Annotated in this window: 50 protein-coding genes and 2 pseudogenes; 25 read left to right on the top strand and 27 right to left on the bottom strand. The window is 64.0% G+C overall.

The genetic code is table 11. The features are described from left to right. Positions 1-19 precede the first annotated feature (19 nt). Genes OKW35_RS42285 through OKW35_RS42295 form a run of 3 tightly spaced genes read left to right on the top strand, consistent with a single transcriptional unit; the run spans position 20 to position 2,158 of the window. Positions 20-661, top strand: a complete 642-nt coding sequence (locus tag OKW35_RS42285) for a hypothetical protein (protein ID WP_429555191.1) — start codon at positions 20-22, stop codon at positions 659-661. Positions 662-704: 43 nt separating this feature from the next. Next, positions 705-1,355, top strand: coding sequence for a cytochrome b/b6 domain-containing protein (locus tag OKW35_RS42290; RefSeq protein WP_429555192.1), 651 nt, complete (start codon positions 705-707; stop codon positions 1,353-1,355). Next, positions 1,352-2,158 (top strand): molybdopterin-dependent oxidoreductase, encoded by an 807-nt coding sequence (locus OKW35_RS42295; protein ID WP_429555193.1) that lies wholly within the window; start codon positions 1,352-1,354, stop codon positions 2,156-2,158. The genes OKW35_RS42290 and OKW35_RS42295 overlap by 4 nt, the downstream gene beginning before the upstream one ends. Here OKW35_RS42295 and OKW35_RS42300 read toward each other — a convergent pair. Then, positions 2,155-3,123 (bottom strand): AraC family transcriptional regulator, encoded by a 969-nt coding sequence (locus OKW35_RS42300; protein WP_026225869.1) that lies wholly within the window; start codon positions 3,121-3,123, stop codon positions 2,155-2,157. The genes OKW35_RS42295 and OKW35_RS42300 overlap by 4 nt on opposite strands. Positions 3,124-3,460: 337 nt before the next feature. Here OKW35_RS42300 and OKW35_RS42305 point away from each other — a divergent pair, with 337 nt between their 5' ends. Continuing rightward, positions 3,461-4,513: an NAD(P)-dependent alcohol dehydrogenase gene (locus tag OKW35_RS42305; RefSeq protein WP_429555194.1), complete on the top strand. Its 1,053-nt coding sequence runs from the start codon at positions 3,461-3,463 to the stop codon at positions 4,511-4,513. 740 nt (positions 4,514-5,253) lie between these two features. Further along, on the top strand, positions 5,254-6,210 hold the full coding sequence (locus OKW35_RS42310) for a LysR family transcriptional regulator (RefSeq protein WP_429555195.1): 957 nt from the start codon (positions 5,254-5,256) through the stop codon (positions 6,208-6,210). A 45-nt stretch (positions 6,211-6,255) separates the two neighbouring features. Here the strand turns inward: OKW35_RS42310 and OKW35_RS42315 are convergent, their stop codons facing one another. From OKW35_RS42315 to OKW35_RS42335, 5 genes are all read right to left on the bottom strand, one after another. Further along, positions 6,256-7,401 (bottom strand): nucleoside hydrolase, encoded by a 1,146-nt coding sequence (locus OKW35_RS42315; protein WP_429555196.1) that lies wholly within the window; start codon positions 7,399-7,401, stop codon positions 6,256-6,258. 170 nt (positions 7,402-7,571) lie between these two features. Beyond that, positions 7,572-9,053, bottom strand: a complete 1,482-nt coding sequence (gene zwf / locus OKW35_RS42320; protein ID WP_429403226.1) for a glucose-6-phosphate dehydrogenase — start codon at positions 9,051-9,053, stop codon at positions 7,572-7,574. 236 nt (positions 9,054-9,289) lie between these two features. Continuing rightward, positions 9,290-10,222, bottom strand: coding sequence for a bifunctional Delta(1)-pyrroline-2-carboxylate/Delta(1)-piperideine-2-carboxylate reductase (gene lhpI / locus OKW35_RS42325; protein ID WP_429403227.1), 933 nt, complete (start codon positions 10,220-10,222; stop codon positions 9,290-9,292). Positions 10,223-10,352: 130 nt separating this feature from the next. Continuing rightward, positions 10,353-10,985, bottom strand: coding sequence for a C39 family peptidase (locus tag OKW35_RS42330; protein ID WP_429403228.1), 633 nt, complete (start codon positions 10,983-10,985; stop codon positions 10,353-10,355). A 47-nt stretch (positions 10,986-11,032) separates the two neighbouring features. Beyond that, positions 11,033-12,373, bottom strand: coding sequence for an NAD(P)/FAD-dependent oxidoreductase (locus OKW35_RS42335; RefSeq protein WP_429555197.1), 1,341 nt, complete (start codon positions 12,371-12,373; stop codon positions 11,033-11,035). A 231-nt stretch (positions 12,374-12,604) separates the two neighbouring features. Between OKW35_RS42335 and OKW35_RS42340 the strand changes: the two genes are divergently transcribed. The 3 genes from OKW35_RS42340 (at position 12,605) to OKW35_RS42350 (ending at position 15,463) form a co-directional block, all read left to right on the top strand. Next, positions 12,605-12,859: a helix-turn-helix domain-containing protein gene (locus OKW35_RS42340; protein WP_184067129.1), complete on the top strand. Its 255-nt coding sequence runs from the start codon at positions 12,605-12,607 to the stop codon at positions 12,857-12,859. Between the two features lies 1 nt (position 12,860). After that, the gene (locus OKW35_RS42345; RefSeq protein WP_429555198.1) at positions 12,861-14,201 is read left to right on the top strand and encodes a type II toxin-antitoxin system HipA family toxin; all 1,341 of its coding nucleotides are present in this window, start codon (positions 12,861-12,863) and stop codon (positions 14,199-14,201) included. Between the two features lie 407 nt (positions 14,202-14,608). Further along, positions 14,609-15,463 carry a helix-turn-helix domain-containing protein gene (locus tag OKW35_RS42350; RefSeq protein WP_184067124.1) on the top strand — a complete coding sequence of 285 codons (855 nt, stop codon included), beginning with the start codon at positions 14,609-14,611 and terminating at the stop codon, positions 15,461-15,463. A gap of 51 nt (positions 15,464-15,514) precedes the next feature. On the opposite strand, the gene OKW35_RS42355 is transcribed toward OKW35_RS42350, so the two are convergent. Both OKW35_RS42355 and OKW35_RS42360 read right to left on the bottom strand, forming a co-directional pair. Continuing rightward, positions 15,515-17,362: an ATP-binding response regulator gene (locus OKW35_RS42355; RefSeq protein ID WP_429555199.1), complete on the bottom strand. Its 1,848-nt coding sequence runs from the start codon at positions 17,360-17,362 to the stop codon at positions 15,515-15,517. After that, positions 17,332-17,901 (bottom strand): molybdopterin-dependent oxidoreductase, encoded by a 570-nt coding sequence (locus OKW35_RS42360; protein ID WP_429555200.1) that lies wholly within the window; start codon positions 17,899-17,901, stop codon positions 17,332-17,334. Before OKW35_RS42360 ends, OKW35_RS42355 begins: the two co-directional genes overlap by 31 nt. Before the next feature lie 270 nt (positions 17,902-18,171). On the opposite strand from OKW35_RS42360, the gene OKW35_RS42365 reads away from it, so the two are divergent. Next, positions 18,172-19,119 carry a phosphoribosyltransferase gene (locus OKW35_RS42365; protein WP_429555201.1) on the top strand — a complete coding sequence of 316 codons (948 nt, stop codon included), beginning with the start codon at positions 18,172-18,174 and terminating at the stop codon, positions 19,117-19,119. 40 nt (positions 19,120-19,159) lie between these two features. Here the strand turns inward: OKW35_RS42365 and OKW35_RS42370 are convergent, their stop codons facing one another. After that, a complete protein-coding gene (locus OKW35_RS42370) occupies positions 19,160-20,827 on the bottom strand; it encodes an ATP-binding domain-containing protein (RefSeq protein ID WP_429555202.1) in 1,668 nt (555 codons plus the stop codon). 182 nt (positions 20,828-21,009) lie between these two features. On the opposite strand from OKW35_RS42370, the gene OKW35_RS42375 reads away from it, so the two are divergent. Continuing rightward, on the top strand, positions 21,010-21,636 hold the full coding sequence (locus OKW35_RS42375) for a glutathione S-transferase family protein (RefSeq protein ID WP_187629783.1): 627 nt from the start codon (positions 21,010-21,012) through the stop codon (positions 21,634-21,636). A 26-nt stretch (positions 21,637-21,662) separates the two neighbouring features. Here the strand turns inward: OKW35_RS42375 and OKW35_RS42380 are convergent, their stop codons facing one another. Together OKW35_RS42380 and OKW35_RS42385 are read right to left on the bottom strand one after the other, a co-directional pair. Then, positions 21,663-22,358, bottom strand: a complete 696-nt coding sequence (locus OKW35_RS42380; protein ID WP_429555203.1) for a potassium channel family protein — start codon at positions 22,356-22,358, stop codon at positions 21,663-21,665. Further along, positions 22,348-23,589, bottom strand: coding sequence for a TrkH family potassium uptake protein (locus OKW35_RS42385; RefSeq protein WP_429555204.1), 1,242 nt, complete (start codon positions 23,587-23,589; stop codon positions 22,348-22,350). Before OKW35_RS42385 ends, OKW35_RS42380 begins: the two co-directional genes overlap by 11 nt. 260 nt (positions 23,590-23,849) lie before the next feature. Between OKW35_RS42385 and OKW35_RS42390 the strand changes: the two genes are divergently transcribed. Further along, the gene (locus tag OKW35_RS42390; RefSeq protein WP_429555205.1) at positions 23,850-24,449 is read left to right on the top strand and encodes a Fur family transcriptional regulator; all 600 of its coding nucleotides are present in this window, start codon (positions 23,850-23,852) and stop codon (positions 24,447-24,449) included. Between the two features lie 148 nt (positions 24,450-24,597). On the opposite strand, the gene OKW35_RS42395 is transcribed toward OKW35_RS42390, so the two are convergent. After that, the gene (locus tag OKW35_RS42395; RefSeq protein ID WP_184067100.1) at positions 24,598-25,122 is read right to left on the bottom strand and encodes a response regulator; all 525 of its coding nucleotides are present in this window, start codon (positions 25,120-25,122) and stop codon (positions 24,598-24,600) included. A 515-nt stretch (positions 25,123-25,637) separates the two neighbouring features. Between OKW35_RS42395 and OKW35_RS42400 the strand changes: the two genes are divergently transcribed. Beyond that, positions 25,638-26,369, top strand: coding sequence for a ribonuclease activity regulator RraA (locus OKW35_RS42400; RefSeq protein ID WP_184067097.1), 732 nt, complete (start codon positions 25,638-25,640; stop codon positions 26,367-26,369). A gap of 47 nt (positions 26,370-26,416) precedes the next feature. Here the strand turns inward: OKW35_RS42400 and OKW35_RS42405 are convergent, their stop codons facing one another. Continuing rightward, positions 26,417-27,229 (bottom strand): TetR/AcrR family transcriptional regulator, encoded by an 813-nt coding sequence (locus tag OKW35_RS42405; RefSeq protein ID WP_429555206.1) that lies wholly within the window; start codon positions 27,227-27,229, stop codon positions 26,417-26,419. A gap of 75 nt (positions 27,230-27,304) precedes the next feature. Between OKW35_RS42405 and OKW35_RS42410 the strand changes: the two genes are divergently transcribed. The 3 genes from OKW35_RS42410 (at position 27,305) to OKW35_RS42420 (ending at position 31,768) form a co-directional block, all read left to right on the top strand. Then, positions 27,305-28,816: an MDR family MFS transporter gene (locus tag OKW35_RS42410; RefSeq protein ID WP_429555207.1), complete on the top strand. Its 1,512-nt coding sequence runs from the start codon at positions 27,305-27,307 to the stop codon at positions 28,814-28,816. Positions 28,817-29,247: 431 nt separating this feature from the next. Further along, positions 29,248-30,438, top strand: a complete 1,191-nt coding sequence (locus OKW35_RS42415) for a hypothetical protein (RefSeq protein WP_429555208.1) — start codon at positions 29,248-29,250, stop codon at positions 30,436-30,438. A gap of 256 nt (positions 30,439-30,694) precedes the next feature. Then, complete coding sequence (locus tag OKW35_RS42420) at positions 30,695-31,768, top strand: TAXI family TRAP transporter solute-binding subunit (protein ID WP_184067085.1); 1,074 nt, start codon at positions 30,695-30,697, stop codon at positions 31,766-31,768. Positions 31,769-31,813: 45 nt separating this feature from the next. On the opposite strand, the gene OKW35_RS42425 is transcribed toward OKW35_RS42420, so the two are convergent. Then, positions 31,814-33,253, bottom strand: a complete 1,440-nt coding sequence (locus OKW35_RS42425; protein ID WP_090806069.1) for a PLP-dependent aminotransferase family protein — start codon at positions 33,251-33,253, stop codon at positions 31,814-31,816. A 111-nt stretch (positions 33,254-33,364) separates the two neighbouring features. On the opposite strand from OKW35_RS42425, the gene OKW35_RS42430 reads away from it, so the two are divergent. The 3 genes and pseudogenes from OKW35_RS42430 (at position 33,365) to OKW35_RS42440 (ending at position 35,441) form a co-directional block, all read left to right on the top strand. Then, positions 33,365-34,252, top strand: a complete 888-nt coding sequence (locus OKW35_RS42430) for a DMT family transporter (protein WP_184008450.1) — start codon at positions 33,365-33,367, stop codon at positions 34,250-34,252. Positions 34,253-34,408: 156 nt separating this feature from the next. After that, positions 34,409-34,777: pseudogene (locus OKW35_RS42435) on the top strand (hypothetical protein); the annotation flags it as partial. Positions 34,778-34,853: 76 nt separating this feature from the next. Further along, positions 34,854-35,441, top strand: a complete 588-nt coding sequence (locus OKW35_RS42440; protein WP_429493779.1) for an N-acetyltransferase family protein — start codon at positions 34,854-34,856, stop codon at positions 35,439-35,441. Here OKW35_RS42440 and OKW35_RS42445 read toward each other — a convergent pair. The 9 genes from OKW35_RS42445 to garD all read right to left on the bottom strand — a co-directional run bounded on the left by OKW35_RS42445 (position 35,438) and on the right by garD (position 44,671). Next, entirely contained in the window at positions 35,438-35,992 is a 555-nt protein-coding gene (locus OKW35_RS42445; protein WP_026225863.1) for a putative glycolipid-binding domain-containing protein, read from the bottom strand. The genes OKW35_RS42440 and OKW35_RS42445 overlap by 4 nt on opposite strands. 249 nt (positions 35,993-36,241) lie before the next feature. Then, a complete protein-coding gene (locus OKW35_RS42450; protein WP_184067077.1) occupies positions 36,242-37,453 on the bottom strand; it encodes a porin in 1,212 nt (403 codons plus the stop codon). 77 nt (positions 37,454-37,530) lie between these two features. After that, on the bottom strand, positions 37,531-38,883 hold the full coding sequence (locus tag OKW35_RS42455; protein ID WP_429353877.1) for a TRAP transporter large permease: 1,353 nt from the start codon (positions 38,881-38,883) through the stop codon (positions 37,531-37,533). 13 nt (positions 38,884-38,896) lie between these two features. Continuing rightward, entirely contained in the window at positions 38,897-39,406 is a 510-nt protein-coding gene (locus OKW35_RS42460) for a TRAP transporter small permease (RefSeq protein WP_035470962.1), read from the bottom strand. 177 nt (positions 39,407-39,583) lie between these two features. Next, positions 39,584-40,576: a TRAP transporter substrate-binding protein gene (locus tag OKW35_RS42465; RefSeq protein ID WP_429555209.1), complete on the bottom strand. Its 993-nt coding sequence runs from the start codon at positions 40,574-40,576 to the stop codon at positions 39,584-39,586. 318 nt (positions 40,577-40,894) lie between these two features. Beyond that, positions 40,895-41,161: a hypothetical protein gene (locus tag OKW35_RS42470; RefSeq protein WP_429555210.1), complete on the bottom strand. Its 267-nt coding sequence runs from the start codon at positions 41,159-41,161 to the stop codon at positions 40,895-40,897. A gap of 27 nt (positions 41,162-41,188) precedes the next feature. Beyond that, a complete protein-coding gene (locus OKW35_RS42475) occupies positions 41,189-42,118 on the bottom strand; it encodes an SMP-30/gluconolactonase/LRE family protein (protein ID WP_429555211.1) in 930 nt (309 codons plus the stop codon). Beyond that, the gene (locus tag OKW35_RS42480) at positions 42,115-42,981 is read right to left on the bottom strand and encodes an NAD-dependent epimerase/dehydratase family protein (RefSeq protein ID WP_429555212.1); all 867 of its coding nucleotides are present in this window, start codon (positions 42,979-42,981) and stop codon (positions 42,115-42,117) included. Before OKW35_RS42480 ends, OKW35_RS42475 begins: the two co-directional genes overlap by 4 nt. 100 nt (positions 42,982-43,081) lie before the next feature. Beyond that, positions 43,082-44,671 (bottom strand): galactarate dehydratase, encoded by a 1,590-nt coding sequence (gene garD / locus OKW35_RS42485; RefSeq protein WP_184067062.1) that lies wholly within the window; start codon positions 44,669-44,671, stop codon positions 43,082-43,084. 255 nt (positions 44,672-44,926) lie between these two features. On the opposite strand from garD, the gene kdgD reads away from it, so the two are divergent. The 3 genes from kdgD (at position 44,927) to OKW35_RS42500 (ending at position 48,357) form a co-directional block, all read left to right on the top strand. After that, complete coding sequence (gene kdgD, locus OKW35_RS42490; RefSeq protein ID WP_090806087.1) at positions 44,927-45,844, top strand: 5-dehydro-4-deoxyglucarate dehydratase; 918 nt, start codon at positions 44,927-44,929, stop codon at positions 45,842-45,844. 189 nt (positions 45,845-46,033) lie between these two features. Further along, on the top strand, positions 46,034-47,392 hold the full coding sequence (locus tag OKW35_RS42495; RefSeq protein WP_090806089.1) for an MFS transporter: 1,359 nt from the start codon (positions 46,034-46,036) through the stop codon (positions 47,390-47,392). Between the two features lie 221 nt (positions 47,393-47,613). Next, a complete protein-coding gene (locus tag OKW35_RS42500) occupies positions 47,614-48,357 on the top strand; it encodes a FadR/GntR family transcriptional regulator (RefSeq protein WP_184049998.1) in 744 nt (247 codons plus the stop codon). A gap of 142 nt (positions 48,358-48,499) precedes the next feature. Here OKW35_RS42500 and OKW35_RS42505 read toward each other — a convergent pair. Beyond that, a pseudogene (locus OKW35_RS42505) lies at positions 48,500-50,084 on the bottom strand (aldehyde dehydrogenase (NADP(+))). A 232-nt stretch (positions 50,085-50,316) separates the two neighbouring features. Between OKW35_RS42505 and garL the strand changes: the two are divergent. From garL to OKW35_RS42525, 4 genes are all read left to right on the top strand, one after another. Then, positions 50,317-51,117, top strand: a complete 801-nt coding sequence (gene garL / locus OKW35_RS42510; RefSeq protein ID WP_429555213.1) for a 2-dehydro-3-deoxyglucarate aldolase — start codon at positions 50,317-50,319, stop codon at positions 51,115-51,117. Then, positions 51,114-52,043: a 2-hydroxy-3-oxopropionate reductase gene (locus OKW35_RS42515; RefSeq protein WP_260321425.1), complete on the top strand. Its 930-nt coding sequence runs from the start codon at positions 51,114-51,116 to the stop codon at positions 52,041-52,043. Before garL ends, OKW35_RS42515 begins: the two co-directional genes overlap by 4 nt. A 257-nt stretch (positions 52,044-52,300) precedes the next feature. Beyond that, positions 52,301-53,155: a hypothetical protein gene (locus OKW35_RS42520; RefSeq protein ID WP_429555214.1), complete on the top strand. Its 855-nt coding sequence runs from the start codon at positions 52,301-52,303 to the stop codon at positions 53,153-53,155. A 61-nt stretch (positions 53,156-53,216) separates the two neighbouring features. Further along, positions 53,217-53,603: a DUF7079 family protein gene (locus OKW35_RS42525; RefSeq protein ID WP_090806099.1), complete on the top strand. Its 387-nt coding sequence runs from the start codon at positions 53,217-53,219 to the stop codon at positions 53,601-53,603. Between the two features lie 315 nt (positions 53,604-53,918). Here the strand turns inward: OKW35_RS42525 and OKW35_RS42530 are convergent, their stop codons facing one another. The 3 genes from OKW35_RS42530 to OKW35_RS42540 all read right to left on the bottom strand — a co-directional run bounded on the left by OKW35_RS42530 (position 53,919) and on the right by OKW35_RS42540 (position 57,238). Then, positions 53,919-55,217 carry an MFS transporter gene (locus OKW35_RS42530; protein WP_429493775.1) on the bottom strand — a complete coding sequence of 433 codons (1,299 nt, stop codon included), beginning with the start codon at positions 55,215-55,217 and terminating at the stop codon, positions 53,919-53,921. A 45-nt stretch (positions 55,218-55,262) separates the two neighbouring features. Continuing rightward, a complete protein-coding gene (locus OKW35_RS42535; RefSeq protein WP_184067005.1) occupies positions 55,263-56,057 on the bottom strand; it encodes an NAD-dependent epimerase/dehydratase family protein in 795 nt (264 codons plus the stop codon). A 359-nt stretch (positions 56,058-56,416) separates the two neighbouring features. Next, complete coding sequence (locus OKW35_RS42540) at positions 56,417-57,238, bottom strand: alpha/beta fold hydrolase (protein ID WP_429555215.1); 822 nt, start codon at positions 57,236-57,238, stop codon at positions 56,417-56,419. Between the last annotated feature and the right edge of the window lie 243 nt (positions 57,239-57,481).

Consider the following 57,481-nt stretch of genomic DNA (forward strand, 5'->3'; position numbering starts at 1 on the left):
CCCTTCCTGGAGTTGCCTCATGAAGACCCGCATGAAGATCGCCCGCGCACGAACGCTGCGCGCCCTCGCCGTCCCCGCACTCGCCGCCGTGTTGCTCGCGACGACGTTCGCGGCTTCGGCCCAGACCGCCGCGCCGACCGGCGTGCGCGGCACGGTGACGTCGCTGTCGGGCGATCTGCTCAAAGTCCACACGCGCGATGGTCAGGACGTCGACGTGAAGCTCGCCGCCGACACGCCGATTCGCGGCGTCACGCTCGCCAACGTCAGCGACATCAAGCCGGACAGCTACGTCGGCACCGCCGCGATTCCGCAGCCCGACGGCACGTTGAAGGCGCTCGAAGTGCATGTATTCCCGCCGAGCATGCGCGGTTCGGGCGAAGGTCATCGGCCGTGGGATCTCGGCGCGAACAGCACGATGACGAACGGCACGGTCGGCTCGCTCTTGGTCAGCAACGGCCGCACGATTACCGTCAAGTACAAGGATGGCGAAAAGAAGATCGTGATTCCGCAGGACGTACCCATCGTCAGTCTGGAGCCGGGCAGCCGCGCGTTGCTCACGCCCGGCACGAAGGTCGTGCTGTTCGCGCACAAGGAGGCGGACGGCGCGATGGCGGCGAATTTCATTTCGGCCGGCGAGCATGGCGTGACGCCGCCGATGTAAAGCGGCCCGTCGTTCGTCTTCATCCCTCTCGTCTTTGAAGCCAATGCCCGACTCGCAAGCATTTCTTGTCGTTCATCCCCTCGTCGTTCGCGTGACGCACTGGATCAATGCGTTCGCGATGGCCTGCATGGTGATGAGCGGCTGGGCGATCTATAACGCGTCGCCGATCTTTCCGTTCCGGTTCCCCGTGTGGGCGACGGTCGGCGGATGGCTCGGCGGCTCGATCGCATGGCACTTCGCGGCGATGTGGCTGCTGTGCGCGAACGGCCTGCTGTATCTCGCGCATGGCGTCGCGAGCGGCCATTTGCGTCGCAAGCTGCTGCCGGTGCGTGCCCGCGAGCTGGCGCGCGACGCGGCGCTGGCGTTGCACCTAAGACTGCCGCACGAAACCGGCAAGTACAACGCCGTGCAGCGCGCGTTGTATCTGCTGGTACTGCTGCTCGGCTTGCTGCTGGTCGCATCGGGACTGTCGATCTGGAAGCCGGTGCAATTGTCGTGGCTAACCGCGCTGTTCGGCGGCTTCGATTTTGCGCGCCGCGTGCATTTCGTCGCGATGGCCGGCGTGGTCGGCTTTGTCGTCGTGCATCTGCTGCTGGTGCTGCTGGTGCCGCGCACGTTGCCGCCGATGTTCACCGGACGCGCCCGGCGCAGCGCGCAGCGCATCGATCAAGCCTCCCAGAGGACTCGCGCATGAGCGCCCCGCAACGAACCGACACGGCGAACGATACCCACGCCCAAACAGAAGACGCGCGCCGCTCACGCATCGTGCTTGCCGAGCACCGGCCGCGGATCGAGCAGTTGCAACGCCGCTTGTTTCTGCGCTCCTCGCTATCGATCGGCGCGCTCGCGATGCTGTCCGGCTGCAACCTGCAGGACAACGATTCCGTCGACAAGGTGCTATGGGCGATGTCGCGCTGGAACGACCGCGTGCAGGCGTGGCTGTTCAATCGCAACAAACTCGCGCCGACCTATTCGGCGCGCGATATCACCGATCCGTTTCCGTTCAACGCGTTCTATCCCGAGTTCGACGCGCCCGATATCGACGGCTCGACCTATCGGCTCGAAGTATCGGGGCTCGTCGCGGATAAACGCGGCTGGAGTCTCGAGCAGCTGCGCAGGTTGCCGCAGGTCTCGCAGATCACGCGTCACGTGTGCATCGAAGGATGGAGCGCGATCGGACAATGGAGCGGCGTGCCGTTTCGCACGTTTCTCGAACTGATTGGTGCCGATCTGAGCGCGCGCTACGTCGGTTTCAAATGCGCGGACCGCTATTACTCGAGCCTCGACATGGCGAGCGCGCTGCATCCGCAAACGCAATTGACGCTCGATTTCCGCAACGCGCCGCTGCCGGCCAGATACGGCTATCCGCTGAAGCTGCGCGTGCCGACCAAGCTCGGCTTCAAGAACCCGAAGCACATCGTCGCGATGTTCGTGACCAACACGAACCCGGGCGGCTACTGGGAAGATCAGGGCTACAACTGGTTCAGCGGACTTTAGACCGCGGTCACATAACGCGGCACCGGCTTGTGCGCGCGCGGCGGCGGCGCATCGTGAGCGACGCGCATGCGCTTGACCTCGTCGACGGGACTCAGGCCGAACAGCCGCTTGAACTCGCGGCTGAACTGCGACGCGCTTTCGTAACCGACCCGCACGGCGGCCGCGCCCGCATTCAAGCCATCCTGCACCATCAACAGACGCGCGTGATGCAGACGCGTGGTCTTCACGTACTGCATCGGCGAGGTCGCGGTGACCGCCTTGAATTGCGCATGAAACACCGCGAGGCTCATGCCGGCCTCCGCCGCGAGCGTATCGACGTCGAGCGACGCGTGATAGTCCGCATGAATGCGCCGCAGCGCTTTCGCGATGCGGCCAAAGTGATTCTGATGCGTGAGCGCCGCGCGGATCGCGCCGCCCTGCTCGCCGGTCAACACGCGATAACAGATTTCCCGGACGATGCCAGGCGCCAGGATTTGCGCGTCGAGCGGCGACGCGAGCGCCTCCAGCAGACGCTGCACCGCGCTGCTCAGTGCGGCATCGAGCGGCGTCGAATACATGCCGGCCGGTTCGTATTGCGCGAGGCCCTGGGTTTCGTTGAGCGCCATCAGCAGTTCGGCGACCATCGTCAGATCGACGCGCACCGACATGCCGAGAAACGGCTCCTGTTCGCTTGCCTCGGTCTCGCATTCGAACGGCAACGGCACCGACAGCACCAGGTACTGCTGCGCGTCGTACTGGAACACCTGATCGCCGAGATAGCCGCGCTTGCGCCCCTGACAGACGATCACGATGCTCGGCTCGTACATGACCGGCATGCGAGGCATCGGACGATTCGCGCGCAGCAGGCTGACGCCTTCGAGGCTCGAGCGCGTCATGCCGGCATTCGGCGCGAGCAGGTTGAACAGTTCGAGCAAGCGGCGTTGCGCGGGGTCTTCCGGAATGGAACCGACAGCTTGAGTGGACATGACGATATGGCGACGGCCAGGAGAATAATGCTTGAAATTTAGCATCAAACAGCCTGTCGCGCTGCCCCTCCAGAGTTTTAGGCAAACCTTCAAGACGATCAGGTATTCCCCGGGCGGCGCCGGGTCCCTAAGATGGGAACCCTGCCGGATCGCCTTTTTCGACGCGCGCAGCGTGCGCGGTCATCGACCGCCATGCGCCGACTGCTTGCCAATGGCGGCCCCCAACGCTCGCGCCCCGATCCCGGTTCATGCTGCGGCCCGCCGCATCCGCAACCCAGTGTTGCGCATCGTCGGCGCGTCGCATGTTGCGCCATCACCCTCTTTGCTGGAGCCATCCATGAGCACGACGTATGCCTATGCAGCGACCGACGCCACCGCGCCGCTCGCCCCATTTGAAATCCAGCGCCGCGCACCGCGCGCCCATGACGTGCAGATGGAAGTGCTGTACTGCGGCGTGTGCCATTCCGACCTGCATCAGGCGCGCAACGAATGGAAGAACACGATCTACCCGGTCGTGCCGGGCCACGAGATCGTAGGCCGTGTGACCGCGGTTGGTCCGAACGTGACGAAGTACAAGGTCGGTGAACTGGTCGCGGTCGGCTGTCTGGTCGATTCGTGCCGCACCTGTTCGAGCTGCGCGGAAGGTCTCGAGCAGTATTGCGAGAACGGTTGGGTGGGCACGTATAACGGTGTCGATCGCGTCGACGGACAGGTCACTTACGGTGGCTATTCGACGCAACTGGTCGTCGATGAGGCTTTCACGCTGCGCGTGCCGCGAAATCTCGACGCCGCGGGTGTCGCGCCGCTGCTGTGCGCGGGCATCACCACGTATTCGCCGCTACGCACGTGGGGCGTGGGCCCGGGCAAGAAGGTCGGGATTGTCGGCCTCGGTGGACTCGGCCATATGGGTGTGAAGCTGGCTCGGGCGATGGGCGCGCATGTCGTGCTGTTTACGACCTCGCCGTCGAAGATCGAGGGTGCGAAGCGACTTGGCGCGCATGAAGTCGTGGTTTCGAAGAATCCGCAGGAGATGGAAGCGCATGTGAATAGCTTCGATTTCATTCTCAATACGGTGGCTGCGCAGCATGATCTGAATCCGTTTTTGAATCTGCTCAAGCGTGACGCCACGATGACGTTGGTGGGTGCGCCGGAGCACGATCATCCGTCGCCGCAGGTGTTCAATCTGATCTTCAAGCGGCGGCGCCTTGCTGGTTCGCTGATTGGCGGTATTGCCGAGACGCAGGAGATGCTCGATTTCTGTGGCGAGCATGGCATTACTTCTGATATTGAAATGATTCCGATGCAGAAGATCAATGAAGCGTATGAGCGCATGCTCAAGAGCGATGTGAAGTATCGGTTTGTGGTTGATATGGATTCGATGCGGAAGTAATAGCAACTTTTTTGGCCGCGCGGCGGGTGGTTTTTTTGCGCCTGCGGCGCGGGGTTCTGTTTTGTTGTTGTGTTTTTTTGCCTTCGCACTTTTTTCTGTGTTCTTAGGGCGTTGGCCTTTCCTTGATTTCTTGTCGGTCTATTGGCGTTGCCCCTGTGCGGGGCGGCACCTACTTTCTTTGCTGCTGCAAAGAAAGTAGGCAAAGAAGACAGCTTTAAACCGCTAACTCTTAAGCGGGTCCCTCTGTATACCGCGGGTAGTGGTGCATCTGGAATCTGTGTTCCCGCACACTCCGCGTTAGTGACAAGGCCGTCATTCCTCCGGCGGCGCTGCGCGCGCCGAAGCGCTGTTCTCAAACCATTGGTTGTTTCGGCGCGTCGCCGAGGCGCAGCCGATGGCCTCACCAACCTAAAAAAACAGTCTGGTTTTCCTTGCATACCCGTCCGCGACGCACGTAGTGCGGAGCGGGATGGATGACGGCTTTGTCACTGCCGTGGAATGTGCGGGGGCACGGATTCCAGATGCACCACTGCCATTCGTGGAGCACGGTGCCCGCTTAAGAATTAGCGGTTTGAGCTGTCTTCTTTGCCTACTTTCTTTGCAGCAGCAAAGAAAGTAGGTGCCGCCCCGCACAGGGCAACGCCAATAGACCGACAAGAAATCAAGGAAAGGCCAACGCCCTAAGAACAAAGACAAATCCGCCGCAGGCAAAAAAACAGAAAACCATTTGGAGCATCCCAGTGATCGACAGAATAACTGCAATGCGCACATTCATCCGAATTGTGGACACCAACAGTTTCACCCGCGCAGCGGAGTCATTAAACATTCCGCGTGCAACGGCGACGACGATCGTCCAGAACCTGGAAGCCCTGCTGGGCACAGCGCTGTTAGTCCGCACGACGCGCCGCCTGAGCATCACACCAGAAGGCGCAGCCTATTACGAACGCTGCGCGCAAATCCTGGCCGACATCGACGAAATGGAAGCCAGCCTCCGTAATTCGACCGACAAACTCACCGGCCGCCTCCGCATCGAAATGCCCAGCGCGGTAGCGAGTGCAATCGTGCTGCCGTCGCTAGACGACTTCCACACCCGTTACCCGAACCTCGACCTCGCGATCGGCGTCAGCAACCGCACCGTCGATCTGGTCTCCGAAGCAATCGACTGCAGCATCCAGCTCGGTGAATTGCCCGATTCCAATCTCGTCGCGCGGCAACTCGGCACGCTCGATCAGGTCACCTGCGCGAGTCCGGCCTACCTGGCCCGCCACGGCACGCCCGCCGATCTCGACGATCTGCGCGCGCACGTCGCGGTCAACTGCGTGTCGCCGCATAGCGGCCGCGAATGCGACTTCGATTTCGAAGTGAGCGGTGAAGCGCGCAAGGTCAAGCTCAACGGCTTCGTACAAGTCAGCGACGAACAGGCGTACCTGACCTGCGGACTGCAAGGCCTCGGCATGATCCAGCCCGCGCGCATCGCCGCGCAGCCTTACCTCGATTCGGGCTTGCTGCATGAAGTGCTGCCGCAATGGAAACCCGTGCCGATGCCGGTCTCGGTCGCGTATGTGAAGAACCGCCGCGTGTCGCCGCGCGTGCGCGCGTTCGTCGATTGGCTCGCGGAACTGTTCGAGAAAGCCGGGCACGTCGAGCAGGATCTGTCGCGCGTGCGTCAGTTGCTGCGCGGCCTGCATCCCGCGTGAAGCGGGTGCGGGTGCGGGTGCGGGCGCGCGGCGCTCGCGCGTTGACTAGTCCAACGGCCGCACCGGCACCGGCCGCGTCAGCAGATCGACATAGAAATTAAAAAACGCCGGATTATCAAATCGTTTGACGACCGTCATCTTCTGCAAACCCGGCGGCGGCGAACTCGTGTAGCCCGTGGCCTTGCCATCGTTGGCGCCGAAGCCCGTATCCACATCCACCCACTCCTCGACGGTCTGCGTCGCGAACGACGGATGCATCAGATAAGCGAGCGTCAGCGTGTCCCAGATGTTCGTCGTGTAGTTCGGATTGGTCTCGAAGCCGTTCTTGCCGTCGTATCCGTAGCCGTTCAGCGTCCTGAACAGTTGCGTGATGATGGTCTGCTTCGCCGGATCGTGCGCGACGCGATCGTACAGTGCCTTGTCCATTTTCACGGTATCCGTCACGTCGAGCGGAATCACCGCCTGTTTGATCGGCAGACGCAGCACCGCTTTCGCCGCTGCGGGATCGAACCACCAGTTGAATTCGGCGGTGGGCGTGGTATTGCCCCGCACGTCGATCGCGCCGCCCATGTAAATGATCTGCTTGATCAGCGGCACGATCTCGGGATGCTCGCGCGTGGCCAACGCGATGTTGGTCAGCGGGCCGATCGCGAGGATCGTCACCTCGCCCGGGTACCGCTTGACCGATTCGGCGATGAAGTCGATCGCGCTCTGGCTCTGCACCTTCGTGTGCGTCGCGAAGCCGTCCGGCGGCGCGACGAGGTCGCGAGCCGATTTCGGCTCGGGCTTGCTCCATGCGCCAACATAGCCATCGCCGCCGGGGAATTCCTTCAGTTCCCGCTGGATCGTTTTGAAGTCGTGCGTCAGTGCGTAGTTGGCGCCCGCATAGACGCCGATCTGTTGTTCGACGCCGAGTCGTTCGACCGATTTCAGCGCATCGGCAACACCTTGCTTCAGCCACTGATTGCCCGACACCACGGTAATGCCGAGCACTTTCAGCGAGCCCTGCGCCTGCAATTGCGCGGCCATCACCCCGAGCTGGCCGTCGTCGCCGAGCGTGTTGTAGTCGCTGTCGATGATCACCTTCGGCGGATCGCTCCGGGCATCGAGACTGCTGCTGGCGCAAGCCGTGAGATCGAGTGTGATTGCCACGCTTGCCGCCCAGATCAATGCCACGAGAATTCGCCCCATCGATGCCCCGTTTGGAATGCCGCTGAGTGACGCGGACAAGGAAACCATCATAGGCGCAAGCCGTATGAATGACGAATGATCAGCGCGGCAACGACAGCACACGCAAAAGCGGCTCGCGACGCCACTGCAACGTCGCGAGCCGCTTCGAATAGCGCGCTGTCAAAAGCCCGTTACTGCGATTCCTCCGCCCACACGGCGTTCTCCCGCGTCATCAACGCGGTCGATGCCGCCGGTCCGAACGTGCCCGCCGAGTATGAGCGCGGCCGCTCGCCCGACTTCGCCCAGCCTTCGAGAACCGGCTCGGCCCACGCCCATGCCGCTTCGAGTTCGTCGCGGCGCATGAAGTGCGTCAGACGTCCGCGGATCACGTCGATCAGAAGCCGCTCATAGGCTTCCGCGCGACGCTCGGTGAACGCCTGCTGCAGGTCGAGGTTCAGGCTCACCGGCAGCATGTGCATGCCGCTGCCCGGTTCTTTCGCGAGCACCTGCAACTGGATCGACTCTTCGGGTTGCAACTGGATCACCAGGCGATTGCCGTAGGTTCGTCCACCGCTCGGGATGATCGAGAACGGCAGATCGGAGAATTCGATGACGATCTCCGACAGCTTCTTCTGCATCCGCTTGCCGGTGCGCAGGAAGAACGGCACGTTGGCCCAGCGCCAGTTGTTGATCCGCGCGCGCAACGCGACAAAGGTTTCGGCGCGGCTGCCCGCCGGCACGTTGTCTTCCTCGAGGTAGCCCTTGACCGCCTCGCCATCCACCGCGCCCGCCGTGTACTGGCCGCGCACCGTGTCGCGCGCGATGTCCTCGGGCGTCATCGGCCGCAGCGAGCGCAGCACCTTCAGCTTTTCGTCGCGCACCGCGTCGGGATCGAGCGACACCGGCGGCTCCATCGCGACGATGCACAGCAGTTGCAGCAGGTGGTTCTGCACCATGTCGCGCAGCGCGCCGGTCTTGTCGTAGAACCCCGCGCGGCTGCCCACGCCGACCGTTTCGGCCACCGTGATCTGCACGCTCTTGATGTACGGCGCCTGCCACAGCGGCCCGAAAATCGGATTGCCGAAGCGCAGCACCATCAGGTTCTGCACGGTTTCCTTGCCGAGGTAGTGGTCGATCCGGTAGATCTGCGCTTCTTCGAAATGCTTGCCGACCGCGTTGTTGATCTCCTGAGCGGACGCGAGATCGTGGCCGAGCGGCTTTTCGAGCACCACCCGCGAATTGCCATCGACGAGCCCGGCCGACGACAGGTTGTCGCAGATATGGGTGAACAGATCCGGCGACGTCGCCAGATAGAACACGCGGTTCACGCCGTCGCGCGACGCTTCCTTCAGGCGCAGGTAGTCCTCGGCCGCATCGACGTCCATCCGCACGTATTCGAAAATTGCGAGGAATTTGTCCCACGCCGACGCGTCGAACGCTTTTTCGTCGATGAAGGGCTTGGCCTTCTGCTCCATGAATTCGCTGATGTATTCCTCGCGCGACCAGGGCTTGCGCCCGATCGTCAGAATGCGGGTGTCGGGCGGCAGGTTGCAGTGCAGATGCGCCATGTACAGCGCGGGCAGCAGCTTGCGGAACGACAGGTCGCCGGTGCCGCCGAAGATGATCATGTCGAGCGGCAGGTCAGGTGTGGCAGGAGCTTGTTGGGTCGTCATGGCACGGTCGCAGCGTCTAGGGGGAAGGCGTCGATCAGGAATCGGCGGCGGGCGGACGGGCTACGGCTCACGTCCGCTATGGCGCTTTTTCCGGCAAACATCTATGGTGCAACGTTTTGAGATAGTTTGCACGGCAGCATCTGCCGCAGGTTAGCGCAAGTTGCCAACCTTGCGCGCCAGACAGTCGTTTTTTCGGGATATTTTGCGGGATTATTTGCCGGTTGGGCCGCTGACGGTCAGCCGCGCGCCAGCGCGTCACGCGCGACCCGGCACGCGGCCAGATCCCACGCCGCGCAGCCTACGCTCTTGAACACCACCGGCCCCGCCGGCAAGGGCTGCGTCTGCTCGAGCACCGCGGCGATCCCGCCCACCCGCGCCCAATCGACACCGGCCTGGATGAAATCGCCGGCCTCGTGCATTGCGCCAGCCTGATCGTCGACGAACAGCGCGCTGCCCGCGATCGTAGTCGCGCCGATCTCGACCATCTGCGGCGTGAAAGCGCCGACGCCGATCACGAGCCGCTCGGCGCGCGCCGTCTCGTCGTAGACCGGCTGTTTGCTCGTGGTCAACGCGATCACGACGTCGACCGAAGCGGGAATCGTCGCGCCCGCATCCGCGAGCGGCCGCAGCTCACGCACCTTGCCGCGCTGCGCCGCGCAGAACGCTTCGGCGCGCGCGGGCGCGCTGCCCTTGACCCACACGCGCGCGTCGGGAAACAGTTCGCCGATCGCCTCCAGATGATTGAGCGCCTGCGTGCCGGTGCCGATCAGCAGGAATTCACGCGGCGCGCCCGCGGCGAACGTCGCGATGCCGAGCATCGACATCGCAGCGGTCCGGCGCCCCGTCACTGTCGGACCATCGAGGATGAACAGCGTCTCGCCGGTATCGGCATCGAAGGCCATGACCTGACCGTGGATCGTCGGCAGATGGCGCGCACCGTTGCTCGCGCACACATTGACGAGCTTGTGGATCGCGAGATCGGGCGCGGTGGCGGGCATCGACAGCATGACGCCGCCGGCGTTCAGCGGCACGACGAGCCGCTCGGGGCTCACGATGCGTCGTTGCGCGTAGTCGATGCTAGCGCGCCTCAACGCGTCGACAAGCGCTGCGTAAGGCATCAGCCGCGCGGTGGCGGCGGCGTCGAAGATCTGCGTGATCGGGCGGGTCATGGGCGGAACGATCCAATGGGGGATGGAGTGGGCATGACGTCACCGTAACCGAGCGCGAAAAAATTGACCAGTCGTGTGGACGTCTACTGCCCGCCGAATCGCGAACTCCGCTTCATGCCCAGCGCGCCGGCTACCTCGTGCCGCGGCTGAGCGTCATCCCCCGCCCTGCATGGAAACGCGAGATCGTCGCGAACGGCAGGTACACGTCGGACTGGTGCGGCGCGACGCCCGACGGGTTGTGAAACCACACGCCGCCGCGATCCCGCCCGTGCAGCAGGATCAGATGACCGCCCCGCCGCTGGTTCGTCCGCTCCGGATAGCGGATCTCGGGACTGACCGACACGATCGCGAGCGTATCGTCGTCGAGCCGCGCCGCGATCTCCTCGAGCGACGCCTGCGGCAGCACCTCGATATCGAGGCCGAACGCCGGGCCCGCCCAGTCGGCGAACGGCCGGTAGATCAGACCGTCGACGCCACCATCGTCGCGCAACCGGTATACGCCGTGCCGCAGCGCGTCGTCGAGCAGTGCGGCGCGCGGCGCGTGATCGATGCTCCAGTAGTCGAGAGCCGACTCGAGGCACGTCAGCCCGCACAGGCGTTGCGCCCAGAAGCGATAGCGCTCGGGGTCGGCGAAACCGCTGCGCTGCCAGTGCGGATCGTCGCACGGGTCGCGCTGCTGTTCGACGATGGCGCGCACCCACTCGGGGCTGCCCCATTGCGTGTAGTACGGGACGTCGGCGTGGCGGAGAACGGGTTCGGTCATCGGTGGTATCGGTCGGGTTGGGTTGTATCGGGTCGGGTCGCGCGGGGTTACAGCATGCTGCACGGCCGCTTCATCGTGCCGTCGAAGAAACGCTGCAAACGGAACGCCGACAGATCGAGCGACGCCTCGCCGCCATCGTTGAGTTCAGCCAGCAGCTTGCCGACGATCGGCCCCATCGCGAAACCGTGACCGCAGAAGCCGGTCGCGATCGTCAGGCCCGGGACCTGCGGCGGCGCATCGATCACCGGAATGCCGTCGGGCAACACGTCGATCAGCCCCGCCCACGCCTCGACCACCTGGGCGTCGCGCAACGCCGGAAACAGTGCGCGCAGCTTTTTCAGCGCGCGCGGCGCGTGGCGCGCGTTCGGCTGCGGATGCGGGTCGCGCGGATAGAGCACGCGTTCGGCGTCGGGCACGCCGCCCGGCAGACGTTCGCGCAGATCGTGCAAACAGGCGCCGTTCAGATGGAAGCTGAACTTCTCGCGCTGCGTCCACAGTTCGGGCAAAAACCATTTCAGCGCGCGGAAATGACCGAGCGTCATGTCGACGTCGACCTGCATGTCGTCGGCGAGATTGATCGCGCCGTTCGCGCGCTGCCGGATGCCGAGACCGTGGCCCCAGAAGGTCGACGCCGTGATCGGCGGCAACGGATTGGTGCGCATGCAGGTACCGCGCACGGCCTGCTGCGGCAGTTCGAGACCGAGCGTTCCGAGCAGCCGCCAGCTGCCCGCGCCGGCCACGCAGATCAGACGCGAGGTACGAATCGTGCCGCGCTCGGTGACCACACCAGCGATCGCACCGCCCGCGCGTTCGACGCCGACCACGCCGCAGCCCTCGAAAAACAGCGCGCCGGCTTCGGCCGCGCGTGCCGCGAAGGCCGCGGCGACGCGGCGCGGCTCGGCCTGACCGTCGCTTGGCGTGTACAGGCCGCCGAGCGCGGGGCCCTGCATGCCGGTCACCACGGCGTCGATCTGCCTGCGCTCGAGCGTGCGGGTATCGAGGCCATACTGACGTGCGACCTCGGTCCATTGCTGAAACGATGTCCAGTCTTCATCATGGGTGGCGACATACAGGCAACCGCCCTGGCGCCATTCGAGATCGAAATTCAGCTCACGTTCGAGTTCTTTCCACAATGGAATGCTGGCCATCATCAGCGGCACCTCCGCGGCTTCGCGACCCTGCTGACGCACGAAGCCCCACGCGCGCGATGACTGCTGCCCGGCGATCCGCGACTTGTCGAGGACCGCCACCGACAGGCCGCGCCGCGCCAGGTAATAAGCGGCCGCGCAGCCCATGATGCCGGCACCAGCGATCACGACGTCGGCGTGGCTGGGAAACGGTTGGTCGGAGGGCGTGAAGGTCGAGTGCAGCGGGTAAGTCGTGGTCATGGGTGGGCGGATTGGCGATGTGGGCGTCATCTTCGCAGTGGGAGCCATCGTCCGCAATGACGAGCGACGTCGGCACCGCGGCTGGTCGCAGCCGGGACAGCGCGGCCGGCGCCTGCCGGAATGCCCGATTATCCGTCACACGAATATTCGTCGATTATGCGTCACGCAAATATTTGACAAATATTCGTGTCACGCATAAATTGCGTTTATTCGTCTCGCAGATAATCCGCCATGCTCCACCTGATCGCCACGTCGGACCAGCTCGCGCAGTTGCTGGCGGCCAGCCGCCGCCAGGCCGGCCTCACGCAGACCGAGGCCGCCGCGCGCGTCGGCGTGAGCCAAAGCCGCATTTCCGCGCTCGAAACCGATGCGAGCGGGCTCACGCTCTCCCAACTGCTCGCGCTGTGCGGCGCCTACGGCCTGCAACTGCAGTTGCGCGACAAAAATCAGCCGAGCTCCGAGCCGGCACCGAACGTCGAGTGGTGAGATGGCCCGGCAAACCGCTTCGAAGGCATTGTCGGTGTGGGCCAACGGCGAGCGCGTCGGGCTCTGGCGGCTGCCCGCGCGCGGCCCGATGGAGTTCGCCTACGACGCCGCCTGGATCGCGTCGCCCGCGGGTCGTCCGCTGTCGCTGTCGCTGCCGTTCACGCCCGGCAACATGACGCACAAAGGGCCGCGGGTGCTCAACTACTTCGACAACCTGCTGCCCGACAGCGACGTCATCCGCAAACGCATCGCGCAGCGCTACCGGACCGAAACGCTCGAAGCATTCGACCTGCTGCAGGCCATCGGCCGCGACTGCGTCGGCGCGGTCCAGCTGCTCGCCGAAGACGACGCGCCGGCCGGGGTCCAGCGCATCGAAGGCACGCCGCTTTCCGACGACGACATCGAGGCGCTGCTCGCGCAGACGGTCGGCAAACCGACGCTCGGCGCGCCCGACGAATTTGACGATTTCCGCATCTCGCTCGCCGGCGCGCAGGAGAAAACCGCGCTGCTGTGGCACGACGGCCAATGGCAACGGCCGCACGGCGCGACGCCGACCACGCATATCTTCAAGCTGCCGCTCGGGCTGGTCGGCAACCGGCTCGCCGATCTCAGCACGTCGGTCGAAAACGAGTGGCTGTGTCTGCGGATTCTGCGCGCGTTCGGCCTGCCGGTCGCGAACACCGAGGTGCTCAGGTTCGGCAAGCAGCGCGTGCTCGCCGTCGAACGCTTCGACCGGCAGATGCATTCGAGCGGCCGCTGGCTGCTGCGTCTGCCGCAGGAAGATTTCTGCCAGGTCTACGGCGTGCCGTCGCATCGCAAGTACGAAAACGAGGGCGGCCCCGGCGTGCTCGACCTCGCGCGGATTCTGCAGCAATCGGTCGAGGCGCGGCAGGACATCGAGACCCTGCTCGCGAGCCAGATCCTGTTCTGGATGCTGGCCGCGCCGGACGGCCACGCGAAGAACTTCAGCATCCGCCTGCTCGCCGGTGGCCAGTACCGTCTGACGCCGCTTTACGACGTGATGTCGATCTGGCCGGTCGAGGGCAACGGCCCGAACCAGTGGTCGTGGTACAAGGCGCGGCTTGCGATGGGTCTATGGTCGCGCAGCAAGCACGATGCGTTTCGCGACGTGCAGCGGCGACACTTCAACGCGATGGCGTTGAAATGCTCGTACGGCGCCGACGCCGAGCCGCTGATCCAGCGTCTGATCGAGCAGACACCGGGCGTGATCGAGCGGGTCTCGGCGGAGTTGCCCGAGCGCTTTCCGGGCAAGGTCGCCGAGCGGATTTTCAAAGGACTTCAAAATTCGGCGGCCCGGCTCGACACGATGCCGGCAAGCTGAACGCGGACCGCGCGTGCCGGCGCAAACCCGATCCCTCCGGACACACTTTTCATTGCGCCTCTCGGCTGGCTTTTCCGCAAGGGCGGACCTACCGGGCTTTGCGGCAAGCGGCCGGATCCGTCGCCTTGCGCACTACTCATTCGTGGATTCCCTACGGTTTCGTCATCGTTTCACCGGTAGAATGCCTTTTGATGCTCAATGCATCAAAAGTCGCCGGCACGGCCATGGCGTCGCTTGCATCAGCGGACTCGGCGGCCGGTCTGACAAAATCATAAATGGTGATTTTTTTTACGGTACATTTGCTGTCCCCGCGTGACCGATTCATGCGCATAGCATGCGCAGGGTCGGCTTGCGCCTGCCGACCGCGCTCCAGATGTACCTTTTAACCCGGCGGATTTTCACCCAGCATGGCCAACGAAACACACTCACCCGACTCCATCGCGGTTGCCGAGCGCGTGCGCGAGTTGATGAGCAGGCATGGAATCGGCAAGCGACAGCAAACCACGGAGCTATGCCGCATCCTCGATCTGAGTTTTTCTCAGGGGCACCGCAAACTGCGCGGCAATAGTCCGTGGACGCTGTCGCAGATCAAGAAAGTCGCCGAGGTATTCGACGAACCCGCGGCGCAGCTGTTCGGCGCGCAGTCGCTCGATCCGGGCGTCGTCGGCGCGATCGCCCAGGAGGCGGTGTTCTGCATCGGCGCGACCGAAATCGCCTGCACCGCGTGGGTCGGCGCGGCGCTCGAACCGGGTAGCCGCCCGGAATTCGTCGCCTATTCGCGGCTCGGTCAATGGCGCGTCTCGCGTCATGATGGCGCGCTGTATCAGAGCGCGTACGAAGTCCACAAGATCGAGATCTATCCGCGCCGCGCCGAGACCGACAAGCCGGCCATCGCGGTGGTCGACGACGATCGTGCAAGCGCCGATAACCTGCGCGATTATCTGGAGCGCAGCGGCTTCACGGCGGTCGCGATCTATGGGCTCGCGGCCTTCAGCGAGCAGTTGCAGACGCAGGTGTTCGACGGCGTGATCATCGACTGGCTGTTCGGCTCGCAGACCTCGGCGGCCGCGATTCGCGCGGTGCGCGCGTCGGAGAACCCGGACGCGCCGATCTTCGTGCTGACCGGCGAACTGCTGACCGGCAAGGCCAGCGAATCGGAGATCAGCGAGGTGATCCGCGATTTCGACGTCGCGTGCTACGAGAAGCCCGCGCGCATGGCGATCCTCGTCGCCGATCTGTCGAAGCGGCTGAACCGCCCCTAAAGCGCGGGCGCCGATGCGCGCCCCGTTCGCGGCAGCGCCGCCTTCACGCGCTCACGCCTGATGCCGCGCCGCCAGCGCCCGCTGCAGGGCGTGCTTCAGATCCTCGTAATGGACTGGCTTTAACAGCGCCTCGAACACCGACGGCACGCCAGTCGCGCCACTTTCGCCATTCCGCACGACCTCCGGCGCGTACGCGCTGACCACGATCACCGGCACGCCCGCCGACGGTCCGTCGCGCGTCGCGAAGTCTTCGAGAAACGTGTAGCCATCGCGCTCCGGCATGTGCAGATCGAGCAGCACCACTTCGCAGCGGTGGGTGTCGAGCCACGCGAGCGCGTCGTTGGCATTGCCGAATGCGAGCGAGTCGTAGCCCATGTGCGCGACCATTTCGCTGAGCGACTCGCGGATCAGCCGGTTATCGTCGATGATCAGCACGCACGGCTGCGCGCCGTCCGGCTCGGCTTGCTCCGCGACCTCGGCCGGCTCGACGGTTGCGACCGGCACGACCGGGATCGTCACCGTGAAGCTGGTGCCCTCGCCGACCGTGCTCGCGACATCCACCGTGCCGCCGAACAGCTTCACGAGCCCTTGCACGATCGTGAGCCCCATCCCCGCGCCTTCGAAGCGGCGCGTGCGCGACGCGTCGAGCTGCGTGAACTCCTCGAAGATCAGCGGGATCTGTTCGGACGGCACGCCCGGCCCCGTATCGCTGACGACGAAAACCAGCAGCGCCGGCTCTTGCCGCAGTTCGACGCGCACCGTGCCGGCCTCGGTGTAGCGGATCGCGTTGGTGACGAGGTTGTTGACGATCTGCCGGATGCGGTGCGGGTCCGACTCGACGAGCCCGCTCGCGCCGCTCGCCTCGCTTTCGAGCTCGAGCCCGCGCGTCCTGGCGGACATCGTGTGTTCATCGACGATCGACGCCAGCAGCTCGCGCGGCTCGAAATGCTGGTGCCGCAGTTCGAGCTTGCCGGCGCCAAGGCGCGCGTAGTCGGTCAGGTCCTTCATCTGCGCCTCGAGATGGCGCGCCGCGGTTTCGAGCCGCTGGATCACCTTGCGGTCGGCCTCCGAGTGATAGGTGAAGCCGAGCAGTTCCACCGACGAGACGATCGCATGCAGCGGCGTGCGCAGTTCATGGCCGATCATGCCGAGAAACGCATCCTTCGCGAGGCTCGCCTCGCGCGCCGCGCGGCTCGCCTGATGCTCGGCTTCCAGCGCCGCGCGCTGCTGGCGCATGAGCCGCGTGCGGCGCCGGCCGTTGAGCACGAGCAGCAGCGTCGCCGCCGCCGACAGCAATAGCAGCACCAGACCGCCCGCGAACAGAAAGCGGCGCTTGTCGATGAAATCGCGGTTCATCGCCTCGCGGTCGGCGACATCGGCGAAACGGCGCGACAGCGCGAGATCGTTGACCTCGCTCCAGTGCTGGCGCAGCTGCGCGTCGATCCGCGCGGCACGCGCACGGTCGCCCTGCAGTACCTCGATCTCGGGCTGGATGTCGTCGAGCACAGTCTCGAGCGTCTTGATTTCGTCGAGCTGCCGTTGCAACAGAGCGAGCTGCGCGGAAAGCCGCTGCGTCGAGCCGGCCATCACGCGCAGCTTCGATTGCAGCAGCTGGAAGCGCAGCTGCAACTGCTGATAATCGTCGTCGGCACCGGACTGATACAGCAGCAGCTGGTTCTCGAAGCGCGCGTACGCGATCTGCAGTTGCGCGGCGTCCCAGTAGAAACCGTCGTAGGTACCGGTCAGCTGCTCGGTCGCGCGCGGGTTCAACAGGTTCGCATAGAGCAGATAGCCGATCGCGCCGGCGGGCGCCGCGAGCGCCATCAGCCAGATCAGCACGTTCAACACGCGCCGCCACGGACGGCGCGCTATTTGACGATGAGGGCCTTGATCTGCCATACGAATTTCGAGTCGCCGACCGCGCCAGTCAGTTCATCTGGAAAAGCGTCGCGCGGATAGATCAGAAACAGCGGCCCGAAGTCGCTGAGTTTCAGGCGCCGGCCGTTCATGCTGTACGCGACGATCACGCCGTAGCGTTCGCAGTCCGACACCGGCACGGTGTAGGTGTAGTCGTCGAACGTGTGGAGTTCGATCTGGGTGCCGTGCGCGCCGACGACCTTCAGGATGTCGGCGAGCCTGGGCCCGGTGAACGTCGAGCGCGGCGTCCAGGTGGTCGAGGTCGTGATCGTATGCACGGGCAGCGCGAGCAGTTGAGCCTCGTTGAAGTGATAGGTGCGATGCGCGGCGTCGTTGGTATTGGCGATCTTGCCCTGCACGTCGAGCGCCAGCGCCGGCGACTGCCGCGCGCCCGGCTGCGCATGCGCGCAACAGACGGAAAGCCCGACGATCAGTCCCGCCAGCCCCGTCAGCCAGCGCATCCGCCAGGGCACACCGGTTCCGCTGGCTGCGTTGCACAGCGTTGCAATCAGATTGGCCATTTGCTTTTTTTATCCGATTTCGTTGATTCGCCGGACCGCGGGCGGCGCCACGGTCAGCCGATCTCATGCCACGCGAAGTGTTGCGCCGTACCGTGCCGTCAAACGCGTGCCACCCCGACACGCGACCTTTGACCCGCATGCATAATATCGCCAAAATGCGCTGACTCAAAAACGGGGACCCGCGATGTCGCGCCAGTGCGTCAGCGCGCGCCGCGCGCGCATCCCCGCGGACCATTGCCTTCCATCGCGCCACGCGGCGCCTCGATAGTCATGAACAAGCCGGTCCTGCCTCTGACGTACGAACAGCTCGATCACTGGATCGAATCGCTGCAACCCGTATTGCTCGCCGAGCATTTCTCGATGGCGCTCGGGATTCTGCGCGGCGGCGCGCCGCTCGCGCTGATGGTGTCGCACGCGGTCGGCGCGCCGGTCGCGTTCCTGCGCTACGACCGCCAGACGCGCGCGGTCGCATGGGATTCGACGCTGCCGATCCCGCCCGCCGGATCGAAAGTGCTGTTGTGCGAGGACATCGCGGGACGCGGTTTTACGCTCGTCGATTGCATCGCGTTTCTGCAGGCGCACGGGCTCGAAGTCAAAACCCTGACCGCCGCGGTCGATGATCTGAGCCGCGCACAGCCCGACTACGCGATCGATGCGCGCGGCTACTTCGCCCTCTTTCCATGGGAGCGCCAGGCATACACCGAGCGCTACCGCGACGACTGGGCGCGCGTCGAAGCCGGCGCCGCGCCCGCGATGGCCAACGACCACGAGTACGCGGCCTACGCGATCGACCTCGACGGCATCCTGCTGCCCGACGTACCGCTCGCGCGCTACGACGAGGACCTCGCCGCCGCGCTCGCCGAGCGCGACGCGCTGCTGCCGTTCGAGGTGCTGCCCGGCATCGACCTGCAGCAGGTGCGCACGATCATCACGGGCCGCCCGGAGATGGATCGCGCGCGCACCGAAGCGTGGCTCGCGCGACACGGCTTCGCTCACATGCAGTTGGCGATGCGCACGCCCGGCCTGCACGACGACAGCCCCGCCGGCGCGGCCGCGCACAAGGCGAGCGCGGCGCTGCGCGCGGGTGTCACGCACTTCGTCGAAAGCGATCCGGTGCAGGCGCTGCTGATCGCGCAGCAAGCGCCGCTGCTGCGCGTGATCTGGTGGGATGCGCTGACGCGCACGGGGATTTTGGTGAGCGCAAGGGCGTGGAGTTGAGCGCAACGTTCCTTGTGGGCGCAGCGCCCGAACGCCGCCGCTACCTGTCCTTCGCCTCGCGCAACTGCAAATGTCGCGCGGCCCGCTGCGACGCGACGACGATCAGCTTCATCGTCGCGCGCGTCGCGCCGACGAACAGCTTGCGCGCGCTGCGTTCGTCGAACGCGTCGAAGTCGATCTCGGTGAAGATCACGCACGGCGCCGCCTGCCCCTTGAAGCGGTAGATCGACTCGAACAGCACGTCGCCTTCACGATACTCCGGGTTGCCGAACAGATCGTATTTGCCGGTGAAACTGCGCAGCCGATGCGGTCCGAGCTGATCGAGCGCGCTCATCGCCGAGCCCTCGCGGCCGCGGAACGACAGCACCGCGATGTCCTGCTTGCGAAAACCGAGCGATAGCGCCTGCGTGATGGCGCGCTTGGTTGCGTCGATACTGCTTTCGGCGCCCTGCGCTTCGTCGTAGACCGACACCGAAACCTCGGAGCCGTCGAACGGACTGCCCGACGTCAGTGCCGCGGCCAGCGGCACCGACGCGCCCAGCACGTCGCGCAGATAATCGAGGATGTCGCGAGGACTGCGGTAATTGGTGGTTTCTCTCATCGTGGTCCAGCCGGGCAACGAGACCGGCTCACGCATGTACAGATTCTGCAGTGGGTCTTCGAGCCACCACCACGCGGCGCCCGGCCGCAGCAGCCGCTCGAGCGCGGCAAACCATGGCTGCTGGAAATCCTGCCCTTCGTCGACGATCAGTACGTCGAATTGCCAGCGCGGTTCGATCGGCGTGTCGGCGAATACGGCCTCCAGTTGATCGAACACCTGCGCCGACCGGAAATCGGGCGCGCGGCCCGCGTCGCGCGCGATCCAGTCGCAAAGCTGGTGATAGTTCGCGACTTTCGCCTCCGGCGGCGCGACCCGCGCGATGTGATCGGCGAGCGGCCGGTTGAAGCACAGGTACAACGGCCGCTCGCCGCGCGCGACCGCGTCCTTCATCACCTGCACCGCGAGTTGCGTCTTGCCGCAGCCCGCCGTGCCGATCACGCGCAAACGGAACGGCGCGAATTCGAGCCGCCGGGCCCATGTCGCAAGTCCGCCCGAAAGGCGCGTGACGAGCGTGCCCGCCTGCCCGACGAGCGCGCTCGTGTCGGGCGTCAACGCGAGTTCGTCGGCGAGAAAGTGGTGGATTTTCGCCGCGCAGGGAAGCCGCGGTTCATCGGCCGGCAGCGCTTCGCGGACGATCGCCGCGAGACGCTCGCGCCGCGTAGCGTCGACGATGCGCGCGGGATTCACGCCGGCGATCGCCGCATCCTTGACGATGTGATCGGGACAGTACAGCAGTTCCTCGATGAAATAGGCGCCCGCGCCGAACGCCGCGGTAAAACGCCGGTGCAGACTCTCGATCGTATGGGCGAGCGCGATCGCGACGTTTCGCTCGGTTTGCAGATACACCTTGACGAGCCCCTTCGGCGTTTCGCGCAGAAAGCCGGTCTTCTGCTCGATGATCAGCAGGCGCCCGGCGGGACTCACGATCACGAAATCGGCCTCGCCGAACACGGAGAAGTTCTGGTTCAGGCGCGTCCAATGCACGCCGTGGTAGACGGTGTAGTCGGCGGGCAGTGCCTTTTCGAGCAGCGCGAGCGTTTCACGTTCGCGCGCCGCCGCGCCGGTCGCTTCGAGGCTCTTCCAGTCGTCGGGAACAATGCGGGCCATGCGGTGCCTCAATGAGTTGGGATGCGTGTTTTCAGCGGGCAATCCGGAGTGCGGTCATTGTACGCAACGCAATGTCGGCCGGGCGCCCCGTCGCGCAAAGGCGCGCACATCGTGTATCGTTACTGGCTGAACGCCGCGCATGCCGCGCGGCTTGCCAACCGTAAGAGAAAAGGATTTACCGGATGATTACGATCTGGGGACGCGCCAATTCGGTCAACGTCCAGAAGGTCTTGTGGTGCTGCGACGAACTCGTGCTGCCGTTCGACCGCATCGACGCGGGCCTGCAATTCGGCCGCAACAACGAACCCGACTATCTCGCGATGAACCCGACCGGCAAGATTCCGACGCTGGTCGACGACGACTTCGTGCTGTGGGAATCCAACTCGATCCTGCGCTATCTGGCGATGCAATACGGCGAATCGAGCCTGCTGTATCCGGGCGAGCCGAAACTGCGCGCGAGCATCGACCGCTGGCTGGACTGGTCGCTGTCGACGCTGCAGCCAGTGGAACGTCCCGTGTTCTGGACCCTCGTGCGCACGCCCGAGGCCGAGCGCGACGCCGCCAAACTCGCCGCCGACGCGAAGGCGGTCACCGTCCTGTGGCGCCTGCTCGACACGCATCTGCAGGGCCGCTTCTTTCTCGAAGGCGACAAGTTCACGCTCGCCGATATCGTGATCGGCGCGTACGCGAAGCGCTGGTTCGGCCTCGACGGTTTGCAGCGGCCGTCGCTGCCGAGTCTGGAGCGCTGGTATTCGCGTCTCACGACGCGTTCCGGGTTCAAGAAGTATGTGGATTTCCCGTTGACCTGAGCATGGCGCGGGTCGGCTGAAACAGTTCAGGTATTCGCGCGACCCGCAAACTCTTCAACCCTGCTCGCGGGGCCCGACACGATCAGCAGATCCCCCGGCACAACAACCGTGTCAGGCCCCGCGTGCTGGAACTCTTCGCCAGCGCGCCTGACGGCCATGACCATGACACCGAACGCCTCCAGAACGCCGCAATCTGCGAGCGGACGGTTGTGTGTCGGCGCCGGGGCATGAATCGCGGCGACGGCAAATCCTTCGCCGAATTCAATGTAGTCCACGATTCGGCCTGTGATCAGGTGAGCGATCCGTTCACCCATCTCCGCTTCCGGATAAACCACGTGATGCGCGCCGATGCGCTGGGCAATCTGGGCGTGTTCCGTGGTCACCGCCTTCAGCCAGATGTCCTTGATCTGAAGTTCAGTTAGGGCCATCAGGGTCATCAGGCTCGCCGAAAGGTCGCTTCCAATGCCCACGATCGCATGAGGGAAGTCGGCAACGCCCAATTGACGCAGGGTATTCACGTTGGTCGAATCGGCCTGGACGGCATGCGTCAACCGGTCCGCCCATAACTGCACCTGCTGCTCGTCCCGGTCGATTCCCATCACGTCATGGCCAAGCCGAAGCAGCGACTGGGCCACGGCACAGCCGAACCGCCCCAAACCGATGACGACCACACTGTCGCCTTTCGAAAAAGCGAGCGAAATCTTGAACAGGTCAGCCAACAATTGGATGCTCCTCGGGGTAGCTATATTGCGCACGCCGCTCAACCAGTATTAACGACGTTGCAAAGGTAATGGTTCCAACCCGGCCGACGTACATCAGCGCGATGATCACGAACTGTGCCGGCGCAGGCAAATCACCGGTGATACCCGTTGACAGACCGACCGTACTGAATGCCGAAATAACTTCGAAGATGACCTGATCGGTAGGGAAATCGGTGATGTGCAAAATGATCACTGTGCCAACCGTGATCATTACGGCACCCAGCGCCACCACGGTAATCGCTTGCCGCTGCGCCGACGCGCTGACACGGCGCCCAAACGCTTCGATATCGCCACGCCCGCGGATCTCTGCGATCACCAGCAAGGCCAGAATGGCGATGGTGCCGATCTTGACACCCCCTGCCGTCCCCGCGCTGCCCCCGCCAACGAACATCAGGAAGAAATGCAGGGCCCAGCTGTCATGACTCATTGCGCCGATGTCGAGCGAGTTGAATCCCGCCGTGCGCGCGGATACCGAGGCGAAAGCTGCCGAAAGGAGCTTCTCTCCTAACGGCATCGGACCCAAGGTTTGCGGATTGCTCCATTCGAACAGCAGCAACGCAAGAAATCCGCCGAGCAGCAGCGCCCCCGTGACCACTAAAGTGAGCCTGGTGTGCAATGAAAGCCGACGGGCACCCCGAAGTTTTTCCCGCAGATCGTATAGAACCGGAAACCCGATTCCGCCGACGACAATCGCGACCATCACCGGTACCAGCATCGACGCGTCGGCGGCATAGCGCATCAGACTGTCCGGGTGAATTGAAAAGCCCGCGTTGTTGAACGCGGAGACCGCATGGAACCATCCACTCCATGCGGCCTCGCCCCATTGGATGTTGTACCCGAGATGAAGCCTGACCGTCAGCCAGAGTGCCGTGGTCAGTTGAGTGACGAGCGTCACGACGAGCACCAGGCGCGCCACGCTGCCGATGTCCCCGAGACGGAGCGTGTGCGTCTCGACCTGGGTGATCAGCTTCGCTCGCAGCGGCAAGGACCGGTTGACCATGAGTCCCAGCAAGGTGGCTGCGGTCATCATGCCGAAACCGCCAATCTGAAACAGGCCGAGGATGACCCACTGTCCAAAGCTTGACCAGTAGGTGCCCGTATCGACAACGACGAGTCCGGTCACGCAGACCGCGGAGGTAGCGGTAAAAAAAGCGCTCAGCCACGGCGCTGCCTCACCTTTGGCCTGCGACAAGGGCAACCTCAAAAGGAGCGTCCCTGCGGCAATCGCAAAGAGAAAGGCTAAGGCTACTGCCCGCGATGGGTGAAGCAGTTGTCTCATCGAGATCCCATCAAACATATTCAGCGACTGACTGACAAAGAATAGGCATTTTTTGCCAGTAAAGACCCTATTTTTCGTTTGTTGTCAGTTGTAAGCCAAATCTGGGGAATCCCGATTCTCTCGACGCTTCGACCGGCGCGGCACTTGCATCCCCCTGCCTCTATAATCGACGCATGAAAACCGCCAAGCCCGCCGCGACCGGCCGTCCGGTCGCTCCCACACCTGCCTCCCCCGCCGCCGATGCACACGATCATCGAGCGCATCACGACGTGCACGAGCCGTCGCACGCACATGGCCCGTCGCAGGAAGCGGCTCTCGCACTCGCCGAGGAATATTGCCGCGAACGCGGCGAAAAACTCACGCCGATCCGGCGCAAGGTGCTCGAACTGCTGCTGAACTCGGGACGCGCGACCAAGGCCTATTCGCTGCTCGACGAAATGCGCCAGATCCACGCCGGCTCGGCGCCGCCGACCGTCTATCGCGCGTTGGATTTTTTACTGTCGGTGGGGCTCGTGCATCGGATCGAATCGATCAATGCGTTCACGGTCTGCCATGATCTGACGCAATGCCAACACGGCATTCTCGTCGTATGCCAGCAATGTGGCAGCGTCACCGAATTGCATCAACCGAAGCTGCGTCAGGCCCTCGTCGCGCAGATCGAGGACGCGGGCTATCGGCTCGCGAGCGACGAAATCGAATTGAAGGGATTGTGTGCCGCCTGTCAGGCGGCCAAAGCGGCCAGCGCGGCCGCGCCGGTGGCCGCGGCGAAATAGCGGCGCGCCACATTGGGTGCGCAACGCTGTGTGACGCGCTGCAAAGCGTCGATGGCCGTGCGCTGCTTCGAGAAACGACATCTTCCCGCCGCGCGCCGGCCTGCTCTGTCTAAGACCCGCTCCCACGAGAGCCGCTGCGAAGCGTCGATCAACCCGCCGCGCGGGCGTCGATCGCGTCGTGCAGCAGCGTCACGAGCGCTTCGGGTAACGCGGGCTTGGTCATGAAATGCTGGAAGCCTTCGCCGATGCTGCGCAGGCGGTATGCGTCGTCGGTATGGCCGGTGAGGGCCACCGCCACCGAGGGGGAATGACCGCCGCAAATCTCGTGGTCGCGCAGCCGCTGGATCAGATAGAAGCCATCCATGGCCGGCAAGTCGAGGTCGCAGACGACCGCGTCGGGAAGCAACCGCATCGCCGCCACGACGCCCTCTTCCGCATCGGCGACCGCGCAAACCTTCGCGCCTTCCGCCTCGAGTAACAAGGTCAACGATTCCCGGCTGTCCGGGTCGTCCTCCACCAGCACGATCGTGGCCTGATCGAGCCTCATTGCTGCGTTCATCGTATGTTGTTGCTCTGAAAAACCGGTTAGGCCGTCCGAGGGGGCGGAGGTTTCACTTTGTATTTCACTTTGCTGATTGCCGCCGATTCGCGCGGCCAGGGTGTTGCTATCCATGGTTCCGACCCGATTTCGCACGCCGTGTTGCAGACAGGTCCGCGCTTGTAAAACATTGCGCAACATCTTCCCGAGTACAACGCTTGCGCACGGTAACGCGCCAAAATTGCACGTCGATGAAAAAACGGCGCTCGACGCGCACCGCGATTTAGCTGCTCAGTGTCCGCAGTTTTTCCGCGGCTCGCCGATCGCCGGCACCCGATGTTCCGGCGCGGTTCGTACGAACCCCGTTCGTACGGCCTTCCCCGCCCGGTATCGATTCTGCCCTTCGTATTGTTTGCACAACGCGGCGCTGCCGTTCGTTTTGCGTCGCTCGCATCCGACGACACTGCAAGCACGTCGCATGCCTCGTTGCAGCGGTTCGCGTCACGTAAAGAAGGGCTCGGTCGCGGTTGCCGATGTCGCGCGATGAATGGCGCTGGCCTGCTAACCGGTGGTGTCGCGGCGCTATCATCGTGGGCGCGCACGCGCACCTACCGATGCCCCCTCATCTCAACCCGAGGTCAACCGACACCATGTCCGCCACATCGCCCGCGCTTTCCGCCGCGACGCTCGACATCCTTCGTCACGTCAGCACCGCCACGCTGACCACGCAGCTATTCAAGCGCGGTCTGCGCAACACCTTCATGCAGGGCGTCGCGCCGCTCGGTCCGCGGCGCGGCGCGAATCTGGTCGGGCCGGCGTTCACGCTGCGCAACATCCCATCGCGCGAAGACATCGACGTACTGGAGCTATTCGCGGACCCTGAATACGCGCAACGCAAATGCGTCGAGACCATTGCGCCGGGCCACGTGCTCGTGCAGGATTGCCGCGGCGAGCGCGGCAGCGCGTCGTTCGGTTCGATTCTGTCGCTTCGTTTGCAGGTGCGCGGTGTTGCCGGGATGGTGTCCGACGGCCCGGTGCGCGACAGCGCGACGATCGCCGCGCTCGACATGCCGGTGTTTTGCGCCGGCGCGAGCGCGCCGCCCAATCTGATCCGCCATCACGCGGTCGATATCAACGTGCCGATCGGCTGTGGTGGAGTCGCGGTGTTTCCGGGCGACGTGATCGTCGGCGATGTGGATGGAGTTGTGGTAATTCCGCTGAAGATGGCCAGCGACGTCGCGCAAGCCGCCGCCGGACAGGAACAGCTCGAGGCGTTTCTCACCGAAAGGATTCGCGCCGGCGCCGCGCTGCCCGGCACCTATCCGCCGAACGACGAGACGAAGGCGGCGTTCGACGAGTGGAAGAAAAATCGCAAAATCTAGGGCCCTTTCAAACGACGCGGCGACCGGTGCGCCACACGGGCGCCAGTTCAATCGCCCTCGCCGGGCCCGATACCCTGCAACAGCAACGCCACCGCGTGCCGCGCAATCTCCGCACCGCCGATACTGTGGCGCAACGGATCGTTGCGCCACAGCTTCGAGGTGGCAAGCGGCAGAATCGTCATGCCGAGCAGCGTGACGAACACGAGCGCGGGTTCGAGCGATGCATTCAGGCGCCCCTCCTTCTGCCAGCGCGCGATCGCCAGCAGCGACGCGTTCTGATGCGCGAAACCAAAGCGCTCATGCATGCGCTGGCGCAGCAGCCCGCCGTCGCTGATCACTTCGCGCACCCACAGCGACGCGAACCACGGGTTGTCGCTCGCGATCTGCACGAGCCGCTCCGTGAGTTGCGTGATTGCCGCGACCGGATCGTCGGGATTCTCCTGAAACGACAGCCCGAGGCTCGCGCGCAACGGTACGAAACACTCGTCGATCAGCACATCGAGCAGTTGATCGCGCGTCTTGAAGTAGTAGTGCACCATCGCGGGCGTGACACCGGCCTCGCGGGCGATCTCACCCAGCGATGTCTCGACGATGCCCTGCCTCGCGAACAGCGTCAGCGCGGCGTCGAGCAAGCGCGCACGCTGCGCGGGACCGCGCGCGGCGCCCGACGGCCGGCCGGGGCGGCGGGCGGCCGATCCAGCCGGTGCGCTGCTGCCGATATTCGCGGCATGAATATCCGTTGCCGCTGCCGTGAGTTTGGGCTTCGACGCGTCGCGCTCTTTCGCGGCCATTCGCGCGGGCGGCCCCGTATGTGCCACGGCATTGTGCGCCGCGGCGTCGTCAGGCGAGATCCTTGTCATTGCATTGAATTTGACGTGAGAGGCGATGTCACATATATTAATCTCTCAGTTAATTAATTTCAACGCGTTGCCGCCATGGAACAACCCGCTACGACCCTGTCAGTCAACCCCGCGCCCGCGGCCGACCATCCGCCGATCCGGCTGCTGTTTCCGGCGCTGCTGCTGGTCATGCTGCTCGCCGCCCTGGACCAGACGATTGTCTCGACCGCGCTCCCGACCATCGTGGGCGAACTGGGCGGGCTCAATAACCTGTCGTGGGTCGTGACCGCCTACCTGCTCAGTTCGACGATCGTCGTGCCGCTGTACGGCAAGTTCGGCGACCTGTTCGGCCGCAAGATCGTGCTGCAGACGGCGATCGTCATCTTTCTCGTCGGCTCGGCGCTGTGTGGCATCGCGCAGAACATGAGCCAGCTGATCGTGCTGCGCGCGCTGCAAGGGCTCGGCGGCGGCGGCCTGCTCGTCGTGACGATGGCGGCGATCGCGGACGTGATTCCGCCCGCTGAGCGTGGCCGCTACCAGGGCGTATTCGGCGGCATCTTCGGTCTTGCCACCGTCATCGGTCCGCTGCTCGGCGGCTTTCTGGTCGAGCACCTGACGTGGCGCTGGATCTTCTACATCAACCTGCCGCTCGGCATCCTGTCGCTCATCGTGATCGGCGCGGTGTTCAAGCCGCACGTGCGCCACGTGAAGCACACGATCGATTACATGGGTGCCGCGTTTCTCGCCGGCGCGCTGACCTGCATCATCCTGTTCACGAGTCAGGGCGGCACGATCCTGCCGTGGTCGTCGCCGCAACTGTGGTTCACGCTCGGCATGGGCCTCGCAGCGATCTGGGGATTCATTCACGAAGAACGCAGCGCGGTCGAACCGATCATGCCGCTCGGACTGTTCAAACAGCGCACGTTTCTGATCAGCAGCCTCGTGAGCTTCATCATCGGCGTATCGCTGTTCGGCTCCGTGACGTTCATTCCGCTCTATCTGCAGGTCGTGAAGGGCTCGACGCCGACGCAAGCCGGCATGCAGATGCTGCCGATGATGGGCGGCCTGTTCATCCTGTCGATGGTGACGGGCCGCGTGATCAGCAAGATCGGCAAGTACCGGCTGTTCCCGATCATGGGCACGTTCCTCGTCTCCGTGGCGATGCTGCTGCTCGCGCGCCTGCAGATCGATACGCCGATTCATGTGATGTATCTGTACATGGGTCTGCTCGGCTGCGGCCTCGGCATGGTGATGCAGGTGCTGGTCCTCGCGGTCCAGAACACCGTAGAGTTCAAGCATATGGGTGTAGCGACATCGGGCGTCACGCTGTTTCGCTCGATCGGCGGCTCGATCGGCGTGGCCGGCTTCGGCGCGGTGTTCTCGAACGGCCTCGCCGGACGCCTCCAAAAGCTGATCCCGCCCGACACCGAACTTCCGCAGGCATTGGGTCCCGCAGCGATTCATCAGCTGCCCGAAGCATTGCGCAACGACTATCTGCATGCGTTCGCGGGTGCGTTGCACACCGTGTATCTGTCGGCCGCATGCGTCGTGGTGCTCGCCTTCGTGCTCGCATGGCTGCTGAAGGATCATCCGTTGCGCAAGCACTGAGCGTACTTCGACGCCTGATCGGGAAGCTGATGTAAACGCGTACCGGCAAGCGCCAGATAGCAGGTTGATCACGAGGCCGCACGCACGACGCGTCGGCCTCGTTGTTTTTTTGTCGCGCTCGCTTCATGCAGCGCGATGCTTCCGGGTACCTTCCATTTGTCGTGAAACAACAGACACATACACTCGTTTCGAATGTATGGCCAGGGTTTCTTCATACCTCCGAATGAGCGGTAGCGCACACAATCCAGGGACCAACCGCGTTGACGTCCCCCGTGAAACGCCACATATTGGAACCCGTGGAAACGCAGCCGCTGCCTACGTCTCCACGACTTCCGGCGCATGTGGATCGTGATTCCGCGGACAAGGCTCCTGCCTCTACACGATCCGAAGCATGCCTTTACGGCATCGTTTTCCAAAGGTGGGTCCACGGCATGTCCACCCAGACAGCAACCGGCCAAACTTTCCCCACGCCCTGCAAACGCTGCGGTGGCGCACTGTACCGACAAGTCGACGCCTGCCCCTACTGTGGCGCTGCGCATCCGTTCGACCAGGACGATCCGCACATCCGCACCGGTATTCCAGGCAGCCGTGCGAGCGCCACGCACAAGCCCCTGCCCCGTTTCGACGACGAACTCGGCAGACGGGACGAGCCCGCCATCGCCGCTGCCGCGATGGCGTCCGAACCCCTGTTGCAGACCGAGCCGGTCATGCACACGGCGCTCGTGTCGACCGACACCACTATCCCACCTTACGAAGATCCGATGTATGCGCCGCCCAACACTGCGCAGACGATTTGGCGCGTGCTGTACGTGATCGGCGCGGTTGTCGCAATCGGCCTGACGTATGTCGCTTATACGCTATTCAGCGACGGCGGCGAATCGGAGGATCAAGGCGTGGAGCAGATTACGCCGGATGCCAGAACAACGACCGGCATGATCGCGCCGCTTGTGTCCGCCCCGGTGATTGCTCAAGCACAGACCATGCACGCGCCGGCCGCGGCCAAGCCTGCGCCACCGCCCGTGACCGCACTGGCGGCGAAGCCCGCGCCCGTCGTGCCCGCGGCTCCTGTCATTCCAGCGACACCAGCTGCGCCGCCTGCCGCGCCGCCGATGGCCGCGACGCCCATGCGGCCCGCGCCGCAATTCCACGACGCCGGACAAGCATTGCAGGTCGCGAAGACAGCGTTCCGCGCGAACGATCTGTCCGCCGCCCAGGCCGCTCTCGCCGCCGCGCAAACGTTACAACCCGGAAACAGCGACGCGCAGGGTCTGGCCGATCAGATGCGGCCGCTCGTCCAGCGTCGCGATACTGCGCTACAGGCCGCGCAGGCCTGCGTCGCGCAGCAGTCGTGGCCGTGCGCGCGCCAGCACGCGAACGAGGCGCTCGCGATCGACAGCGGCAACGACGCGGCGAAAGTGATCCTCGAGCGCGTCATTCGCGAGACCGGCTGGGCGCCGCTGACTCCGCCGCATGCGGCGACGACGGATGCCGCGCCGGGCGCGCCGCTCGCGCAAGCGCAAGCGCAGGCACCGCTGCCCGTCGGCATGCAAGCGCACGGCGAACGGGTCGTGACTGCAACGAACGTCGGCGTCGTGAGAACCGCGACGCCGCGGAGCAACTAGCGCTCACGCGCGACGCGACGGTCCGAACCTGGTCCCGGAGACGCAAACTGCTGCGCCGTCGCGCAAAAACATTGCTTCGCATACCAGATCAAATGGCCGCCGTCTGTGCCGATTCGCACATTATCGTGTGTGCTCTGAGCGGAAACAGACGGAGCGACCCTGGCAGCAGTTTGAACATGACAGGGCAACCGGATCACTGGTGCTTCCACGCGCCACGCGTGAAGCGGGATCAACCTGACCGATAGGTAGAAAGATCATGCTGAAGAGACTCCTCGCGGGCTGGCTGGGCTTGGTGGTACTGGTCGTATGTTCGCTGGCCGGCGCGGAACCGGCGCACTACAAGATCGTCACCGGGCCGGAGCGCGGCACATATATCCAGATCGGCAATGACCTGTCGAAATGGGTGGCCCAGCCGGTTGGCATCGACCTCGAAGTGGTGGCGTCGAAAGGCTCGGCCGAAAACGTGCAGCGCATGCGTTTCGAGCCCGGCGTGAAGCTCGCGCTCGTGCAGTCCGACGTGTATCAGGCGTTCATCGACATGGCCAACTCGGGCAACCCCGATGCGGGCACGACGATCCGGCCGCTGCGACTGATCATGCCGCTCTACGACGAGGAAATTAACGTCGTCGTACGGGCGGATTCGCCGCTGAAAACGCTCGCCGACATCAAGGACAAGACCATCAGCGTCGGCCTGCTAGGCAGCGGCACCGCGCAGTCGGCGACGACGCTCTACCGCCTGATGTTCGGCCAGCCGATTCCGGAGCAGAACGTCGTGCATCTGAGCAACGAGGACGCGCTCGCCGCGCTGATCGTGAAGAAGATCGACGTCGCGATCATCGTGGTCGGGCAGCCGGCAAAGCTGTTCAACGACATGAAACCCGACCTGCTGTCACAGTTGCGTCTGTTGCCCGTCGATCCCAACGCGCCGGAGACGAACCGCGCGAAGCAGACCTACTTTCCGACCACGATCCACCAAAGCAGCTACCCAGGCTGGTTGAAGGAAGACGTGCCGGGTCTGACCGTCAAAGCATTTCTGGTCACCTACGATTACGGCTTGCGCGACACAGTCAGCAATCTGAATCATTTCGCCGACTCGTTGTGCGCGAACTTCGACAATCTGCAGGAGCATGGCCATCCGAAATGGAAACAGGTGAAGCTCGAATTGCCGACGCTCGTTCGTGGGTGGAAGTACTACGGTCCGGTCGAGAAGCATCTGCGCGCGTGTCTCGCGAACCGCAGCGCGGCGATCAGCGCGGCGGCCGCGCAACCCGCGCCGAAACCGCACACGCCTTGCTCGGAAGAAGAACGGATGCTTCTGCTGTGCAAATAACGCTGTAGCGGGGGACCGCGAACGCCTGCTTCGCCTGAGTTCGTCTCAGACCCGCTCGCGCCCCGCGCCGGCCGACACCGTGCACGCTTGCATCGCCCGTTGCAATGCCTCGTACACCTTCGGGCGATTGCATTGCGACACGTTGAAACGCAGAAAGCCCGCCGCCGCTTGCGACGCGCTGAACACGTTGCCCGGCGCGAACACGACGCCCGCCGTCAGCGCATGACGGGCGATGTCGGCGGCATCGAGCGCCCCGGGCAAGCGCGCCCACACGAACAGGCCCGCGCGCGGCCGTGTCCAGATATCGAGGCCCGCATAGCCGAGACGCCTGATGGTCTCTCCCATCGCATCGGCCAGCTTCGCGCGCATCGCCTCTAGATGACGCCGATAGGTACCGTCGACGAGCATCCGATGCACGACGCTCGCCGCGAGCTGACCATTGCCGAACGATGTCGCGAGCTTCAGATCGATCAACGGCTCGACCCATTCGGCGCGTGCCGCAATATAGCCGCAGCGCACCGCCGCCGACAGCGTCTTCGAAAAGCTGCCGATCGACACGACGCGCGCGAGGCCGTCGAATGCGGCAAGGCGCGGCGCGGCTTCGTCTTCGAAGTCCGCGAAGATGTCGTCCTCGACGATCAACAGATCGTGCTCGCCGGCGAGCTTCAGCAGCCGGTGCGCGACGGCCGGCGCGAGCGTCGCGCCGGTCGGATTGTGGATCGCCGAGTTCGTCACGTAGAGCCGCGGACGCTGCTCGACCAGAACGCGCTCGAACGCCGCGAGATCCGGTCCCTGCGGCGTGTACGGCACGCTCGCGATCCGCACGCGATGCGCGCGCAACAACGCCTGAAAATTGAAATAGCAAGGATCGTCGATCAGCACCGTGTCGCCGGGTTCGAGCAGGAAGCGGCACACGAGATCGAGCGCATGGGTGCCGCCGTCGGTCAGCAGGATCTGCTCGGGCGGCGCATCGACCCCGTGCGCGGAAAGCCGCCACGCAAGCTGCTGACGCAGCGCGGGCAAGCCAGCCGGGCTCGCGTAATCCGCGAGCAGCGATTGCGGATCACGGGCAACCGCGCGCAGCGCGCGCCGCACGCCATCTTCCGGCAACCACGAAGCCGGCATCCAGCCGCAGCCGGGCTTCAGCGCTTTCGAGCCGGTCTCCAGCGACTGCCGCGTGAGCCACAGCGGATCGACCTCGCGATCGAGCCGCGGCCCGAGATCGGCGAGCGCGAGCGGCGGCGCATGGCCCGACACGAAGAAGCCCGAGCCGCGCCGCGCGATGATCACCCCTTCCGCAACGAGACGGTCGTAGCCTTCCACCACGGTCGACTTGGACACGCCGAGCGTGTCGGTCATCGCGCGGATCGACGGCACGCGGGCGCCCGGCATCAGCGAGCGGCTCGCGATACGCTCCCGCAGATTGTTCATCACGAGGCCGACACGCGTGCCCGGCACCGTCTCGTTGTTCTCGCTTTCCGCCATCTGTACTGCTCCCATGTTCGGTACAGTTTTGACGAACTGTACTGATCTGTAGCTTAACGTTTACGGCCGCGGCGCGCATCATGAGACTCTTTCAGCGCAGGGATGTTTGCCATGGACAAAACCACCAACGGCTGGCTCAGCGGTTTCGCGGGCGTGCTGATTTTCAGCGGCTCGCTGCCGGCCACGCGGCTTGCCGTGCAGGGCCTCGATCCGGTGTTTCTGACCGTGGCGCGCGCGACGATCGCGGGCATCCTTGGTCTGCTGCTGTTGCTGGTGTTCCGCGAGACCCGCCCGGAGCGGCGCGATCTGCTGCCGCTCGTCGTGGTCGCGCTCGGCGTCGTGGTCGGCTTTCCTTTGCTGACCGCGCTCGCGCTGCGTCATGTGAGCGCCGCGCATGCGGTCGTGTTCATCGGCCTGCTGCCGCTCGCCACCGCGATCTTCGGCGTGTTGCGCGGCGGCGAGCGGCCGCAGCCGGCGTTCTGGCTGTTCTCGGCGCTCGGCAGCGCGGCGGTGGCCGCGTTCGCGCTGCGTCACGGCATCGACGCCTCGCCGCTCGGCGACGCGCTGATGCTCGCGGCGATCGTCGTGTGCGGGCTGGGCTACGCGGAAGGCGCGCGGTTGTCGCGTCATCTCGGCGGCTGGCAGGTGATTTCGTGGGCGCTCGTGCTGTCGCTGCCGTTGATGCTGCCGCTCGCATGGTGGACGCGGCCCGTGTCGTTCGACGGTGTCGGCGCCGCCGCGCTGTGGGGACTCGCGTACGTGTCGCTGTTCAGCATGCTGATCGGCTTCGTGTTCTGGTATCGCGGGCTCGCGCTCGGCGGCATCGCGGCGGTCGGCCAACTGCAGCTGCTGCAGCCGTTTTTCGGGCTGCTGCTCGCCGGCGTGCTGCTGCACGAGCAGGTACCGCCATCGATGATCATCGTCACCGTGATCGTGGTCGCCTGCGTGGCTGGCGCACGGCATTTTTCGCGCGCCGCGCCGGTGCGGCGGCCGGTCTGACGCGGCTCGACCGTCGCACGGCGAACAGACTTTTTCAGGATCGAATTGCGCGAACCGTGGATCGATCTGTCATCATTTCGCAGATTGGCACAACCAGCGCCCCGCGCCGCGTTCCGTCGTGGCCCGAGCGACTGCGCGCAAACCGGTGAGCTTCATGAACCGAGCGTCGCTGACGGCTCCTCGCCGCGCGACGCCGCGCTCGCCCAATCGCTCGAACTCGAGATCGGCGCGATCCGGCACTTGTATGAACTCGCGCGCTCGCCGGCCTTCGCGCGCGTCGCCGAGCGCATGGCGAACGCCGATGCGGTCTACATCCTCGGCATCCAATCGACGCGCGGCATCAGCAACGCGTTCTACAGCTATCTCGAATACATCCGCCCGCGCGTGTTCTATTCGGACGGCATGTCGGGTTCCTACGTCGATTCGCTGAACTCGGCGGTCGTCGAACGGCGTGGACCGGCTATCGACGAACGCGTGGCGCGTAATCGCGAGCTGCAGAGCGAGTTCGATCAATTCGATCTTTGACCCGCTTCAAATCCGCCCCGGCGACAGGCATAGTGAAGACTTCCGCCAAACTGCGCCCGCCACGACAGGACCCCGCATGAGTTCACCCCGCCCTGCGCTCGACGCCCCGCTGATCCGCGACGCCAGCGAAGCCGACCTCCCCGCGATCCAGGCGATCTACGCGCATCACGTGCTGACCGGTGTCGCGTCGTTCGAAGAAACCCCGCCGTCCGTCGACGATCTGCGCGCGCGGCTCGCAAGCGTGCGCAGCCACGGACTGCCATATATGGTCGCGGAGATCGACGGCGACGTGGCCGGCTATTGCTATGCGACGCCGTATCGCCCGCGCGCCGCCTATCGCAACACGATCGAAGACTCGATCTACGTCAACGACGCGTATCGCGGACGCGGCATCGGACGCGTGCTGCTGCAGGCGCTGATCGAACGTTGCGAGACCGGACCGTGGCGTCAGATGATCGCGGTGATCGCCGATGGCGGCAGCGGCGGCTCACTGTCGTTGCACGCGCAACTCGGCTTCGAGCTGACCGGCACGTTGAAGGCTGTCGGCTACAAGCACGGCCGCTGGCTCGACACGACGCTGATGCAACGCCCGCTCGGCCGCGGCGCATCGACTGGGCCCGACGACGACTCGAACGCAGCAGGCGACGCCGAACGCACAACCTAACGCGCGCGCGGCAAACGCGTGAACAAGGTCGGATAGTCGATCACGAGACCATCGCTATCCACGCGCAAATTGGCGGTGAACTCGCGAAAAATGCCTTCGTAGCGGTACTCGCCATTCAACTCGATGCACGTGTAGGCCTGCTCGGCGCGCGTGACCTGCAAGTCCGGCGTCGAGATATACGCGACTTCGATCGGCTGACGTTCGCCTTGCGCCAGTTGCAGCCGACGGATCGGCAACGTATTGGTGTACGGCGTCGCCGCGATATCGATGTCGATACAGCCTTCGATCGCGCTGAGCGCGAGGCCGTGCCCGTCGTGCCAGTGGCCGTCGCCATCGCCATGCAGCTCCAGCTCGCCACCGCCGACGATCTTCAGCCGCGCGTAGCGCGTGCGCCAGCGCGCGTCGCAGCGCACAGCGTAATGCAGCCCGTACGCCTTGCCGTAGCGCTGCCCGACCACGACGCTTTCAACGGCGAAGCCATCGTCGCGCGCATCGAATACCAGATGTTCGATGCCATCGCCCTCTTCCGAAGCCCATCGTAATTCACGCATCGGCGTCTCCTCGCGAAACGGCGCAGGAAAGCGCGCCGGGCTCTCATCGTAACGCGAAAGCCCGCGCGCGAGGCACTCCCAACCCAGATCTGGCACCGCTGGCGAGACCAGCGCCTGCGATGCATCAAAATGAAGCATCCAAAAAAAAGCTGCGCACGTAATGTGCGCAGCTTTGCGAGACTGACGACGCGAAAAAAAACGCGTCGGTGTGGCGGCAAAACAACGTGCCGCCACGTATTCAGTAACTGTTTAGAACTTGTGGATGATACCCACGCCAACCGCGGTCTGGCTGCGCGACGAGGACGGCGAACCGTTCTGGCCGTCACCGATGCTTGCCACTGCGTTGATGATGGACTTGCCGTTGCCCGACAGCGTCTGGCCGCTAGCGCGCTGATACGCTTCGAGTGCGTACAGGCCGGTGCGCTTGGACAGCGAGTAGTACTGCGACAGGTTGAACTGGCTGTAGCTAGCCGTGCTCTGAATGCCGTTCGACGAGGTTGCACGGGTGTAGCTATAGCCAGCGGCCAGGTCCAGCACCGAGATCGGCTTCCAGTGCAGCACTGCGCCACCGGTATTCCAGATCTGCGTGTCGTGGAACAGCGAAGCCTGGCCCGCAGCGTATTGAACGTTCGAGTATGCGAACGAAACGTCCCACTGCGAGTTGAACGCGTAACCACCCGTCACCGCAATGCGCTGCTGCTTCGCTGCGGTCTGGAAGCCGTTGTTGATTGCCGAGACGGACGGCTGCGAGCCGTTGTTCGACGCCGTGGAATTCCACGCGGGGGTGCCAACGGTCGCCGCGTTGTCAATGCGCTGGATACCTGCCGCGAGACCGATCGGGCCGTTCAGGTACTGTGCCGCAACGCTCCAGGTTTGGCCGGCTGCGAAGCTGCCCGCGTTGCCGCCCAGTGCGTACGAACCGCTAACCGTCAGACCGGCAAAGCTCGGCGACGTATAAACCAGTTGGTTGTTCACCCGGAACGTCGTATCCAGCGAGTCGATATCACCCGGGTGCGCACCGTATGCACCGGTCAGCCACGTGGTCGGGCTATACGGCGAGAGCAGCGTGTAGTACGAGGTGTACCCGCGGCCTGCCGTCACCGTACCGAACTGAGCGTTCGTCAGACCGACCCATGCCTGGCGGTTGAATGCCAGACCCGACACACTTTGCGCGCCAGTTGCGCTGTTAAAGCCTTCTTCCAACTGGAAAATCGTCTTCGTGCCGCCACCCAGATCTTCCGAGCCCTTCAAACCGAAACGGCTGCCTGCCCAGATGCCGTTGATCATCTTGACTTGCGAGTTGCCAGCGACGGTCTGCGGTTTCGCCGCCGTGGTCAGCGACGCCGAACTGTTCTGCCAACCCAGGCCCGTATCGACGATACCGTAAAGCGTCACGCTGCTTTGCGCATGTGCGCCCAGGGCGACCAACCCCAAGGCAGAAGCTAAGAGAGTCTTTTTCATTGTTACTCCTCTGTTAAAAACTTTCTAATGCGGCCTATGCGAGCGCCGCTGAGTGTGGGTAAGACGTTTTATTTGGATCAGAACACCGGGTGACCGTTGATGATGCTCGGCAACCAGGTCGAGAACCACGGGACATAGGTGACAATATTGATGGCCGAGAAGATAGCGAGGTAATACGGCCAAGCCACCTTAGTAGTTTCCCCTATCGACACATTGCCAATTGCGCAACCAATGAACTGCACCGAGCCAATCGGCGGATGCACGAGACCCAATGCGCAGTTCAGCAGAATCATGATGCCGAACTGAACCGGGCCCACCCCGTTGTGCATGGCCATCGGCAGGAACAGCGGGGTTGTGATCAGGATGTGCGCCGCCATGTCGACGAACGTACCGAGGAACACCTGAATCACGTTGATGTACAACAACATCAGCCACGGCAGCGAGGTCGCGCCGTCGAGCATGCGCTCGATCGCCTCCGGGATCTCCAGATAGGCCATCTGGTAGCGCAGCATGTTCGACACACCGATCAGCAGCAGCACCACGCCGGTCGTTTTCGCGGCCTTGCCGAGCGCATGGCCGAGCTTCTTCATCGACAGCGAGCGATACACGACGATGGTCAATATCAGCGAATAACCCACGGCGATCGCGGCCGCCTCCGTCGCGGTGGCGATACCGCGCGCCACGCAGAACAGAATGATCGCGATGACCATCAGACCCGGCACCGCGCCGATGAACGTGCGCAGCACCGCCATCCAGCCCGGGAAACGCTGCAGTTCGGTCGAACCGTCGGGACGGCGCGGATAGCCGAACTTGACGGCCTGCCAGTAAGCGGCGATCAGCACGAGGCCCATCACCCACAGCACCGGCAACAGACCCGAGAACAGCAGATCGCCGATCGACACGCCGCTCATCTGCTTGCCGTTCAGCACGCCGCTCACGCCTTGCGCGGCGAACGCGTAGATGATCATGTTGGTCGACGTCGGCATCAGCGCGCCGGCGAGCGACGAGTGCGTGGTCACGTTGACCGCGTATGCGGCGCTATAACCTTCGCGCTTCATCAGCGGGATCACGACACCGCCCATGGCCGACGTATCCGCGGTCGGCGAACCCGACACGCCGCCGAACAGCGTACAGGCGACCACGTTGGCCATGCCGAGGCCACCGCGGAAATGGCCGACCGAGGCCTGCGCGAAACGCAGGATGCGGTCAGCGATGCCGCCGTGGAGCATCAGCTCGCCGGAGAAGATGAAGAACGGGACCGCGAGGAACGAGAAACCGTTCATGCCCGAGATCATCGACTGCATTGCGGTCGCGGTCGGCAAGCCTTCGAACAGGTACGTCAGAACGCAGGACAGGCCCAACGCGAATGAAACCGGAACCCCGAGGAAGAGGAAGATTAGAAAACTGGCGGTAAGAAGGGCAAGTTCCATGATGGTTCTACTTTTATTCCGTGGCGGAGAGTTCGAGCGCCGGCTCTTCCCGTTTCCCCGCGAAGAGTTCGAGCAGATGCTCGATCGAGAACAACGCGATGCACACACTCGCGAAGATCGGGATGCAGTAGCGCACGCCTTCCGGCACGCCGATGATCGGAATGCGGTCGCCCATCGTGGTTTCCGCCATCTCGAGGCAACCGACGAAGACCGCCACCGCGAAAGCGACCAGACACAGGTGCTGAATCCCTTTCGCGATCACCTGGCCTTTCTCGGGCAATTTCTTGACGAGCGAGTCGAGTCCGATGTGACCGCCCTCGCGAACCTTCAGCGCGGCGCCGAACATCGCGATCAGGATCACCAGCAGCAATGCGATGGGCTCAACGAAATCGGGCGCGTCGCTAAACACGTAGCGCATCACCACGCTATAAATCACGAGCAGGCAAAGCACGGCGAGGCTAAGCGACGCCACGACCAGCAGCACGCGAAAAAGAAAATCATTTGGGCGTTTCAGGAAACTCATGACCCTGTCCTTGCTTACGACCGACCTATGCTTGAGATTCAGCCGTCCCGATGCGACACGATCCGCACGCGCGCGCGAAATCGCGCGGCGGAAGGTCTCGCGAGTTTCCTCGCGGGACCATTCACGCCGCTGTTGCGACAAGCGTTGCTATTGCTGATTGCGTCCGGGACGCGTGACTTACTTGATTGCTTCGATCTCGTCGACGATCTGCTTCATTTGCGGGGTCTTTTCGTACTTCGCCCACACAGGCTGCATCACCTTCACGAAAGCCGCGCGGTCGATCTGCGAAGCCGCGATGACCGTTGCGCCACCCTTCGTGACGGCCTTCTGTGCGTCGGCTTCGCGCGCGGTCCACAGCTTCTCGTAGTAAGGCACCGAGTCAGCCGCGGCCTTCTTGATGATCTGCTGCTCTTGCGGCGACAGCGTGTCCCAAACCTTCTTCGAGAACACCAGCACTTCCGGCGTCATCGAATGCTGGGTCTCCGAGTAGATCTGAGCGACTTCGAAGTGCTTGGTTTCTTCGTACGACCGCAGGTTGTTTTCGGCGCCGTCGACGAGGCCGGTCTTCAGGCCCGTATAGACTTCCGAGAACGGCATCGGGGTCGGCGTGCCGCCCATTGCCTTGATTTCGTCGACCATCAGGTCGGACGGCTGCACGCGGACCTTCAGCCCCTTCATGTCAGCCGGCGACTTGATCGCCTTCTTCGCGTACATCGAGCGTGCGCCGCTCTCGTAGAACGTCAGTGCGATCATGCCCTTCGCGGTGAAGGCGTCGAGGATCTTCTGGCCTTCCGGGCCGTACATGACCTTGCGGAAATGGTCGACGTCGCGGAACAGGAACGGCAGCGACGGGATCATCGATTCCGGCACGATTTCGTTGAACGCAGCACCGTTGGCACGGGCCATGTCGAGCGCGCCGATACGGACCTGGTCGATCGTGTCGTTTTCCGAACCGAGCGCGCTGTTGCCGAACACCTTCACGGAGTCCTTGCCGCCGGTCGCCTTGCTGATCTCCTCGCCCATGTACTTCACGGCCATGTTGGTCGGGAAGGTGTCGCCGTGCACATCGGCGACGCGGAACACGCGCGCTTCAGCCGACATCGTGCTGAACGCCAACGCCGCGGCCGCGACGATCATCGAAATATGGGAAGAGGCAAACTTCTTGTTCATCGTGACATTCCTTGAAAAATAGACCATCCCAGCAACAGCGGATGTGACATGGTTTTGACGCGTCTCCGGCTTCACGCTCACTGCCTTCGCAGGTGCGGGCGTTGGCCGTACTGGCTGTGCGACTTCCCCGGCACAGTTGACCCAGCACTCCAGTCGACAACTCGACTACTTACTTCAATCACGCCGGCCGGCTTCGGACATGCATGCCGCATCGACCGCGGCGGCACGAATGCCTTGAAAACCCACCGAATTGCACTGTCACACGAACACAGAAAGCCATTTGTTTGGACTTATATGTTGTACGACAACATACGAAGTCTATAAAAGGGGTTTTATCTTGTACAGACGGTATTTACCCGCATCAAGAAAAGCGCCGGTACGGATGACCGGCGTGGCATGCCACAGGGTCCCGCGCCGTCCGGCATTGGCTGGGGACGGAATCGGTACAGTCTGCGGAGCTGTGGTATTTTTGCTGAAGAAATACGTGGCGGCGTGGTCTTCACACAACACGTTGTACGACGAGTGACAAATAAAGGGCCATACGAATGGTCCTGAAAAATCAAAACGCCGGGAGAAAAACTTCATCCCGGCGCATGCTTCATGCAAGCAACGTTACAGTTGCCCTGCGAATTCGGGCTCAGGCAGCCCGCTCACGCCGGGCCGCAGCGCGAACACGTGGCCGTCGTGCTCGCTCGCGCCGTTGGCGGGACGAATCGAGGTGACGAACAGCGTATCGAGATCGCGGCCGCCGAACGCGCACATGGCAGGCTTGATGGCCGGCACCGGAACCTGCCGGTCGAGCTTGCCCTGCGGCGTAAAACGCAGCAGCAGACCGGCGTCGTTCGCGCAGATCCAGTAGCAGCCGTCGGCATCGACCGCCGCGCCGTCCGGACGGCCCGAATAGTGATGCAGGTCGGCGAACACGCGGCGGTTGCGCGGCTCACCGCTGTCGACGTCGTAGTCGAACGCCCAGATCAGCCGGCGCAGCGGATGCGAGTCGGACAGATACATCGTCGTGCCGTCCGGCGACCAGCCCAGGCCGTTCTGCGTGATCAGCGAATCGACGACCGGCGCTGACAGCACGCCCTTCTCGTCGAAGCGGTACAGCGCGCCGCCCGGGATCGCCGCGGCCATGTCCATCACCATCGTGCCGGCCCAGAAACGCCCTTGCCGGTCGCAGCGGCCGTCGTTGAAACGCATTCCGCCGTGCGGGAATTCAGGCGCCGCGAGCTCGCGCAGCGACGCTGTCAGCGGCTCGCCGCTCGCCGCTTTCGACGCGTCTGCGAGCGAGACCGCGAACAACCCGGTCTCGCAGCCGGCGAGCACGGTGCCGGCGTGATCGAACGCGATGCAGGCAACCTGTTCCGGCAGCAGCCATTCGCTGCGCTTGCCTGTCTCGAGCGAACCGCGCACGATCTTTTTCGCCGGAATGTCGACCCAGTACAGCGCCTGCTCGGCCGCGCGCCAGACCGGGCTTTCACCGGTGGCCGCGGGCAACGGACCGGCCGCTTCGAAGCGCTCCACTTGCGGATTCGCGCTCATTGCTTAGGCTCCCGCTTAGGCTCCCGCTTCGGCTCCATCGGACCGGCTAGCACGAACGGGCCGCCCTGGTACAGCTGGGTCGGGTCGTCGAAGCGCGTGTCGGGGGCGCTCGGCGGGAACAGGTGTTCGAACTGCGCCGAGCTGTCTTGCGGACGGTAGCCGAGAAACGCGGCGTTCGTGTTGTCGACCCACGAGATGCGGTTGTTCGACACGCCGTAGACGATCGCGTGACCGACGCGGTTCGTGAACAGCGAGCAGCGCACGAGCTCGATGAAATCGCGGTAGCTCAGATACGTGACGAGCATGCGCGCGGTCTTCGGCTGCTCGAACGACGAGCCGATCCGCAAACACACGGTCTCGAGACCGAAGCGGTCGAAGTAGTAGCGCGACAGCGATTCGCCGAAACACTTCGTCACGCCGTACATGCCGTCCGGACGCAGCGGCACTTCGGTATCGAGAACCGACGTGACCGGATGGAAACCCACCGCGTGATTCGAGCTCGCGTAGATGATGCGCTTCACGCCATGCTTTTGCGCCGACGAGTACACGTTGTAGAGGCCGCGGATGTTCGCTTCGAGCAGGTCTTCGAACGGCGCTTCGACGGAGATGCCGCCGAGATGCACCACCGCGTCCACGCCTTCGAGCAGCGCGTGCACGGCTGCTTCATCGGCGAGATTGACGACGGCCGCTTCCTCGTGCGCGGCGACTTCGCCGAGCGCAGCGATATCGGACACGCGCACGATGTCGGCCCATTGCGCGAGCGCGGGACGCAGTTGCTTGCCGAGGTTGCCCGCGGCGCCGGTGAGCAGCAGACGGCGGAAGGGTTTCTTTGCCGCGGAGCGGTCAACGTTCAAATCGGTCATGTCTCTTGGATGTTGTGATTGCGAGCGGGTCTTCTGAATGGAAAAGCGAGCGCCGGCTGGACCGGCGCTCGCCTGAGTATTGACGGGGCACGGTGCCTGCTCAGGTCACCGGCGCCGGGTTGAACAGCGTCAACGCATTGTGCAGTCCCAGCTTCTCCGCGCAGGTTTCCTTGCGGCCGCTCGCGACTTCGAGCATCAGGCGGAACAGTTCCCAGCCCACCTCCTCGATGCTGGACTGGCCGGTCGCGATCGTGCCGGCGTTGATGTCCATCAGATCGTGCCAGCGACGCGCGAGGTCCGAACGCGTCGCGACCTTGATGACCGGTACTTCGGCGAGGCTGTACGGCGTGCCGCGGCCGGTCGTGAACACGTGCAGCGTGATGCCCGAGGCGACCTGCAGCGTGCCGCAGATGAAGTCGCTGGCCGGTGTGGCCGCGTAGATCAGGCCCTTCTGGTTGACCTTCTCACCCGGCGACAGCACGCCGGAGATCGCCGAGTTGCCCGACTTGATGATCGAGCCCATCGCCTTTTCGACGATGTTCGACAGGCCGCCCTTTTTGTTGCCGGGCGTCGTGTTCGCGCTGCGGTCCGCGCCGCCGCGCTTCAGGTAATCGTCGTACCACTGCATCTCGCGGATGATCGCCTGTGCGACGTCCGCATTGGCCGCGCGCGCGGTCAATTGATCGACGCCGTCGCGCACTTCGGTGACTTCCGAGAACATCACGGTCGCGCCGGCGCGCACCAGCAGATCCGTTGCGAATCCGACGGCCGGGTTCGCGGTCAGGCCCGAGAACGCGTCGCTACCGCCGCACTGCACGCCGATCACCAGATCCGACGCCGGACAGGTTTCGCGACGGCGGTTGTTCAGGCGCTTCAGATGCCCTTCGGCCATCCTCATGATCGACGTGATCATCGACTGGAAGCCGACGTGCGATTCGTCCTGCAACACCACGACGTCGCCGTTCTGCTCCAGCGCGACATCACCGATGTCCGCGACGTCGTCGACGACCGCCGCCGCCGCGATCGGAATCGTTCCCGGCGGCATCAGACGCTCGGGCTGCAGCTTCTCGCAGCCGAGGCTCACCATCATCACTTCGCCGCCGAAGTTCGGGTTCAGCGCGATGTTGCGCACGGTGCGGATGGGCACCATCGCGTCGGGCGCGTCGATCGCGACGCCGCAGCCGTAAGTGTGACCGAGGCTGACGACATCGTCGACATTCGGATATTTCGGCAGCAGCTCGGCCTTGATGCGCGTGACCGCGTGTTGCACGACGTCGGCGACGCACTGCACGGTGGTCGTGATCGCGAGGATGTTGCGCGTGCCCACCGAGCCGTCCGAGTTACGGTAGCCCTCGAACGTATAGCCTTCGAGCGGCGGCATGTCCGGCGCTTTGGTGGTGGCGATCGGCAGGTCTTCGAGTCCCGGGGGGCTCGGCATGCGGATCACGTGTTCGTTGATCCAGCTGCCCTTCGGCAGCGGCTTCAGCGCATAACCGATCACGACGTTATAGCGGATGACCTCGTCGCCCTCGGCGAGATCGGCCACCGCGACCTTGTGGCCCTGCGGCACACGCTCGCGCAGCCTGAGGCCATCGGCAAATACCGCGCCCTCGCCCAGACCGCCGTCGTTGACGACGATCGCGACATTGTCATTGGGATGAACGCGGATGTAGAGCGGAGTTTGTTCCATTGATCGATCCTTGAGGCGTGATAGACCTGCTTCGCCATTAATCATACGTCATCCTACAACGCGAAGTTTCGCCCGGATGTTCCGTATTTACCCTATAGCGTGAATTATGCCGTGAAAACCCCGTTGAGTTACCGGATTTGTTGTTGTACGATGACGTATAAGAAATCTGATTTCCAAAGATTTTCTACTAGTACGACGTCCGTTGTACTGGTTGGAACCAACAACGACCCAATCCGACGCCTGGATACTTTGATCATGACGACACCGCAGGAACTCAAGCAGATCGTTTCGGAAGGCCTCCTGTCCTTCCCCGTCACCGACTTCGACGCTAAAGGCGACTTCCGCGCCGACACCTACGCAGAGCGTCTCGAATGGCTCGCTCCGTACGGCGCATCGGCGCTGTTCGTCGCCGGCGGCACGGGCGAATTCTTCTCGCTGACGCAAGACGACTACACGCAAGTAGTCAAGACCGCGGTCGAGGTCTGCAAGGGCAAGGTACCGATCCTCGCCGGCGCCGGCGGCCCGACCCGCGTGGCGATCGCCTACGCGAAGGAAGCGCAGCGCCTCGGCGCGCACGGCATCCTGCTGATGCCGCACTACCTGACCGAAGCAAGCCAGGACGGTATCGCCGAGCACGCCGAAGAGGTCTGCAAGGCTGTTCCGGGCATGGGCATGATCATCTACAACCGCGCGAACTCGAAGCTCAACGCCGACATGCTCGAGCGTCTGGCAGACCGTTGCCCGAACCTGATCGGCTTCAAGGACGGCGTGGGCGAGATCGAAAACATGGTGACGATCCGCCGCCGCCTCGGCGAGCGCTTCTCGTACCTCGGCGGCCTGCCGACCGCGGAAGTCTACGCTGCCGCCTACAAGGCGCTGGGCGTGCCGGTGTACTCGTCGGCGGTGTTCAACTTCATTCCGAAGACCGCGATGGACTTCTACCGCGCGATCGCCGCTGACGACCACGCGACGGTCGGCAAGCTGATCGACGAATTCTTCCTGCCGTACCTGAAGATCCGCAACCGCCGTGCCGGCTACGCGGTCAGCATCGTCAAGGCTGGCGCGAAGCTGGTCGGCCACGACGCAGGTCCGGTGCGCGCACCGCTGACCGATCTGACGCCGGAAGAAATGGAACAGCTCGACGCGCTGATCAAGAAGCTCGGACCGCAGTAAGGCACCGGCGTCAGGGCTTCGAGCGAAGTAGCTCGCGAGCCTCATCGATGAGGGCCGCCTAGACGGCCGCGTGGCGAACGCCCGGCACAGCAACGTTGCCGGGCGTTCGTGTGTTTGCCCGACAGGCAGGTGGTCTGCGGGCCACCCGTTGTGCAGACTACACCTCGCCCGACAATACAGGAGATGACCATGGACTTGAGCCGCTCGGCCAGTTCCACCGACGCCGCTGCTAGCGCGGCACGCACCAAGGTCCGCTACGGGATCCTGCTGCTGATCTTTGTGATCACCACCCTCAACTACGCCGACCGCGCGACGCTGTCCGTCACCGGTTCCGCAATGCGCACCGCGTTCAGCCTCGACGCGATCCGCATGGGCTATATCTTTTCCGCATTCAGCTGGGCTTACGTGCTGTCGCAACTGCCGGCCGGCTGGCTGCTCGACCGTTTCGGCGCGCGCCGCGTGTACGCGGCGAGCATCTTCTCGTGGTCGCTATTCACGCTGCTGCAGAGCTCGGTCGGCCTGCTCGGCAGCGCCGGTGCGGCGATTACCGGCCTGTTCGCGCTGCGCTTCGTGATGGGCGCGGCCGAGTCGCCGGCGTTCCCGGCGAACGCGAAGGTCGTCGCGAGCTGGTTCCCGACCAACGAGCGCGGCACCGCGTCGGCGATCTTCAACGCCGCGCAATACTTCGCCGCGGTGGTGTTCACGCCGCTGATGGCGTGGCTCACGCACGCGTTCGGGTGGGAAATGGTCTACGTCGTACTGGGCGTGGCCGGGCTGCTGCTCGCGCTGACGTGGCTGAAGGTCATGAAGAATCCCGCCGACCATCCGCGCGTGTCGCGCGCCGAGCTCGAGTACATCGAGCAAGGCGGCGGCCTCGTCAGCGGTGCGCGCAAGACGCACCCGGACGATGTTTCGAAGGCCGGCGGCTGGACGCTCGTGCGTCAGTTGCTCAGCAACCGCATGCTGCTCGGCGTCTATCTCGCGCAGTACTGCATCAACGTGCTGACCTACTTCTTCCTGACGTGGTTTCCGATCTACCTCGTGCAGGCGCGCGGCATGACGATCCTGCATGCGGGCCTCGTGGCCTCGCTGCCGGCGATCTGCGGCTTTCTCGGCGGGGTGCTCGGCGGCGTGCTGTCGGACGGAATGATCCGCCGCGGCTGTTCGCTGACCGTCGCGCGCAAGGTGCCGATCGTCGGCGGCATGCTGCTGTCGACCTGCATCATCGGCTGCAACTACGTGTCGACCGACTGGGTCGTCGTCGCGCTGATGTCGCTCGCGTTCTTCGGCAAGGGCATCGGCGCGCTCGGCTGGGCGGTCGTCGCCGATACGTCGCCGAAGGAAGCGCTCGGCTTGTCCGGCGGGATCTTCAACATGTTCGGCAACATCGCCGGCATCGTGACGCCGATCGTGATCGGTTATCTCGTCGCCCGCACGGGCTCGTTCAACGGCGCGCTGGTGTTCGTCGGCGCGAACGCGCTTCTGACCGTGATCAGCTATCTGGTGATCGTCAAGGACATCCGGCGGGTCGAGTTGCGTCCGGCGTGAGCCCGTTATAGGCTGGGTTATCGTCGCGGTTATCGTACTTCCGGCCGACCGACCCGGCGCCTCGCGCGATCTATTCGCGCCGAGGCGCCAAACTTCGGGCCTGCGCCGATATACGTGACATTTGCGCCGGAAACGAGCCGGCCTTCTATAATCAGTCGTCAGACGACGATATAATAAAAATGCACGATTCCCAGCGATCTTTCAAACAAGGAGCGTTTTCGATGGCTACACCACTAGCATCCGCGGCACCGCCACGACGCGCTCGCAATCTTGCCGAGTTCGTCGTCAACTACGTCACCGAGCAGATCGCGGCCAACTTGCTGAAGCCGGGCGACAAACTCCCCACCGAATCGCAGCTGATGAGCACACTCAGCGTGAGCCGCACGGTGATTCGCGAGGCGATCTCGCGCCTGCAGGCAGGCAAGGTCATCGAGACGCGGCACGGCATCGGCAGCTTCGTGCTCGAGCCGCAACGCGAAAAGCTCGGCATCGACATGGTGCCCGCCACCACGCTGCGCGACGTGCTGTGCATTCTGGAGCTGCGCATCAGCCTCGAAACCGAATGCGCCGGTCTCGCCGCGCAACGCGCGAAACCGGACGACCTCGCGCGCATGCGCACCGCGCTCGACGCGATCGAGGCCACGCGCCACAACGGGCTCGACAGCGTGCAGGCCGACCTGCAGTTCCACATCTCGGTCGCACGCGCAACCGGCAACCGCTATTTCGTCGACATACTGTCGCAAATGGGCAGCGCGCTGATTCCGCGCAACCGGCTCGACTCGGCCGGCATCGCGCGCGCCGATCCTGATGCGTATCTGTCGCTCGTGAACCTCGAGCATGAAAGCATCCTCGAGGCGATCAGCCGGCACGACGCCGAAGGCGCACGCGCGGCGATGCGCATGCATCTGTCGAATAGCCGCGAGCGGCTGCGTCGCGCGAATGAAGCGAGCGAAGCGAACAGCTGATTCTCACGAAGCTCGCGGGCGAAAAAAATGGCCGGGAATCTCCCGGCCATTTTTTTATCTTGCGATTGCGTCCGCCCTTCCCTTCGGTCCGCGCCCGGCCGACCGGCCCGGGCACGCATCCGTGCAGGACGGCGTCACGCGATTAACCGCGCGTGAGTTCGCCATCGCGACGACGCCACAGTTCCAGCGGATTGCCGTCAGCCAGCGTTTCCGGCAGCAGCTCGGCCGGGAAGTCCTGGTAGCAGACCGGGCGCAGGAAGCGGTCGATCGACGTGGTGCCGACCGAGGTCGCTCGGCTATCCGACGTTGCCGGGAACGGGCCGCCGTGGACCATCGCGTGGCACACTTCGACGCCGGTCGGGAAGCCGTTGACCAGAATCCGGCCGGCCTTGCGCTCGAGAATCGGCACCAGCTTCTTCGCAGCGGCCACGTCGGCGCTGTCCATCTGCAGCGTCGCGGTCAGCTGGCCGGCGAAGTGTTCGGCGACCTTCAGCATTTCCTGCTCGTCCTTGCAGCGGATGATCGTCGACACCGGGCCGAATACTTCGTCTTCGAGCGCCGGGTTCGCGAGGAACGTCTGCGCGTCGGTCACGAACAGCGCCGCGCAAGCCTGGGTCGGGCCGGTCGCGGCGACGCCGCGTGCCACGACTTCGACGCCCTTCGTTGCGGCCAGCTTGCCTTCGCCGTCTTCATACGCGGCGTGAATGCCCGAGGTCAGCATGGTCTGCGCCGGCTTCGCCGCGAGCGCTTCCGATGCCGTCGCGACGAAGCCCTTCAGCGCGTCGCTGTCGATCGCGCATGGCGAGGCCCGGGTTGGTGCAGAACTGGCCCGCGCCGAGCACGAGCGAGTCGACGAAACCGCGCGCGATGCTGTCGCCGCGTGCCGCAAGAGCGTTGGGCAGCAGGAACACCGGGTTGATGCTGCTCATTTCCGCGTACACCGGGATCGGCTCCGGACGCGCCGCCGCGACGCGCATCAGCGAAGTGCCGCCCGCACGCGAACCGGTGAAGCCGACCGCCTTGATGGCCGGGTGCGCAACCAGTGCCTCGCCGACCGAGTTACCCGCGCCGACGATCATCGAGAACACGCCTTCGGGCAGATCCATTTCCTGCGCGACGCGCTGGATCACGCGACCCACCAGCTCCGACGTGCCGAGGTGAGCGCGATGCGCCTTCACGACGACCGGGCAGCCAGCAGCCAGCGCCGCGGCGGTGTCGCCACCCGCTACCGAGAACGCGAGCGGGAAGTTGCTCGCGCCGAACACCGCGACCGGACCGAGCGCGATCTTCTGCATGCGCAGATCCGAGCGCGGCAGCGGCTTGCGCTCCGGCAGCGGCGAATCGAGCGTAGCGTTGAGCCACTGGCCCGCGCGCACGGTCTGCGCGAACAGCTTCAACTGTCCGGTGGTGCGGCCGCGCTCGCCTTCCAGACGCGCCTTCGGCAGTCCCGATTCAGCCTGCGCGCGCTCGATCAGCTCGTCGCCGAGCGCGGTGATGCCGTCAGCGATACGGTCCAGGAACTCGGCGCGCACTGCGAGCGGCAGTTGACGGTAGGCGTCGAACGCCTGTTGCGCGAGCGCGCAGGCCTGCGCGACGTTCTCGACGGTGCCGCTGCCGAACACCGGCTCGGCAATCTCGGAACCCGTGGCAGGATTGAACGCGCGCAGCGGTTTTTCTTCGCCGCGCACGGCTTTGCGACCGATCAGCATTTCGCCGGTAATAGGCATTTTTGACTTTCCTTTAATGAAGGCTAAAGATATAGGTCATCCTACAACATCGCGGGGGCCCTATGCAACCCGAAACGCTTGTCTGACAGGCGCATACGGGTATACTCGCCCATTACAACTGTGCCGTGCGGTGCTAATCTACAGCTGGTCATACGACGACTTATAACTCGCATTTCGCGGTTTAGCATTGTCGCAGCTTTTCCCGATCCATCGCAGTTCGAGGAGACACCGCATGCCCGCCGTAACGCCTTACGAATCCTTGCCAAACCGCTTCCGGCGCGAGGTGCGCGAGGGAAAAACCCAGATCGGCTGCTGGGCGTCGCTCGCCAGCCCGATCGCCACTGAACTGCTGGGCACGGTCGGCTTCGACTGGATGCTGCTGGACGCCGAACACGCGCCCAACGACGTGCTCACGCTGATCCCGCAGTTGATGGCGCTCAAGGACAGCGGCAGCGCACCGGTCGTCCGACCACCGGCCAACGACAGCGTCGTGATCAAACGTTTTCTCGACAGCGGCTTCTCGAACTTCCTCGTGCCCTTCGTCGACAGCGCCGACGACGCCGCCCGCGCGGTCGCGTCGACACGCTATCCGCCGCAGGGCATTCGCGGCGTGTCGGTCGGCCATCGCGGCAATCGCTACGGCACCGTGTCCGACTACTTCGCGATCGCCGACGACAACGTCTGCGTGATCGCGCAGATCGAAAGCCGCAAGGCGGTCGAGAATATCGACAGCATCCTCGCGGTGGACGGCATCGACGCGGTCTTCATCGGTCCGTCCGACCTCGCGGCGTCGTATGGCCACCTCGGCAATGCGAGCCATCCGGACGTGCAGCAGGCGATCGCGCATGTGGTCGCCCGCGCGCAGGCGGCCGGCAAGTCGAGCGGCATTCTCGCGCCGCTGCAGGCCGACGCGGAACGATATCTGTCGATGGGCGCGCGCGTCGTCGCGGTCTGCGCGGATCTCGGGTTGCTCAAGGGCGCCGCGCAGGCGGCACAGAAACACTTCATGCAGAAACCGGCGGGCGAGGCTTGAACGCGGCCGCCACGACATCTTCGGAGCATTCCATGCAAACAGCAGGCTTTATCGGACTCGGCATCATGGGCAAGCCCATGGCCGCCAACCTTCTGAAAAACGGCGTGTCGCTCGCCGCCTTTACGCGTAGCGGCGTGCCCGCCGAGCTCACGCAGGCCGGCGCCGTCGCATGTGAGAACCCCGCCGCGGTCGCCGCCAACGCGGACGTGATCTTCATCATGGTGCCTGACACGCCGGACGTCGAACGCGTGCTGTTCGGCGAGAACGGCCTCGCGAGCGCGCTGCGCGCCGGCCAGACGGTCGTCGACATGAGCTCGATCTCGCCGATGGCGACCCGCGATTTCGCGGCGCGCGTGCGCGAATCCGGTGCCGATTATCTCGACGCGCCGGTGTCCGGTGGCGAAGTCGGCGCGAAGGCCGGCTCGCTGACCATCATGGTCGGGGGCGAACAGGCCACGTTCGACAGCGTGAAGCCCCTGTTCGACATGATGGGCAAGAACGTCACGCTGATCGGCGCGGTCGGCGCGGGCCAGGTGTGCAAGGTCGCCAACCAGGTGATCGTCGCGGCGACCATCGAGGCGGTCGGCGAAGCGCTGCTGCTCGCGTCGAAGGCGGGTGTCGATGCGGCGCGCGTGCGTGAGGCGCTGATGGGCGGCTTCGCATCGTCGCGCATTCTCGAAGTGCACGGCGAGCGCATGACCAGGCGCACGTTCGATCCGGGCTTCCGCATCGAACTGCACCAGAAGGACCTGAACCTCGCGCTGTCGACCGCGCAGGCGCTCGGCGTGTCGCTGCCGAACACCGCCACCTGCCAGGCGCTGTTCAACGCGTGCGTCGCGCACGGCGGCAAGGCGTGGGACCACTCGGCGATGGTGCGCGCGCTCGAAGTGCTCGCGAATCACGAGATCGGTCAGAAGAGCGCGTGATTTGACGTAGGTTCGAAATAGTTGCGATCGGGTTGTCCGTCGGTCTTCAAGTGACTGATGGCCGGCTCGATTGCACTTTGCATTCTTGGGCATCGTACGTAGTTTGCGCGTGATGCCTTCTCCCCCTTCTCCCTCTTCCGGGCCGTAGAGCCTTTCGCCGCCTAACGCGACCCCTTTATCGTGTTTAGCGATGGACTCCCGGCCCCGTGTCTCCTCGGATTGCCGTCTGCTGCCGTGCGTTAGCCAGTGGCTAGCGCATGACCACGAGCGATATGCAGTCAAAAACTCGCAGTTCATCGGATCAATTGGACACAAGAATCATCCATCGCCCATTTCCTGTCCCTGTGGTCGACGTTATTTTGGCGGGGTTCTTGTGGGAGACAACGATGATTTCAACACAACCACAGCCCCTTGACGAAGCCCTGGCGGCGCTACAGGGAACCGCCAGCCAATTTGCCGCCACATGCATCAGAGACGAACGTGTTCGAGCGCAATACCTGCGTGATATTCAAGCCATGAGTGGCAATTTCCAGCAGCGGGTCAGAAGCGGGGGCCTCAGTGTTGCCGAAGCGGCAGAACAAGCTCATGCCATGCGTCAGCAAATCCTCGAATTGACTCGTATGCGCACGAGTCCGACGATCAGGGCATATGTGACGAACCTCAAGAGGACCAGCCCCTCGCTGGCCAGTTTGGCCGAAAAGAACGCGCAGGCACTCTTCAAACGTCCGGTTTCAGCCTTATCCGAGACCGAGCAATCTGCTGTCTGGCTGCGCATCGTCCAAAGTGCCGGCACCGACCGGACTTCGGCCAGTACGCTCGCCCGAAAGCTTGGCACGGTGGGTCGCCGCCTCCTTCTGGTGTCCGTCGCCGTCGGGGTCTATGAAGTCTACAAGGCAGAGAACAAGCCGCGCGAGATCGCCCGCCAAGGCACAATAGCAGCAGCCGGTGCATGGGGTGGATGGGCCGTCAGTACCGGTGCGGTTGCCACCGGCGTGTGTACAGCAACGGCACCTGTCTGCGTGGGCGCGGTGGCGCTCATCGGGGGCATACTTTTCGCCTTCGGCAGTGACATCGTATTCGGTACTGTCTATCAGACGACGATGCGCCGATAAGCTGGCAGTCACTCAAGCACATTAGCAATGCGATGCTCAAGAACGTTCACTGCAGACGCCCATGTTGAAGCCCGATGAAGTCGAACGCCGCCTTCCGGTGTGGGTGGCGCTCTCCGAACTCTTCCTTGATGCGGAATTCGATGAGATTGCCTGCCGGTACGTCGCGGAAAGACTGCGGTGTTCAGGTTTTGGGCTGCAGGAGTTGGAAGACATCCTGCGCGACGAGGTGGCGCCGGCGTTCCTGCCAAATTTCCTCGTGGCCGGCGAATGGAGCGGGTGGAGCCCTGAGGCGGTGCGGGACATCGTCCTGAGTCACCTTGAGAAACAATCCAACCGCCCGCGCCTGCCGGTCATCTTGCGGCGCAGATGGCGACAATGGACGATGGAGCCCGTTGCCAGGGATTGGGAAAAGGTCAAAGCAACGCTGATCTCAGTCTCCGCGAGCTAACTGGGTCAAAGAGCGGACAAGAAGGGCCGTCGATCCGAGCCTGCCAGGAGAACACGCCGATTGCAAACACGACCCGTTTCGAATGCAAGCAACTACAACAATGGGCAGGATTTTGGTCCGGAATTATGGGCTACACGACGGCTTCATTTCTTGACGAATTAAAGAGGCTTCTCAGCGAGTAGTTTGTCGCGATGCTCGCGCCACAACACCAGCATCCAGTCGACCGCCTCAAACCCGCAAATAAAAAAACGGCGCCCACTCATGGGCGCCGCTTCTTTCACCACATCGGCCCACTAAAGCCGACCGCACTTCGCCTTACTTCGCCGTCACCGCACCGGCCGACGCCCACTTCGGCTCCGGCATCTTTTCCGAACTCCTGGCCATCAGGCAGACCACGACCGCGGCAATCAGATCGAACACCGCCAGCACGACGAACAGCGGGCTATAGCCGATCTGCGTGACGAGCACACCGAACAGCGCGGTGAACGCCGCGGCGCCCAGATATCCAGCCATGCCGCCCATGCCCGTCGCGGTCGCGACCTCGTGCCTGCCGAACATGTCCGAGGTGATCGCGTACAGCGCGCCCGACAACGTCTGGTGCGCGAAGCCGCCGACGCACAGCAGCGCCACCGCCATGTACGGGCTCTCGACGAGACCGACGCACGCCGGCCCGATCATCAACAACGCACCGACCACGAACACCATCTTGCGCGACGTGAACAGCGACACCTTCGCGTACTTGTGGAACAGCGGGCTCAGATAACCGCCGAGCACGCAGCCGATGTCGGCGGCGAGGAACGGCATCCACGCGAACATCGCGATTTCCTTCAGGTTCATGTGACGCTCGGTCATCATGTACAACGGAATCCACGCGTTGAACGTTTGCCAGGCCGGCTCGGACAGAATTCGCGGAATACCGATCGCCCAGAAATCGCGGCTCGCCAGCATCGCGCGCCAGTTGCGCTTCGGCGCGTTGATGTCATCGTGATGCTTCGCTTCCTGGCCGCTCAGAATGTAGTCGCGCTCCGCGTTGCCCAGCAGCTTCTGGTTGCGCGGATGCTTGTAGATGATCATCCACAGCACGCTCCATACGATACCCGCCGCGCCGACGATCACGAACGCGAGTTGCCAGCGGCCGTGAAACAGTGCCCACACGACGAGCGGCGGCGCAAGCACCGCGCCAATCGACGAGCCAATGTTGAACCAGCCGATCGCAACCGACCGCTCTTTCGCCGGGAACCACTCGCTGGTTGCCTTCACGCCAGCCGGAATCCCGGCCGATTCGGCGAGACCCAGGATCCCGCGGAACACTGCGAGGCTGCGCCAGCCCGTCGCCCATGCCGCCGCCGCGCACGCCACCGACCACGCCAGCGCGAACACCGCGAAGCCGACCTTGGTGCCGATCGTGTCGAGCACGAAACCGGCGACCGGCTGCATGAACGCATAGCAGAGCTGCCACGCCACGACCACGTGCGAATACTGCTCGGTCGTGATGTTCAGCTCCTTCATCATCGTCGGAGCCGCAACCGACAACGTGTTACGCGCCAGGTAATTGATGATCAGGCCGGCCGCGACCAGCGCGACCATCCACCAGCGAATACCCTTGATCTTCATTGCTGCTACTCCTCGTGTTGCATTGCCCGTCAAGCCGAACGGGACTCAAGCCTTGCGCGAATAGTCGATGCCGACGAAGCTACCGCCCTGGTAGCGCTGGCATAGCTCATCGAGCGGATTCGGGCGCGACAGGATGTCTTGCGCGTAGTCCTCGGCGTTCTGCTTCGGCTCGTAGCCAAGGCGCGCGGCGCCGCTGTTGTCCCACCAGCTGCGCGTATTGGCCGACACGCCCCAGATGGTCAGGAAGCCGACGTCTTCCGCTTCGATGCAGCGCTCGAGGAAATGCATCAGGTCCTTGTGGCCGAACCAGGTGCTCAGATGGCGCTGCTCGGTCGGACGCTCGAGGCAGCTGCCGATCCGCACGCACACGCTTTCGATGCCGTGCTTGTCCCAGTACATGCGCGCGAGCGCTTCGCCCCACACCTTCGACAGGCCGTAGAAGCCGTCCGGGCGCAGTTCGCAGTCGAGGCTCAGATGCTCGGTGACCGGGTACATGCCGATCGCGTGGTTCGAGCTCGCGAACACGATGCGCTTCACGCCGTTGCGGCGCGCGCCTTCGTAGACTTCGACGAGGCCGCGCAGGTTGTTCTCGATAATCTCGGGCAGCGGACGCTCGACGCTCGTGCCGGCGAAATGGATCAGCACGTCCACGCCGTTCAGCAGACGGTCGACCACCGCCGGATCGCGCAGGTCGCCGTTCATCACGTCTTCGCCGTCGACGAGCGGCGTCAGTACTTTGGAGCCCGCGGCCGAGCGCAACGGCACGCCACGCGCGACGAATTCAGCACGTACCACGGAGCCGAGCTGGCCGCCGGCGCCACTCAGGGCAATCTTCTTCATAGGGGTTCCTTTTACTGCGCCGCGCGCGAGGTCTTCAGAGAACAGACAGAGGATCTGAGCGGCCAGCGAAATCGCGCTGCGCGCGTCGCATAACACACTCAAGTTGTACGATAACGTACTATCGACGATGGACAAGCAGATTTCAACTCCGCATTTACCCTTAAATGACTGTGTGGCAGTTTCCTACCTCTTTAAAAAACAAAGGCATAGGAACATCGCGTTCGTGCGACATCGTATAACTTGAAGTGGATTTTTGTTCCAGGAGTGGATTTACCCGACGCCAGCGGGCGCGTGGCGTCCGACGCGAGCGGCGTCCGTATGCCGCCCGCGCCCTCAACGGATCACTTCGTTACGTTCGCTCAGGCGCCGATGAATTCGAGCAGATCGGCATTGACCTTGTCGGCCTCCACCGTGCACATGCCGTGCTGGCCGCCCGGATAAACCTTCAGCGTTGCGTTCTGGACGATCTCCGCGGTGCGTCGGCCGGCTGCGTCGATCGGCACGATCTGGTCGTCGTCGCCGTGCAGCACCAGGGTCGGCACGTCGATCTTCTTCAGATCTTCGGTGTAGTCGACTTCGGAGAACTGCTCGATGCAGTCATATAGCCCCTTGATCGAACCGGCCATGCCCTGGCGCCAGAATGAATCGATCACGCCCTGCGACACCTTCGCGCCCTCCCGGTTGTAGCCGTAGAACGGCACGGCCAGATCCTTGAAGAACTGCGAGCGATCGTCCGCGACGCCCTTGCGGATGCCGTCGAACACGTCGATCGGCAGGCCGAGCGGATTATCGGCGGTCTTCAGCATCAGCGGCGGCACTGCGCCGATCAGCACAGCCTTCGCGACGCGCCCCGTGCCATGCCGGCCGATGCAATGCGCAACTTCGCCACCGCCTGTCGAATGGCCGACCAGCGTCGCGTCCTGCAGATCGAGATGTTCGATCAGCGCGGCGAGATCGTCGGCGTAGGTGTCCATCTCGTTGCCGTCCCACGGCTGCTCCGAGCGGCCGTGACCGCGCCGGTCGTGCGCGATCACGCGAAAGCCCTTGCTGCCGAGAAACAGCATCTGCGCATCCCACGCATCGGCGGTCAGCGGCCAGCCATGCGAAAAAACGACCGGGCGGCCATGGCCCCAGTCCTTGTAGAAAATCGAGGTACCGTCTTTCGTCCTGATCGTGCTCATCTGCTGACTCCTTGTCGATGAAGTCTGCCGTCGCCGGCAGGTGGATGAAGCGCAAGCTGCTCACGAAGTATGCGCGCGACGCATGACAGAACGCCGTGCGAATGCGGCAATGAGTCATGACCTATTGAGAAATTCCGCCGCGAAATAACATCAACACCAAACGAATGGCGAACGGATAATGCGCAACGAATACTGAAGAGAAAAAGCTGAAACGGCCACGCGGCAGCGTGCATCGTAGAAGTA

The sequence above is a fragment of the Paraburkholderia sp. MM5477-R1 genome (genome assembly GCF_050436385.1).
GTDB lineage: Bacteria > Pseudomonadota > Gammaproteobacteria > Burkholderiales > Burkholderiaceae > Paraburkholderia > Paraburkholderia tuberum.

Coding starts and splice junctions, on each gene's coding strand:
- OKW35_RS42470 (WP_429555210.1), bottom strand. CDS start 41,161: ATGAAGTTTTTCTCCCGGCGTTTTGATTTTTCAGGACCATTCGTATGG.
- OKW35_RS42525 (WP_090806099.1), top strand. CDS start 53,217: ATGTTGAAGCCCGATGAAGTCGAACGCCGCCTTCCGGTGTGGGTGGCG.
- OKW35_RS42345 (WP_429555198.1), top strand. CDS start 12,861: ATGGCCCGGCAAACCGCTTCGAAGGCATTGTCGGTGTGGGCCAACGGC.
- garD (WP_184067062.1), bottom strand. CDS start 44,671: ATGGAACAAACTCCGCTCTACATCCGCGTTCATCCCAATGACAATGTC.
- OKW35_RS42420 (WP_184067085.1), top strand. CDS start 30,695: ATGCTGAAGAGACTCCTCGCGGGCTGGCTGGGCTTGGTGGTACTGGTC.
- OKW35_RS42395 (WP_184067100.1), bottom strand. CDS start 25,122: ATGGATAGCAACACCCTGGCCGCGCGAATCGGCGGCAATCAGCAAAGT.
- OKW35_RS42365 (WP_429555201.1), top strand. CDS start 18,172: ATGAACAAGCCGGTCCTGCCTCTGACGTACGAACAGCTCGATCACTGG.
- zwf (WP_429403226.1), bottom strand. CDS start 9,053: ATGACGACCCAACAAGCTCCTGCCACACCTGACCTGCCGCTCGACATG.
- garL (WP_429555213.1), top strand. CDS start 50,317: ATGCCCGCCGTAACGCCTTACGAATCCTTGCCAAACCGCTTCCGGCGC.
- OKW35_RS42375 (WP_187629783.1), top strand. CDS start 21,010: ATGATTACGATCTGGGGACGCGCCAATTCGGTCAACGTCCAGAAGGTC.
- OKW35_RS42315 (WP_429555196.1), bottom strand. CDS start 7,401: ATGGGGCGAATTCTCGTGGCATTGATCTGGGCGGCAAGCGTGGCAATC.
- OKW35_RS42390 (WP_429555205.1), top strand. CDS start 23,850: ATGAAAACCGCCAAGCCCGCCGCGACCGGCCGTCCGGTCGCTCCCACA.
- OKW35_RS42530 (WP_429493775.1), bottom strand. CDS start 55,217: ATGAAGATCAAGGGTATTCGCTGGTGGATGGTCGCGCTGGTCGCGGCC.
- OKW35_RS42450 (WP_184067077.1), bottom strand. CDS start 37,453: ATGAAAAAGACTCTCTTAGCTTCTGCCTTGGGGTTGGTCGCCCTGGGC.
- OKW35_RS42330 (WP_429403228.1), bottom strand. CDS start 10,985: ATGACCGAACCCGTTCTCCGCCACGCCGACGTCCCGTACTACACGCAA.
- OKW35_RS42430 (WP_184008450.1), top strand. CDS start 33,365: ATGGACAAAACCACCAACGGCTGGCTCAGCGGTTTCGCGGGCGTGCTG.
- OKW35_RS42350 (WP_184067124.1), top strand. CDS start 14,609: ATGGCCAACGAAACACACTCACCCGACTCCATCGCGGTTGCCGAGCGC.
- OKW35_RS42405 (WP_429555206.1), bottom strand. CDS start 27,229: ATGACAAGGATCTCGCCTGACGACGCCGCGGCGCACAATGCCGTGGCA.
- OKW35_RS42460 (WP_035470962.1), bottom strand. CDS start 39,406: ATGAGTTTCCTGAAACGCCCAAATGATTTTCTTTTTCGCGTGCTGCTG.
- OKW35_RS42540 (WP_429555215.1), bottom strand. CDS start 57,238: ATGAGCACGATCAGGACGAAAGACGGTACCTCGATTTTCTACAAGGAC.
- OKW35_RS42440 (WP_429493779.1), top strand. CDS start 34,854: ATGAGTTCACCCCGCCCTGCGCTCGACGCCCCGCTGATCCGCGACGCC.
- OKW35_RS42465 (WP_429555209.1), bottom strand. CDS start 40,576: ATGAACAAGAAGTTTGCCTCTTCCCATATTTCGATGATCGTCGCGGCC.
- lhpI (WP_429403227.1), bottom strand. CDS start 10,222: ATGACCCGCCCGATCACGCAGATCTTCGACGCCGCCGCCACCGCGCGG.
- OKW35_RS42410 (WP_429555207.1), top strand. CDS start 27,305: ATGGAACAACCCGCTACGACCCTGTCAGTCAACCCCGCGCCCGCGGCC.
- OKW35_RS42370 (WP_429555202.1), bottom strand. CDS start 20,827: ATGGCCCGCATTGTTCCCGACGACTGGAAGAGCCTCGAAGCGACCGGC.
- OKW35_RS42295 (WP_429555193.1), top strand. CDS start 1,352: ATGAGCGCCCCGCAACGAACCGACACGGCGAACGATACCCACGCCCAA.
- kdgD (WP_090806087.1), top strand. CDS start 44,927: ATGACGACACCGCAGGAACTCAAGCAGATCGTTTCGGAAGGCCTCCTG.
- OKW35_RS42425 (WP_090806069.1), bottom strand. CDS start 33,253: ATGGCGGAAAGCGAGAACAACGAGACGGTGCCGGGCACGCGTGTCGGC.
- OKW35_RS42340 (WP_184067129.1), top strand. CDS start 12,605: ATGCTCCACCTGATCGCCACGTCGGACCAGCTCGCGCAGTTGCTGGCG.
- OKW35_RS42495 (WP_090806089.1), top strand. CDS start 46,034: ATGGACTTGAGCCGCTCGGCCAGTTCCACCGACGCCGCTGCTAGCGCG.
- OKW35_RS42535 (WP_184067005.1), bottom strand. CDS start 56,057: ATGAAGAAGATTGCCCTGAGTGGCGCCGGCGGCCAGCTCGGCTCCGTG.
- OKW35_RS42355 (WP_429555199.1), bottom strand. CDS start 17,362: ATGGCAGATCAAGGCCCTCATCGTCAAATAGCGCGCCGTCCGTGGCGG.
- OKW35_RS42520 (WP_429555214.1), top strand. CDS start 52,301: ATGACCACGAGCGATATGCAGTCAAAAACTCGCAGTTCATCGGATCAA.
- OKW35_RS42285 (WP_429555191.1), top strand. CDS start 20: ATGAAGACCCGCATGAAGATCGCCCGCGCACGAACGCTGCGCGCCCTC.
- OKW35_RS42455 (WP_429353877.1), bottom strand. CDS start 38,883: ATGGAACTTGCCCTTCTTACCGCCAGTTTTCTAATCTTCCTCTTCCTC.
- OKW35_RS42400 (WP_184067097.1), top strand. CDS start 25,638: ATGTCCGCCACATCGCCCGCGCTTTCCGCCGCGACGCTCGACATCCTT.
- OKW35_RS42415 (WP_429555208.1), top strand. CDS start 29,248: ATGTCCACCCAGACAGCAACCGGCCAAACTTTCCCCACGCCCTGCAAA.
- OKW35_RS42290 (WP_429555192.1), top strand. CDS start 705: ATGCCCGACTCGCAAGCATTTCTTGTCGTTCATCCCCTCGTCGTTCGC.
- OKW35_RS42335 (WP_429555197.1), bottom strand. CDS start 12,373: ATGACCACGACTTACCCGCTGCACTCGACCTTCACGCCCTCCGACCAA.
- OKW35_RS42300 (WP_026225869.1), bottom strand. CDS start 3,123: ATGTCCACTCAAGCTGTCGGTTCCATTCCGGAAGACCCCGCGCAACGC.
- OKW35_RS42305 (WP_429555194.1), top strand. CDS start 3,461: ATGAGCACGACGTATGCCTATGCAGCGACCGACGCCACCGCGCCGCTC.
- OKW35_RS42500 (WP_184049998.1), top strand. CDS start 47,614: ATGGCTACACCACTAGCATCCGCGGCACCGCCACGACGCGCTCGCAAT.
- OKW35_RS42480 (WP_429555212.1), bottom strand. CDS start 42,981: ATGACCGATTTGAACGTTGACCGCTCCGCGGCAAAGAAACCCTTCCGC.
- OKW35_RS42360 (WP_429555200.1), bottom strand. CDS start 17,901: ATGGCCAATCTGATTGCAACGCTGTGCAACGCAGCCAGCGGAACCGGT.
- OKW35_RS42445 (WP_026225863.1), bottom strand. CDS start 35,992: ATGCGTGAATTACGATGGGCTTCGGAAGAGGGCGATGGCATCGAACAT.
- OKW35_RS42475 (WP_429555211.1), bottom strand. CDS start 42,118: ATGAGCGCGAATCCGCAAGTGGAGCGCTTCGAAGCGGCCGGTCCGTTG.